This window comes from Raoultibacter massiliensis, from assembly GCF_900199545.1.
GTDB lineage: Bacteria > Actinomycetota > Coriobacteriia > Coriobacteriales > Eggerthellaceae > Raoultibacter > Raoultibacter massiliensis.
The window spans coordinates 821,989-879,659 of sequence record NZ_LT962671.1 but is presented as its reverse complement, the minus strand read 5'-3'; the positions used below and the strand labels follow the sequence as shown (position 1 = coordinate 879,659).

General features: G+C 60.2%; 51 protein-coding genes and 1 tRNA gene (1 of these 52 running past the window's edge). 14 read left to right on the top strand and 38 right to left on the bottom strand.

Annotated features, from left to right (window positions below):
- On the top strand, positions 1–94 hold the final stretch of the coding sequence (locus C1719_RS07915; RefSeq protein ID WP_102374607.1) for a proline iminopeptidase-family hydrolase. It extends 794 nt beyond the left edge of the window; 94 of the gene's 888 nt are visible here — the last part of the coding sequence; the start codon falls outside the window, past its left edge; the stop codon is at positions 92–94.
- 137 nt (positions 95–231) lie between these two features.
- Here the strand turns inward: C1719_RS07915 and C1719_RS07910 are convergent, their stop codons facing one another.
- Together C1719_RS07910 and C1719_RS07900 are read right to left on the bottom strand one after the other, a co-directional pair.
- Positions 232–1,224 (bottom strand): DUF559 domain-containing protein, encoded by a 993-nt coding sequence (locus C1719_RS07910; protein ID WP_102374606.1) that lies wholly within the window; start codon positions 1,222–1,224, stop codon positions 232–234.
- A 418-nt stretch (positions 1,225–1,642) separates the two neighbouring features.
- Positions 1,643–3,208 carry a helix-turn-helix transcriptional regulator gene (locus C1719_RS07900; RefSeq protein WP_180963524.1) on the bottom strand — a complete coding sequence of 522 codons (1,566 nt, stop codon included), beginning with the start codon at positions 3,206–3,208 and terminating at the stop codon, positions 1,643–1,645.
- 168 nt (positions 3,209–3,376) lie between these two features.
- Here C1719_RS07900 and C1719_RS07895 point away from each other — a divergent pair, with 168 nt between their 5' ends.
- From C1719_RS07895 to C1719_RS07885, 3 genes are all read left to right on the top strand, one after another.
- A complete protein-coding gene (locus C1719_RS07895) occupies positions 3,377–5,641 on the top strand; it encodes a molybdopterin-containing oxidoreductase family protein (RefSeq protein WP_180963523.1) in 2,265 nt (754 codons plus the stop codon).
- A gap of 30 nt (positions 5,642–5,671) precedes the next feature.
- Complete coding sequence (locus tag C1719_RS07890) at positions 5,672–6,307, top strand: 4Fe-4S dicluster domain-containing protein (protein WP_102374603.1); 636 nt, start codon at positions 5,672–5,674, stop codon at positions 6,305–6,307.
- A gap of 106 nt (positions 6,308–6,413) precedes the next feature.
- Entirely contained in the window at positions 6,414–7,091 is a 678-nt protein-coding gene (locus tag C1719_RS07885) for a TorD/DmsD family molecular chaperone (RefSeq protein ID WP_245874427.1), read from the top strand.
- Positions 7,092–7,703: 612 nt separating this feature from the next.
- On the opposite strand, the gene C1719_RS07880 is transcribed toward C1719_RS07885, so the two are convergent.
- The 8 genes from C1719_RS07880 to C1719_RS07845 form a co-directional block, all read right to left on the bottom strand.
- Complete coding sequence (locus C1719_RS07880; RefSeq protein ID WP_102374602.1) at positions 7,704–8,996, bottom strand: dihydroorotase; 1,293 nt, start codon at positions 8,994–8,996, stop codon at positions 7,704–7,706.
- Entirely contained in the window at positions 8,980–9,924 is a 945-nt protein-coding gene (locus C1719_RS07875; protein ID WP_102374601.1) for an aspartate carbamoyltransferase catalytic subunit, read from the bottom strand. The genes C1719_RS07880 and C1719_RS07875 overlap by 17 nt, the downstream gene beginning before the upstream one ends.
- 2 nt (positions 9,925–9,926) lie before the next feature.
- Positions 9,927–10,514 (bottom strand): bifunctional pyr operon transcriptional regulator/uracil phosphoribosyltransferase PyrR, encoded by a 588-nt coding sequence (gene pyrR / locus C1719_RS07870; protein ID WP_102374600.1) that lies wholly within the window; start codon positions 10,512–10,514, stop codon positions 9,927–9,929.
- Positions 10,515–10,797: 283 nt separating this feature from the next.
- Positions 10,798–11,562 (bottom strand): formate dehydrogenase accessory sulfurtransferase FdhD, encoded by a 765-nt coding sequence (fdhD, locus tag C1719_RS07865; RefSeq protein WP_102374599.1) that lies wholly within the window; start codon positions 11,560–11,562, stop codon positions 10,798–10,800.
- Positions 11,563–11,604: 42 nt separating this feature from the next.
- Positions 11,605–12,507, bottom strand: coding sequence for a formate dehydrogenase accessory protein FdhE (locus C1719_RS07860; RefSeq protein WP_102374598.1), 903 nt, complete (start codon positions 12,505–12,507; stop codon positions 11,605–11,607).
- Positions 12,508–12,587: 80 nt separating this feature from the next.
- Positions 12,588–13,358, bottom strand: coding sequence for a cytochrome b/b6 domain-containing protein (locus C1719_RS07855; RefSeq protein WP_102374597.1), 771 nt, complete (start codon positions 13,356–13,358; stop codon positions 12,588–12,590).
- Positions 13,351–14,280 (bottom strand): 4Fe-4S dicluster domain-containing protein, encoded by a 930-nt coding sequence (locus tag C1719_RS07850; RefSeq protein WP_102374596.1) that lies wholly within the window; start codon positions 14,278–14,280, stop codon positions 13,351–13,353. Before C1719_RS07850 ends, C1719_RS07855 begins: the two co-directional genes overlap by 8 nt.
- A gap of 14 nt (positions 14,281–14,294) precedes the next feature.
- On the bottom strand, positions 14,295–17,432 hold the full coding sequence (locus C1719_RS07845; RefSeq protein ID WP_219717839.1) for a molybdopterin-dependent oxidoreductase: 3,138 nt from the start codon (positions 17,430–17,432) through the stop codon (positions 14,295–14,297).
- Between the two features lie 535 nt (positions 17,433–17,967).
- Here C1719_RS07845 and selD point away from each other — a divergent pair.
- On the top strand, positions 17,968–19,026 hold the full coding sequence (selD, locus tag C1719_RS07830) for a selenide, water dikinase SelD (protein WP_102374592.1): 1,059 nt from the start codon (positions 17,968–17,970) through the stop codon (positions 19,024–19,026).
- A 79-nt stretch (positions 19,027–19,105) separates the two neighbouring features.
- Here selD and C1719_RS07825 read toward each other — a convergent pair whose 3' ends face one another.
- The 4 genes from C1719_RS07825 to C1719_RS07810 all read right to left on the bottom strand — a co-directional run bounded on the left by C1719_RS07825 (position 19,106) and on the right by C1719_RS07810 (position 21,528).
- The gene (locus tag C1719_RS07825; RefSeq protein WP_102374591.1) at positions 19,106–19,363 is read right to left on the bottom strand and encodes a putative Se/S carrier protein; all 258 of its coding nucleotides are present in this window, start codon (positions 19,361–19,363) and stop codon (positions 19,106–19,108) included.
- Positions 19,360–20,010 carry a sulfurtransferase-like selenium metabolism protein YedF gene (yedF, locus tag C1719_RS07820; protein ID WP_102374590.1) on the bottom strand — a complete coding sequence of 217 codons (651 nt, stop codon included), beginning with the start codon at positions 20,008–20,010 and terminating at the stop codon, positions 19,360–19,362. Before yedF ends, C1719_RS07825 begins: the two co-directional genes overlap by 4 nt.
- Positions 20,011–20,123: 113 nt before the next feature.
- Positions 20,124–21,005 carry an aminotransferase class V-fold PLP-dependent enzyme gene (locus tag C1719_RS07815; protein ID WP_245874425.1) on the bottom strand — a complete coding sequence of 294 codons (882 nt, stop codon included), beginning with the start codon at positions 21,003–21,005 and terminating at the stop codon, positions 20,124–20,126.
- Positions 20,896–21,528, bottom strand: a complete 633-nt coding sequence (locus tag C1719_RS07810) for an aminotransferase class V-fold PLP-dependent enzyme (RefSeq protein WP_102374588.1) — start codon at positions 21,526–21,528, stop codon at positions 20,896–20,898. The genes C1719_RS07815 and C1719_RS07810 overlap by 110 nt, the downstream gene beginning before the upstream one ends.
- A 365-nt stretch (positions 21,529–21,893) precedes the next feature.
- Here C1719_RS07810 and selA point away from each other — a divergent pair, with 365 nt between their 5' ends.
- Together selA and selB are read left to right on the top strand one after the other, a co-directional pair.
- Positions 21,894–23,444, top strand: coding sequence for an L-seryl-tRNA(Sec) selenium transferase (gene selA / locus C1719_RS07805; protein ID WP_102374587.1), 1,551 nt, complete (start codon positions 21,894–21,896; stop codon positions 23,442–23,444).
- The gene (gene selB / locus C1719_RS07800; protein WP_102374586.1) at positions 23,441–25,357 is read left to right on the top strand and encodes a selenocysteine-specific translation elongation factor; all 1,917 of its coding nucleotides are present in this window, start codon (positions 23,441–23,443) and stop codon (positions 25,355–25,357) included. Before selA ends, selB begins: the two co-directional genes overlap by 4 nt.
- Before the next feature lie 14 nt (positions 25,358–25,371).
- On the opposite strand, the gene C1719_RS15705 is transcribed toward selB, so the two are convergent.
- The 12 genes from C1719_RS15705 to C1719_RS07740 form a co-directional block, all read right to left on the bottom strand.
- Positions 25,372–25,468, bottom strand: a tRNA-Sec gene (locus tag C1719_RS15705).
- A gap of 82 nt (positions 25,469–25,550) precedes the next feature.
- A complete protein-coding gene (locus C1719_RS07795; RefSeq protein ID WP_245874424.1) occupies positions 25,551–26,660 on the bottom strand; it encodes an APC family permease in 1,110 nt (369 codons plus the stop codon).
- 460 nt (positions 26,661–27,120) lie between these two features.
- Positions 27,121–28,212, bottom strand: coding sequence for a KamA family radical SAM protein (locus C1719_RS07790; protein WP_102374585.1), 1,092 nt, complete (start codon positions 28,210–28,212; stop codon positions 27,121–27,123).
- Positions 28,213–28,821: 609 nt separating this feature from the next.
- A complete protein-coding gene (locus C1719_RS07780; RefSeq protein WP_102374583.1) occupies positions 28,822–29,673 on the bottom strand; it encodes an aldo/keto reductase in 852 nt (283 codons plus the stop codon).
- A 226-nt stretch (positions 29,674–29,899) separates the two neighbouring features.
- Positions 29,900–31,573: an AMP-binding protein gene (locus C1719_RS07775; protein WP_102374582.1), complete on the bottom strand. Its 1,674-nt coding sequence runs from the start codon at positions 31,571–31,573 to the stop codon at positions 29,900–29,902.
- Between the two features lie 9 nt (positions 31,574–31,582).
- On the bottom strand, positions 31,583–32,134 hold the full coding sequence (locus C1719_RS07770; RefSeq protein WP_102374581.1) for a helix-turn-helix domain-containing protein: 552 nt from the start codon (positions 32,132–32,134) through the stop codon (positions 31,583–31,585).
- 8 nt (positions 32,135–32,142) lie between these two features.
- Complete coding sequence (locus C1719_RS07765) at positions 32,143–32,679, bottom strand: 2-oxoacid:ferredoxin oxidoreductase subunit gamma family protein (RefSeq protein ID WP_102374580.1); 537 nt, start codon at positions 32,677–32,679, stop codon at positions 32,143–32,145.
- Between the two features lie 2 nt (positions 32,680–32,681).
- On the bottom strand, positions 32,682–33,509 hold the full coding sequence (locus C1719_RS07760; protein WP_102374579.1) for a thiamine pyrophosphate-dependent enzyme: 828 nt from the start codon (positions 33,507–33,509) through the stop codon (positions 32,682–32,684).
- A 1-nt stretch (position 33,510) separates the two neighbouring features.
- Positions 33,511–34,575, bottom strand: coding sequence for a 3-methyl-2-oxobutanoate dehydrogenase subunit VorB (locus C1719_RS07755; RefSeq protein ID WP_102374578.1), 1,065 nt, complete (start codon positions 34,573–34,575; stop codon positions 33,511–33,513).
- Positions 34,576–34,577: 2 nt separating this feature from the next.
- Complete coding sequence (locus tag C1719_RS07750) at positions 34,578–34,784, bottom strand: 4Fe-4S binding protein (RefSeq protein ID WP_102374577.1); 207 nt, start codon at positions 34,782–34,784, stop codon at positions 34,578–34,580.
- A gap of 88 nt (positions 34,785–34,872) precedes the next feature.
- Positions 34,873–35,652, bottom strand: coding sequence for a nucleotide-binding protein (locus C1719_RS07745; RefSeq protein WP_245874423.1), 780 nt, complete (start codon positions 35,650–35,652; stop codon positions 34,873–34,875).
- 757 nt (positions 35,653–36,409) lie between these two features.
- The gene (locus C1719_RS07740) at positions 36,410–36,805 is read right to left on the bottom strand and encodes a MerR family transcriptional regulator (protein ID WP_102374576.1); all 396 of its coding nucleotides are present in this window, start codon (positions 36,803–36,805) and stop codon (positions 36,410–36,412) included.
- A gap of 316 nt (positions 36,806–37,121) precedes the next feature.
- Between C1719_RS07740 and C1719_RS07735 the strand changes: the two genes are divergently transcribed.
- Both C1719_RS07735 and C1719_RS07730 read left to right on the top strand, forming a co-directional pair.
- Positions 37,122–37,706: a helix-turn-helix domain-containing protein gene (locus tag C1719_RS07735; protein WP_102375980.1), complete on the top strand. Its 585-nt coding sequence runs from the start codon at positions 37,122–37,124 to the stop codon at positions 37,704–37,706.
- Positions 37,707–37,795: 89 nt separating this feature from the next.
- Positions 37,796–39,553, top strand: a complete 1,758-nt coding sequence (locus C1719_RS07730) for an AMP-binding protein (RefSeq protein ID WP_102374575.1) — start codon at positions 37,796–37,798, stop codon at positions 39,551–39,553.
- Positions 39,554–39,764: 211 nt separating this feature from the next.
- Here C1719_RS07730 and C1719_RS07725 read toward each other — a convergent pair whose 3' ends face one another.
- The gene (locus C1719_RS07725; RefSeq protein ID WP_102374574.1) at positions 39,765–40,496 is read right to left on the bottom strand and encodes a flavodoxin; all 732 of its coding nucleotides are present in this window, start codon (positions 40,494–40,496) and stop codon (positions 39,765–39,767) included.
- A gap of 164 nt (positions 40,497–40,660) precedes the next feature.
- On the opposite strand from C1719_RS07725, the gene C1719_RS07720 reads away from it, so the two are divergent.
- Positions 40,661–41,113: a MerR family transcriptional regulator gene (locus C1719_RS07720; RefSeq protein ID WP_102374573.1), complete on the top strand. Its 453-nt coding sequence runs from the start codon at positions 40,661–40,663 to the stop codon at positions 41,111–41,113.
- A gap of 10 nt (positions 41,114–41,123) precedes the next feature.
- Here the strand turns inward: C1719_RS07720 and C1719_RS07715 are convergent, their stop codons facing one another.
- Positions 41,124–41,873: a GNAT family N-acetyltransferase gene (locus tag C1719_RS07715; RefSeq protein WP_102374572.1), complete on the bottom strand. Its 750-nt coding sequence runs from the start codon at positions 41,871–41,873 to the stop codon at positions 41,124–41,126.
- 231 nt (positions 41,874–42,104) lie between these two features.
- Between C1719_RS07715 and C1719_RS07710 the strand changes: the two genes are divergently transcribed.
- Positions 42,105–43,259, top strand: a complete 1,155-nt coding sequence (locus tag C1719_RS07710; protein WP_102374571.1) for a baeRF3 domain-containing protein — start codon at positions 42,105–42,107, stop codon at positions 43,257–43,259.
- Here C1719_RS07710 and C1719_RS07705 read toward each other — a convergent pair.
- The 8 genes from C1719_RS07705 to dnaG all read right to left on the bottom strand — a co-directional run bounded on the left by C1719_RS07705 (position 43,253) and on the right by dnaG (position 52,253).
- Positions 43,253–44,689 (bottom strand): GntR family transcriptional regulator, encoded by a 1,437-nt coding sequence (locus C1719_RS07705; protein WP_180963521.1) that lies wholly within the window; start codon positions 44,687–44,689, stop codon positions 43,253–43,255. The genes C1719_RS07710 and C1719_RS07705 overlap by 7 nt on opposite strands.
- Positions 44,690–44,798: 109 nt before the next feature.
- Positions 44,799–45,758, bottom strand: a complete 960-nt coding sequence (glpX, locus tag C1719_RS07700) for a class II fructose-bisphosphatase (protein WP_102374569.1) — start codon at positions 45,756–45,758, stop codon at positions 44,799–44,801.
- A gap of 58 nt (positions 45,759–45,816) precedes the next feature.
- Positions 45,817–47,199 (bottom strand): transcription antitermination factor NusB, encoded by a 1,383-nt coding sequence (locus tag C1719_RS07695; protein ID WP_102374568.1) that lies wholly within the window; start codon positions 47,197–47,199, stop codon positions 45,817–45,819.
- Positions 47,189–48,151, bottom strand: coding sequence for a methionyl-tRNA formyltransferase (fmt, locus tag C1719_RS07690; RefSeq protein WP_102374567.1), 963 nt, complete (start codon positions 48,149–48,151; stop codon positions 47,189–47,191). The genes C1719_RS07695 and fmt overlap by 11 nt, the downstream gene beginning before the upstream one ends.
- On the bottom strand, positions 48,148–48,678 hold the full coding sequence (gene def / locus C1719_RS07685; RefSeq protein ID WP_102374566.1) for a peptide deformylase: 531 nt from the start codon (positions 48,676–48,678) through the stop codon (positions 48,148–48,150). Before def ends, fmt begins: the two co-directional genes overlap by 4 nt.
- 93 nt (positions 48,679–48,771) lie before the next feature.
- Positions 48,772–49,737 carry an SPFH domain-containing protein gene (locus C1719_RS07680; RefSeq protein ID WP_102374565.1) on the bottom strand — a complete coding sequence of 322 codons (966 nt, stop codon included), beginning with the start codon at positions 49,735–49,737 and terminating at the stop codon, positions 48,772–48,774.
- On the bottom strand, positions 49,734–50,162 hold the full coding sequence (locus tag C1719_RS07675; RefSeq protein WP_102374564.1) for an NfeD family protein: 429 nt from the start codon (positions 50,160–50,162) through the stop codon (positions 49,734–49,736). The genes C1719_RS07680 and C1719_RS07675 overlap by 4 nt, the downstream gene beginning before the upstream one ends.
- Before the next feature lie 219 nt (positions 50,163–50,381).
- Complete coding sequence (dnaG, locus tag C1719_RS07670) at positions 50,382–52,253, bottom strand: DNA primase (protein ID WP_102374563.1); 1,872 nt, start codon at positions 52,251–52,253, stop codon at positions 50,382–50,384.
- A 286-nt stretch (positions 52,254–52,539) separates the two neighbouring features.
- Between dnaG and C1719_RS07665 the strand changes: the two genes are divergently transcribed.
- The 3 genes from C1719_RS07665 to C1719_RS07655 all read left to right on the top strand — a co-directional run bounded on the left by C1719_RS07665 (position 52,540) and on the right by C1719_RS07655 (position 55,246).
- Positions 52,540–53,805: a deoxyguanosinetriphosphate triphosphohydrolase family protein gene (locus C1719_RS07665; RefSeq protein WP_102374562.1), complete on the top strand. Its 1,266-nt coding sequence runs from the start codon at positions 52,540–52,542 to the stop codon at positions 53,803–53,805.
- A 34-nt stretch (positions 53,806–53,839) separates the two neighbouring features.
- The gene (gene yfcE / locus C1719_RS07660; RefSeq protein ID WP_102374561.1) at positions 53,840–54,394 is read left to right on the top strand and encodes a phosphodiesterase; all 555 of its coding nucleotides are present in this window, start codon (positions 53,840–53,842) and stop codon (positions 54,392–54,394) included.
- 147 nt (positions 54,395–54,541) lie between these two features.
- Positions 54,542–55,246 (top strand): aquaporin, encoded by a 705-nt coding sequence (locus C1719_RS07655; RefSeq protein WP_102374560.1) that lies wholly within the window; start codon positions 54,542–54,544, stop codon positions 55,244–55,246.
- Between the two features lie 103 nt (positions 55,247–55,349).
- On the opposite strand, the gene C1719_RS07650 is transcribed toward C1719_RS07655, so the two are convergent.
- Together C1719_RS07650 and cydC are read right to left on the bottom strand one after the other, a co-directional pair.
- Positions 55,350–55,814: a 2-thiouracil desulfurase family protein gene (locus C1719_RS07650; RefSeq protein WP_102374559.1), complete on the bottom strand. Its 465-nt coding sequence runs from the start codon at positions 55,812–55,814 to the stop codon at positions 55,350–55,352.
- An 11-nt stretch (positions 55,815–55,825) separates the two neighbouring features.
- Positions 55,826–57,671 (bottom strand): thiol reductant ABC exporter subunit CydC (gene cydC, locus C1719_RS07645; RefSeq protein ID WP_245874421.1); only part of this gene is annotated, 1,846 nt, incomplete at its 5' end.

The following is a 57,671-nucleotide window of genomic DNA, read 5'->3' as shown; positions in this document are numbered from 1 at the left end:
GGCGCTCATCCAGGGCGCGCCGCACGTCGCCAACGTCACACATCCCGACGAGTGCCTCGCCGTCGTCGAGAATTTCATCAGCCGCTTCGAGTAAGAAGCGCCGATAGTCCAGCTTGCGGAAAGCGCCTCCTCGGGGCGCTTTTTTGATGGCGGGAGGCCGAGGCTGGCGAAGAGCGCGGGATGCCGGGCGAAGCCGAAGAGCCCGAAGACCCCCTTAGCACGGCGCCGACCTCACCACCCGCAGCGCACGGGAAGCGCAAGCTGGCGTCGAAGCTTCAGCTTTCTCGCGCGATAATCCGAAATGCGGGGTCGCAGGCAACGGCCCTGATGCCGGCACACCGTCTCGGCGATCGTATCCATAGCGGCAAGGCTGTCCAACTCGTCGTTCGTGACCTCGACGATCGTCCAGCCCATAGATGCAAGCGCATTGGCCCTGCGCGAATCGCCGATGCGGCTCGCCTCGCCGGAATGCGATTCCCTGCTCTGATACTCCATGGCAACCTTCGCATCCGGCCAGCAAAGATCGCACCGGAAGAAGGATTTCCCCGTGATAGCACGAGCGGCGGGGCTCGCCTCCACTTCGTAGTTCATATGAGGAACGCCCATGTTGTAGCCGCCTTGAGCGTAAGGCAGCGCCGAAACGAGCGCCAACTTCGTCTCGCGCGCGGAAGCCGACCCGTTCGCAACGTGCCGCAATGCCCTTCCCGCCTTTCTCGCACCGCGAAGCGAGCTGTTGGCCGATGCGAAATCGCGCAGACTCCGGACCGAGGAAAGAGGCGAAACGTCATAAGCAGAAGCGACCCCCGTCCTTCGAGTTTGATACGTCCCGCATAGTTCGTAAGCCAGCTCTTGCAGGGCGACCCGGCTCTTTTCAGCCGATGCGATATTGGTGAAGGCGAGATGCGGGGCGGCTACATACACCCCCTTGTCCAAGCGATAGAACGGCATGCCCGAAAGCGATGCCGAAAACACGTGCTCAGTGCAATCGCGCGACAAACGCCGATGGGCATCCCCGCCTACCAGAACATGAGCAGGCAAATCAATGTGCAGTCCTGGATGCATCGCGCAGAGACGCTCGATGATTCCCGCAAGCGCCTCGCCGCCAAGAGCGCGATCGGGCAGCTTGCGATCATCGTATCGCGCAACGCCGCGCCTCGACGAATCGACCGCTCTCAGAATCTGCAATGCGGTTTGGTATCCGAAGTAAACGTTCGAGTCAGCCATAAGACGCAATCCTTCGAAAGCCCTTGGTCGAGAGGATCTTGCAAGCGTGAAGGGAAACGAGGGCGTCGGTTTCCGTCGGGCAGCTTCCGAAAAAGGAAGAGCGCCTGCATTGGCTCATTTTCGAAGCAATATAGCACACCGATTGTTCGTTTTTTACCGAAAAACACCGATCTGAAGAGATTTTCTCCGTTTGGGCGGCCTTGTTGAGGACTACTGGAGAAACGTCGCTTGAGTAGGCTATCATGCAAACCTTTGACCTGGCCTTTCACAAACCCCGAATCAGCCTCGGCATCGGCTTGCCGCCACGCGCCTTCAGATCGGTTCTTTTCGGCAAAAATACGGAATTCGGCTCACGGATTCGAGGGATTGCCATGAGGCAGTAGAGCGGCGACCGAAAGGCGGCAGGCTCGCATTCTCGCTAGCTGCCTCCGAAAAGCCGCTGGTCCTTATCCACGCCGATCTCCGCCTCGATCTTGTCGATCAGCTCCTGTTGGGAATGCACCTCGAGCTTTCGGTACAGGCTGCGGCAGTGCGTTTTCACGGTGTCTTTGGTCACGCAGAGCTTGTCGGCGATGAACGACATGTTGCGTCCGCGAGCCAGAAGGATCAGCACGTCTTGCTCCCGCTCGGTAAGGCGGTAGCGACGCGCCACCGCTTCGCAGGCGACCCTAAACGCGCTCGGACGGTCCGCCTCGTTGGGGCGAACGCCGCCCCACTCGCTCCACAGCCGGTCATTCGTTGCGATGAGCAGGCTCGCGAGCATGAGCAGAAAGATCGCCATCGTGCAGAAATCGGCGCGTGAAAGATGCTCGAAACCGACTACCATGCTCGACAGAAACCCGAGCAGCTGACCCGATACGAGGGCCAATCCCGACCGGGCGAACACCGTCACACGGTCGCCCTTCTTCATGCGCACCAGATACGAGCACAAAGCCCACGTGGTCACGACGACATAATAGTACCCGGCGATGTAGACCACCTCGCCCGCGGTGAAGTTGACCCCCGATGCATGGCTCACCACCTCGGTCAGGCGAAAACCCGTGTCGGAAGCAAGAATCAGAAACCCAACCGCCATCAGGGGAAAGCCCACCACGTAGATGAGTTTGCGAAAGTTCAGGCGCAGCACCGTTGTGCTCAGCAAAACAATCCCCGCCGCCAGCGCAACGCCGAAAATGCTCATGAATCCGTAGAAGTCCCCCACCGAGACAAGCGGGAAAAACGCATTGAGAAACCTTAGCGGACAGTACGGATCGCTGCATTGCTCGAGCGTTATGGTGCTGTACAGCAAATGCAGGAGCCCGAACGCCATACCCTGCACGAGTACCGTTACGTAGAAATGCCACGCACCCGCCTTCGCCGCTTCCGCCGAAGGCTCGCTCCCCGCAGGATCGACCCCCCACCCCGATGCGCGACAGGCGAACATCGCGCCGGAAGAAGCGAAGGGGAGAAACGTGAGCAGCGTCGTCGCCAAGCTCGCTTCGAAATGATAGAACACGACGGCTACCGCGAACGAAACGAGAAGAGACGCGCTCGACACCGTAAGCAGCCTTCGCGGACCGAGGTTCCCCACGATCGAGCCCCATTGCACGAACAGCCATGCTGCAAGCAAGCCCACCGTCACGATTTCGGCGTACTCGCTACCGAGCGTTTCCATCCCGCTGAGCCTGGGCACGTAGGAAACCACGGTGAAAACCGCAAGCAGCACCGCCGTCACCCTGGATTCGACGAAACGTCTCTTTTCCGCAGGAACCTTTTTCGCCAAAAGTAGGATGGCGAAAAACGAAAGCGCCGCGCTCGCCAGGACGATCGTCCAATACAGCGCATGCCCCGGGTTTTCCGCACCTTGGCGCACGGGGATGTTGGGGTTTTGCATCACCGACCAAAACCAGCAGAAGAACGATCCGAGCCCTATGCACAACCCGACCGACTCCGCACTCGGCTTGATCGCCCTTGCCCTGGTTTTCTTTTTCGCATCTCCCGCCATAGCCTTACCACCCCCGGCACCCATTGTACCCACACCCGAGGTGAACACCACCCCAAGGTGAAATATTCATCTACCACCATTGGGGTGAAGCTTTGTTTTTCGCCTCGTCGCACACTGCTGGCAAGCTTTGCGGCGAATCCGCAAGCACGATATGCAAGGAGGAGGAACATGGAACTGAATCGCCGAAATTTCCTGAAGCTGTCGGCTGCCTGCGCAGGGGTAGCGGCACTGAGCGCCACCGGATGCTCGCCTAAGACGCTCGAGGAAAAGAACGAGGACAGCGAAGCCCTGCAAACGTCCGAATCGCCCATAACCAAAGTGCGCACGACATGCGGCAACTGCCACAACGACTGCGGCGTGGTCGTCAACATCCAAGACGGCGTCATCATCTCGATCGAAGGCGACCCGGAGCATCCCTTCAACCAGGGAGCGCTCTGCCCGAAGGGCCAGGCGTTCGTCGACGTCGTCTACTCGCCCGACCGCCTGAAATACCCCATGATGCGGGTCGGCGAGCGCGGCGCGGACGAATGGAAGCGCGTCAGCTGGGATGAGGCGTACGCGTTCATCGGCGAGCAGCTGAACGCGATCAAGGACAAATACGGTGCGCAGACGCTTCTCTACACCAACGGCGCGCCCGTGCAGAACATCGTGCGCAACGCGTTCTGCGAGTTCTACGCACGCTACGGCACCAACAACATGGTAGGCGCCCCGAACCTGTGCTTCGTGCCGCGTCTCGTCGCGCTCAAGAGCACCTACGGCTTCCGCGACGAAGAGGACTACAACAACACCGACCTCATCATATGCTGGGGTGGCAACCCCTTCGCGTCGCTTCGCCCGGGCGCCTACATGTGCTACGAGAAGCACGGCAACGCCTCCCCCATCCTCGATGCGATGGAGCGCGGCGCGAAGCTCATCGTCATCGATCCCATCTTCACCGAGACCGCCGCGAAAGCCGACCAGTTCATCCCCATCAAGCCCTCGACCGACGGCGCTTTAGCCAACGCGATGGCGAACGTCATCCTCGCAGAAGACCTCTACGACCACGACTTCGTCGACGCCTGGTGCCACGGATTCGACGACTACAAGACGTGCGTCGAGCCGTGCACGCCCGAATGGGCTGAAGGCATCACCGACGTGCCCGCCGACACCATCCGCGAGCTCGCGCGCCTCTACGCCACGACCGAGAAAGCGGCGCTGCACGAGGGGAACAGCCTCGCTTTGCACAGCAACTGCGTGCAGGCGGTCCGCGCGATCGGGTGCTTACGCGCGATATGCGGCAAGCTCGACAAAGAAGGCTGCAACGTGTGCTTCCCCACGGTAGTCGGGCATCCCGTCGCCGTCGAAAACGGCAACCCGACGGGCATGAAGACGACCGTGACCGCCGATGCGGTGAACGTGAACTCGACGCGTTATCCGATGTTTCTGAACGGGCTTCCCGGCGCTCTCGACGCCATCGAGACAGGCGAGCCCTACACGCCGCGCGGCATCATGGGATACCACACCAACACCATCATGGCGCAGGGCGACTACCACCGAAACCTCGATTTGCTGAAAACGCTCGATTTCATCTGCTACACCGAGATTTTCATGACAGAGACGTGCCAGCAGCTCGCCGATATCGTCCTGCCCGACGTGACATGGGCGGAGCGCTACGACTACCGCACCTATCCCTCCGAGAAGGGAGCGGTCGTCGCACTTCGCCAGCCCGCGATCGAGCCCTTGCACGAATGCAAGACCCCGTACGCGATGGAGATCGAGCTCGCACGCTCTATGGGAATGGACGAGGGCTATCCGTGGACGACCGACGAGGAGTTCATCGAGTACGCGCTCAGCCCGAGCGGCCTTACCCTGGCCGATTACCAGGACAACCCCGTTCAGATCGTCGGCACCCACGACTACCGCAAGTACGAGACGGGCGGCCTGCGCCCCGACGGGGAACCCGGCTTCGACACGCCGAACGGCAAAGTGCTGCTCTACAGCATTCCGTTCGAGAAGAACGGCTACGATCCTTTGCCCAACTACGTGCCCGGGTTCGGCACGCCCGAGGGAAGCCCCGAGCTGGCCGAGAAGTACCCGCTCGTCGGAACGAACCGCCGCACCGTGCACTACGTGCACTACAAGTACCGCAACAACCCCTACCTGCTCGAGAATCATCCCGAGCCCGAGCTGAGCCTGAACCCGGCGGACGCCGAAGCTCGCAACCTCAGAGACGGTGACGCGGTCAGGGCGTTCTCCCACAGGGGCGAGGCGTTTTTCACCCTGCGCGTATCCGAGCGCGTCAAGCCAGGCGTCGCATGGGTCGACGGCGGCTGGGGAAACCCGTGGGACAAGCCCGACAGCAACATGAACAGGCTCGTCGACAACGTCACGCGCGACCCGCTCTCGCAATCCCCCGATATATCGTCGTTTCTCATGGAAGTCGAAAAAGCTTAATGTCTTCGAGCAAAGCAAGGAGTTGATCTCATGGCTCGTTTAGGAATGGTCATCAATCTGGATCGATGCATCGGCTGTCACGCCTGCTCCGTAGGCTGCGCCGTGTCGCGCGGCCTGCCCGCCGACGATCGCTGGTCCCACGTCAAGGAATTCACATCGGGCACCTTCCCCGATTTGGAGGTAACGTATCTGCCCACCCTCTGCATGCAGTGCGCCAAGCCGCTGTGCATGGCGGTATGCCCCACCGGTGCGACGAAAATCGACGACGACGGCGTCGTGGGAATCGACCCGGACGAGTGCATCGGATGCGGCTCGTGCAAAACCGCCTGCCCGTACGGTGCGCGCGTCGTCCTCGAAAGCGTCACGTCCAACCACGGAGAAGCGGGCCCGACCGAGCACGAAGCACACCACTTCGTCGCCCATAAGGTCGGCATTACCGAGAAGTGCACGTTCTGCTCCGACCGCAGGGCGCTCGGCGAAGAGCCGCTGTGCGTGAAGACCTGCGTCGCCGACGCCCGCGTTTTCGGCGACCTGGAAGACGAGACGTCCGAAGTCGCCAAGCTCGCAGCGCAGAGCAAGGTTCTGCTCGAATCGGAGGGAACCGAGCCGTCAGTCTACTACATCTACAGCGGCGAGAACGACCTGGACGAGGTATTCCACTCGTAAAGAAACTGGAGCCGCCGACTGTTCGCAGGTCGGCGGCTTGCCGTCCGTTGCCTGCTGCGCAGGCGGCATCCATACGCCACACGGCCCCGAAGCGAAAGGAAGTACCATGGAAAACGAAATCGAACAAGCCGCGAACAGCATGCAGGCAAACGGCGAATCCGAACTTGCCGATCTTTCGCGTGATCGCGCCGCCGTGTACGGGCTGCTCGCCCGCCTATTCCGCGAAGAGGCCGATGCGGAAACCCTCGAGAAGCTCGCTACGCTGCCTCAGTCGGACGACAGCGATGCGATGAGCGAAGGAATGAGGCTTATCGGCTCGTACGGCAAAACCAGCGAAGATCCCGAAGGCGATCGCCTGACCGAGCTTGCCGTCGATTTCGTCCGCGTCTTCATCGGGCATGGAATAGACGGGCACTCGGCTGCCTATCCGTACGAGTCGGTGTACGCTTCCAACAAAAGGCTCCTCATGCAGCAGGCGCGCAAAGAAGTCGCAGCAATATACGCCTCGTGCAAAGTCGCAGCGCAACCCTCGTGGAAGGAAGGCGAAGACCACATCGCCTCCGAACTGGAGTTTATGCAGATCCTCTGCTTGAGGGGGGATGGGCAGCAACAGAACCTGGCAAAACAGAAGGAGTTTCTCGAGACGCACCTTTTGAACTGGGTGCCGCAGATGGCCGCCGACATGAAGCGCTTCGCCAAAACCGACTTCTACCGAGGCCTCGCCTGCATGCTCGAAGGGTTCCTCACCCTCGACAAGGATTTCCTTGATACAGCCTGCGCATAGGTTAGTCCGCTTCGCCGCCGCACCAAGCCTCCGACGCGGCGGCGCGAAACCGCCGCGTATCGCCGGCGCGACAGCGAATACATGGCCGCGATGCATCCTCGACGCGACAGCGGGTGCGTGGCCGCGATGCGTTTTCTCACACCGATTGCCCAAATTTCGCCGAAAAAGATCGATCTGAAGGAGCTTTTGACTGTCTGAGCAGTCAATGGAAGTTCATGGGGGAAGCCTTCAAGAATTGCCTCAAAAGCACAGGCATTTAACCTGGTCTTTTTCTAATCCTGAATCAGCTTCAATATCGACTTGCCGATACGCGCCTTCAGATCGTTTCTTTTCGGCAAAAATACAGGATTTGGCTCACAAAACCGAGATGGCTACCCACGCAAAGCAAGACTTGACTCGCGATCCATAATGCAAAGTGCACAGCGAGGAAGCGCAAGGCCGCATTTGCATCACGAGATCGCTGGGAATGACAACGAGTGGTAAAGCGACGACGAAAAGGTCCCGAGGGCAAGTCGAGCAGGCACCGTGTCGCACCCGAATACAACCTGTAAAACGCTAGCGGGTCGGAACGTTCAAGCGTCCCGACCCGCTACGATAAGCAAGCAGCAGCGTCTACTCGACGATAGCGCCGTCTTCCAAGGTGGCGTAGCCGCCGACGAACACATCGGTGGCACGGCCCTTGAGCTCTTCGCCGATGAAGCCGGAGTTGGTGGCCTTCGAGAAGAAGTCCGCCGCATCGACCGTCCACTCGACTTCGGGATCGACGACCGTGAGGTCGGCCGTGCAGCCGGGCTCGATGGCCACGCGCTCGACGCGCAGGATCTCGCGCGGCTTCACGCTCATGAGCTCGATAGCGCGCTCCCAGCTGAGGTGGCCCGGATCCACGAGATTCGTGATGATGAGCGCAAGCGAAGTCTCAAGCCCGATCATGCCGAACGGTGCGATTTCGAACTCGCAGTTCTTCTCCCAGGCGGTATGCGGCGCGTGGTCGGTCACGATGGCGTCGATGGTGCCATCGATCACGCCATCAATAAGCGCGTTGCAATCCTCGGGCGTGCGCAGCGGCGGATTCACCTTGAGGAAGGTGTTGTAGTCGTCGCCGATGGCCCATTCGTTCAGGAAGAGATGATGCGGCGTCACCTCGCAGGTGACGGGCAGGCCCTCTTCCTTCGCGGCGCGCACCAGTTTAAGACCGCGGGCCGTGGTGATGTGCTGGATGTGCAGCGGGCATCCGGTCAAGCGGCAGAGTGCGATGTCGCGGGCGATCTGCAGCTCCTCGCCCTCGGCGGGCCAGCCGAGCATGCCGAGACGCGTGGAAGCGATGCCTTCGTTCACCTGGCCGTCGCCAACCAGACCCTCGTCCTGGCAGTGGCTCATGACAACGCGATCGAACATGCTGCCGTAATCCATGACGCGGCGCATCATGCCCGCGTCTTGCACGCCGCGTCCGTCATCGGTGAACGCCACCGCACCGTGCGCCACCATGTCGCCCATCTCGGAAAGCGTCTCGCCCTTGAGTCCCTGGCTGCAAGCGCCCGCCACGTGCACGCGGCACTTGCCAACCGCGTTTGCACGCGCTTGGATGAACTCGACGGCAGTCGCGTTGTCAGTCACGGGCTTGGTGTTGGGCATGCAGCACACTGCGGTGAACCCGCCATGCGCGGCAGCCCTCGTGCCGCTCGCGATGTCTTCCTTCTGCTCGAAGCCGGGCTCGCGCAGATGCACATGCATGTCGACCAAACCGGGGACGACGATCTTGCCTGCAAGGTCCTTCTCGACGCCCTTCTCGATGGACAGGTTCTCGCCGACTTCCACGATCTTGCCGTCGCGCACGACGATATCGGCTACTTTGTTCAGACCGACCTGCGGGTCGATCACATGGGCGTTCTTAAGCAGTAAGGCCATCTTCGCTCCCTCCCAGAAGTAGGTACATTTCGGCCATGCGGGTCAGGATTCCCGCATAGACCTGATCGAGAATGACCGATCGGTTCGGATGGTCGGCCATATAGCTGTCGAGTTCGACACCGCGGTTGATCGGACCCGGATGGCAGATGATCGCATCGGGTTTCATAAGCGGTTCGCGCTCCTTGGTAAGGCCGAAGAGCTGGTTGTACTCGCGCAAGGAGGGATACGGCGCACCCTCGAGCCGCTCGCGCTGGATGCGCAGCATGTAGACCACATCGAGTTCGGGCAGCGCCTCGTCGAAATTCGACGTCACATGGTCGGCCCCGAGAACATCGGGACGGGCGGGCATGAGCGTGGGAGGCGCGATGACGGTCACTTCGCATCCCATGATCTTGAGTGCGGGAATGAGCGATCCGCACACGCGCGAATGCCCGATATCTCCGACAACGCCCACCTTGAGGCCGGCGAGATCGCCCTTCTTCTCCCAGATGGAGTACAGGTCGAGCAGCGCCTGGGTCGGGTGCTGGTGCTTGCCGTCGCCCGCATCGATCACATGAGCGCCCGAAACGTCGGCGATAAGGCGCGGAACCCCCGCGTGCTTGTCGCGCACGATGACCATGTCGATTTTGTAGGAGCAGAGCGTCTCCACCGTGTCGACGAGGCTTTCACCCTTGACCGCCGAAGTGGACGAGCCGCCGAAGTTCAGGCTGTCGCACGAGAGGCGCTTTTCGGCGATCTCGAACGAGGAGCGCGTGCGGGTCGAGGGCTCGTTGAACATGTTCACGACCGTGAAGCCCTTGAGCGTGGGGACCTTCTTGATCTTCCGCTCGTTTACTTCCCGGAATTTCACAGCCGTCTCAAGGACGAGCATGATGTCGTCGGCAGAGTACTCCGTGATGTCGATAAGATGTCTATGGTTGAACGCCACGGTTATTCACCTCCCAGCGGTGCAGAGCCCGCGCGCGAGCCCGGTTCGATTGACAGGATCTCGACGGCCGAAATGCCGTCGACTTCTTCGAGGAACAAGCGCACGTTCTCATCCGACGCCGAAGGAACGTTCTTGCCCACGAAATCAGCGCGGATCGGAAGTTCGCGATGGCCGCGGTCGACGAGCACGGCAAGCTGAACGGTTGCCGGACGGCCGAGGTCCATGATGGCATCGAGGGCAGCGCGGATCGTGCGGCCCGTGTAGAGCACGTCATCAACCAGCACGATGTCTTTTCCGTCGATGTTGAAGAGGATGTCGGTTGCGTGGACCTCGGGCGAAAGATGCGTCAGGAAGTCATCGCGGTAGAAGCTGATGTCGAGCTTGCCGAGCGGCACCTTCGTGCCTTCGATCTCCTCGATCTTGTCGGCGAGCTTCTTGGCAAGCAGATCGCCGCGGGTCACGATGCCCACGATTGCGATGTTGTCCGCTCCCCTGTTGTGCTCGAGGATCTGATGCGCAATGCGCGTCAGCGATCGCTCGATCTCCTCCGCATCCATGCACACGGATTTGACGTTGTCGTTGTCGTTCATACACACTCCTTTTCTTTCTTCGAGTGCGTACAGACTGACCAGGTGGCTCTCGCTCTAGGCTCCCATTCGAAGCCCGGTTCAGCCGTCTGCGCGAAAGCATAAAAAATGCCTTTGCGACAGACAAAGGCTTCCGAGTTGCTGGCTGCGTATGAAGGTGAGTGCAGCTTGCAAGCCTTGTCGGTCTCTCTGTACCGCTTTTAAAGGACTGAAGCGCAGTATATGCGGTTTGAAACCGCTTTGTAACCCCCTTTATGCAATTTTCTTCGAAAAATATCCAGCTGCTCTATCCGATGACCCGATCGGGTCGGGATAAAACGCGCATGCGGCCATCTCGGCAATGGGATACCAACGTGACGCCAAGCTCCTCGGCGCGCCGGACCGCCTCATCGGTCGCCGACTTCCGGGATACGAGCACGGGGCATCCCGCCCGATGCGCCTTCAGTGCCATTTCGGCGCTGATGCGCCCGGTGATGAACAGCGCCTTGTCGCGCACGTCAACCCGATCGAGCCACGCCTGCCCGATAAGCTTGTCCATGGCGTTATGGCGCCCGATGTCTTCGCGCACGAGCATGAGCGATTCCGCGCCGCCCTCGCCCAGGCCGCAGCCGTGCACGCACTCCCCGGTGTTTCTCCGAGGACTCCGCAGGCAGAGCTCGTCCATCTGAGCGAGCAGCGCATCGGCGTCGAAGCGCTGCTCGGTATGCAGCACGCCGGGTTTCGCGATCGCATCTCCCCCCGAGCGAAGCAAGGCCGATTGAGCGCATCCCGCCGATGTTACGCGATGAAGCGGCACGTAGCCGTCTTCGGCGCGCTCGCCGCTCGCAACGTACACTTCGGCATGCAGCTCGTCCACTTCGACGCGAACGAGCCGGTCCCTGTCGAAGATGAGGCCTTCGGAAAGAAGATAGCCCACCGCAAGTTCGTGAAGCCCATAGGGGCTTCCCTGGCTCACCGCCACCGGCACTTCGTTGAGGAATATGCGGATGGGCCGCTCCTCGGTTTCGGTTCGCGCCGCATGCGTAGGCGGCAGGTATTCGACAACGGCCACGAAGGCCTCCCTTCTTCGGTATCGGCGCTCGAACGCGAGCGCCTATGCGCCTTCGCGCACTCGGGCGAACTGCGGGTCGCTCGCAATCGCATCGAGCGGAGCCATCGCGACATCCTCCACTTCGAAGGAGAACGGCGCGGAAGCGTCCTGCTGGTAAACGGTGCGCACGTAGCCTTCGCATTCGTCGCAAACGGCTATCCGATGCGAATCGTCGCCCTCGACGTTATAGTAGTGCAGGCGGCTCTGGTTCTGCGTTCCGCACCGCGCGCAGCGCACGCGCTCGAAGCTCCATGCCGTCGCGCATTGGCCGCACCAAAGCTCTTTGCCGCGACCCTGCGATGCTTCGGTCTCGCCCACGCGGGCGATCGTCGGCTCGCCGCCGCATACGGGACAGCGAAGCGGATGGGCCCGATCAGCCCCCGCAATGCGCATCGCCTCGACAACGGATCGAGCCGGAGCTTCCAAAAGCGCACGAAGCGAAAGCGAAGCGGCTATTGCGCCGATCGATGCCGAACCCTCGCTCAAGCCTCCGAGTTCGAGCATGCAAGCAAACGCTTCAACGTAGCCTGCAGGGTCGCTTCCTGCAAGCTCGAGCGGACTCTGCGCAACCCACTGCTCCCAAGGCTGATCGGTAAGTTCTTCAGCCAGCGTATCGGGAAACGCGGCCTGCCGCGCTACGAGATCGGCCAAAGCACGTACGGCTTCGGCGAACGCTTCCCGATCAATCGCAACCGCCGACACGGAGAAAACGGGCACATGATCGCGCGCGCATGCCTGCAGCGCATCGGCCTCGGGAACGCGGTACGGTTGCGCTTCTCCATGCTTTTCCGATACGGCGCCCATCGTCTCCCAGATCTCGCGGAAAAACGCGAGGCGGGCGTTCGTCGTCTCGTCCGCAGAGTCGCGGTAAAAGGCGATTGCTGCGTCTATCTGCTTGAAGTTCATAATAGATGCATCCTTCTTCTCGTTTAACGGCAAACCTGCGCCGGGAGCCTTACGTGGAACAGACCCCCGGCACATTGTCGTTACGCGTGTTTCACCTCGACTACGTTGTCACCCGAGGCGATTTCGGCGCGGGCCCAATGACCCCAATGGTACAGTGCATCGGATTCGGAAACCATTCCGTTGCCGAACATGAGCTTGTAGGTGCCACGGTACGGCTGGAAGATGCCGGATCCCAAGAAGATGTGAGCCATCGCAAAGATAGCCACCAGCAGAAACCCGAGATCGTGCAAAAATAGGATCGCACCGTGCGCCGTCGCGCCCAAATCGACGATCGTCGTGCCCAGAAGAAGCAACACGCCCGTTATGCCCATAAGGGCGCCGCAAAACCACAGCATGCCGTCGGCGAAGCGCTGTCCGCTCTTGACTTCATGCTGGTCGGGCATGTGAATCCACTTCGCCAAGAAAAGGTACGGAAAGAAGAGCGCCATCCACTTCTTATCGTCGGAATCCCATCGTGCGAACAAGTTCTTGAAGATGTGGGCCACGCCCCTCGGAGCAAGCACCGCGCTTGCAAGCGGCACGGCCACGAACACGATGCCGATGATGCGGTGCGACATGCGCATCGCGAACACCGCATCGGGCCCGACGGCGGCGGCGAGCGCGGGGACGAACACGAACAGGCCGCTTATGCACAGCAGGATGCAGCAGATGGACGTGACGCCATGCGTGATGCGCGCCTGCATCGAATGGCGCTTGATGTAGCGTTCGATCCTGCCGTCCTTCATGGCAGCCAGAAACATGCGGTTCATCGCAGCCTCCTCGGCGGAAACCCGGACAGGTCCTTTATTCATTATGGCCTCCCTTCTTGCCCGGAAGGTTTTCGAAGATGTGCTCCTTGATGGTCTTTTCGTCCTGTCCGTCACCATGTTTGACCACTTCGCCGGATTCGTAGGAAATCGTATCCTCGGTTTCGGCGTTGTAGACGACTTTGTCGCGCTTGTAGCCAACGCCGAGCGCAAACATGGCCGCGAGACCGACGACGGTAACGCCCGCACCGACAGCCGTAATGGGTTTCATGATCTGCGTCAATGCAACAGCGGGATTAACCTGGGGATTTTCGATCTGCCCGTGCGCTGCCACACCGTATTTGAGCACCTGGATAACATGGAGGCCGCCCATTTCGCTCTCGCCGTAGACGACCGCGTTTTCGTAGCCGCGCTGCTTCAGCGCCGCGACGCGCTCGTGGGCGCGGGCGATCATCTCGCTTCGATCGCCGAACAAAAGGCCTTCGGGCTGACAGGTGCTCACGCATGCGGGCGCGCGGCCCTGCTCGATGCGATCGATGCAGCCCGTGCACTTGCTGATGGTCGTACGAAGCCCAGCCGAATAGCGCGGCACGTCGAACGGGCATGCCGTCGAACAGTACTGGCATCCCACGCACTTCGAATCGTCCATCGTAACGAACCCGGTCTCTTCGTGCTTGAAAATGGCCCCCGCAGGACACATGGCAGCGCACGGCGCGTCGGTGCAGTGCTGGCACGCGCGGCGTCCGAACGCCCACATGACCCCCTTGCTTCCGCCCGCCTCTTCGTTGAACGTGACCACAAGGCGCGTGTCGGCGCCCAGATCGGCCGGACTCTGATACGAGCCGGTCGAGGGGTTGGCGTTCTTCTCGATGGGAGACGGCAGGTCGTTCCAGCATTTGCACGCGACCTGGCACCCGCGGCATGCAGAGCATCGGGAAGTATCGAACAATATCGCTTTCTCACTCATAGCCCGCGCACCTCCTATGCCTTCTCGATATCGACGAGGAACGCCTTGTATTCGGGCACCCAACAGTTCGGGTCACCCACGTTCGGCGGCAAGTCGTTGACGATGTCGCCCGTAGCGTATTCGCCCGCCCAGCCGAAGTGGTGCGTCATACCCACTTGGTGAACCGTCTCGCCGTTTACCGCAAAAGGCTTGAAACGCGGCGTCACGAGTGCCATGACCTCGACAGACCCGCGGTTGTTGAACACCCTGACCCGGTCGCCGTTCTTGATGCCCTTCTCTTCGGCAAGCTCGAGCGACATCTCGACGAACTGCTCGGGCATGGCCTCGTTGAGGGCCGGACAGGAACGGGTCTGGCCGCCTGTCTGCCACTGCTCGGTGACCGAATACGTGGTCACGGCAATCGGATACTCGGAGCGATCGCCCCTCTTCACCGAATCGAACTCGGCGAAGCGAATGCACGGCGAATTCTGCCTTCCGTTGATCTGATTGTCGGAAGGCGATTCGAAGGGCTCGTAGTGCTCGGGCAGCGGCCCATCGCCCATGCCGTAGCTCTCGAGGCGAGCGCTCTGTTCCCAAAGCATGAAGAACGCCTTGTCGTTCGGGGGCACGGGCGTGCCGTTCGAAGCCGCCACGAAGTCGGCGACATCGACCTGATCCCACTTCTCCCCTGTCCATTCGACGAGTTTCTTCGCAGAGTTCCACGGCTTGCCTTCGAGATCGGCAGAGGCGCGGTTGTAGATGATGCGGCGGTTAAGAGGCCAAGCGTAAGCCCACTTCGGATACAGTCCGAGACCCGACGGGTCATCGGTGCTGCGTCCGCCGATGGCCTGCTCGGCAGGATCGAGCGGCGCATCGTTGTTCGCCCAGAACCCGGTGTATATCCACATGCCGCAGGCAGTGGAGCCGTCCGCAGCCAGATTCGCGAAGGTGGACAGCAGCTGAGGCGCGCCGTTTTCAAAGCCGCCCTGCTCGTAGGCGTACCCATTGAGCGCCCAGGCGACGGGCCTCGGATCGATCTTGCCATCGACGTAGTAATCCCATTTCGTGTTGAGAATGGGCTCGGGCGCGATACCGCCTTCCTTTTCGTACAGATCGACGATCGCCGTCCAAAGCACATCGCAGATCTCGTAGTCGGGCTTCGCCTCGTCCCAGGGTTCGACCGCTTGGTAGCGCCACTGCAGCCAACGACCCGAATTGAGGATGGTGCCCGGCTTCTCGTAAATGAGCGCGGCAGGCAGGAAGTACACCGTGGTATCGATCTCCTCGGGATTCATATCGGGAGCCTTCCAAAAGCACGCCGACTCCGTTTCCACCCAATCGACGACGACGAGCCAATCGAGCTTCGCCATAGCACGGCGGACGTTCGATGCGTTGGGCGCCGAGTGACAGGGGTTCATACCCCAGTTGAAGTACCCCTTGATAACGCCTTGGCTCATGAGCTCGAAGGATCCGATGATCGAGTAGTCGGGCGATTTCGGCACCTTGGGCCACCAGTCGTAACCGTAATCGTTCTCAACCGTCGCCGCGTCGCCGAACCACTCCTTCAAAGCCGATACGATGAACTTCGGCTTGTTGGTGTAGTATCCGTCGGAATACGTTTCCTTCTCACACCATGCCCGCAAGGAAGGGGTACCGTACTCGGTCGGCCAGTTGAGGTAGCCGGGCTGATTGGCCACCAGCATTCCCATATCGGTGGCACCCTGCACGTTCGGCTCTCCGCGCAATGCGTTGACGCCGCCGCCGGGCATGCCGATGTTGCCCAGAAGCAACTGCAGGATCGCCATGGCACGGCAGTTCTGTGCGCCGTAGTGATGCTGCGTCTGGCCGAGCGCATACATGATCGTGCCCGATTTGCCCGGCTCCCCGGTGGAAGCGTACACCGAATACATCTTTTCGAGCAGCTCTTTGTCCATGCCGCAAATGCTCGAAACGGTTTCGAGGTCGTAGCGCGCATAGTGCTTTTTAAGCTGCTGGAACACGCACATCGGATCCTCGAGCGTCATATCGCGCTTCGGAACCTCGCGCACGGGGGGCGTGAATTCGGGGACGCCCTCCTTGGCGACCCAGGCGTAAGCGCCCGTCTCGGAGGTATCCCACTGCTGCTCTTCTTCAACCTGATAGTGCCAGGTGGCGTTGCTGTACGTCGCGGAATCCTCATCGAAGCCCGAGAAGATGCCCGTCGTCACATCGAACGAGTACTCCTCGTCGAGCAGAAACGACGCATTCGTGTAATTGAGAACGTACTCATGCTGCCACAGGTCGTTTTCCAAGATATAGTTGAACATGCCGCCGTAAAACGCGATATCGGTGCCCGAACGTATGGGGCAGTAGATGTCGGCCATTTCGGCCGAGCGCGTATAGCGCGGGTCGACTACGATCCACGTCGCGCCGTTGTCGAGCGCTTTCTGGACCCATTTCGATGAAACGGGGTGGTTCTCGACGTTGTTCGAACCGATCGTCATAAGCACGTCGGCGTTTTTGAGATCGCAATAATGGTTCGTCATCGAACCGCGACCGAATGATGCTGCCAGACCGGCAACCGTGGGGCTGTGTCAAACGCGCGCCTGGTTGTCGATGGCTATGACGCCGAGGGAGCGCATCATCTTGTTGATGAGGTATTCTTCCTCGGAGTTCTGTTGAGAGCCGCCCAAGCTTGCGATTCCGGGGCAGCGGTTTACAACGATATCGCCCGCCTTCTCCTCGAATGTGGCATCGCGCGTATCCTTGACCCAGCGTGCGATCTCGGAAGCGGCTTCGTCCCATCCGATGGGTTCCCATTCGGATTTGCCGGGGCGGCGGACCATCGGCTTGGTCTTGCGATTGGTGTTCTTGATCGTTTCATGCGTCGCGGGGTCGACGATGTTGCGAAGCTGCGACATCGAGGCGCCCTTCGGGCACAACCCCCCTTGGTTGATGGGGTGGTCGGGATCTCCTTCGAGATTGACGAGTTCCCCGTCGCGCGTCGAACAGATGACGCCGCAACCTCCCGAGCAGTAACAGCAGATGTTCGTGTACTCCTCGGTGTTCACCAGCTTCCAATCGGATGCGGGCTCTGCGGCGAGCGCCTCCGATCGGGAGGACAACTCAAACGCCAGGCTCGTTGCGAGCGCAGCGCCGGTGGCTTTGAAAAAGCCCCTGCGTGAGAGATTCATGTCCTCGATCTCCTTCCTTCGTTCTTGCCTTACGCTTCTACGCGAAGCGCATCGGATGACAACGCACTCGAGGGCATGGGAGAGCGCTTGCAGCCGATGCGGTTCGACCCTGTGGGCCGTTTGGCAGATGCCCTGCCTGCCAGCGCTCCGATCCTACCATTGACAAGCTTTTTCATCACAGATCAAAGCAAGCGCCTGCTACGGGGGCGATTCGGCGAGCGGCGCATGCGTTGCCGACGGCGCCGAGCGAGCGGCCCCGTTTCATCTGCGAGCGGTCCTCTCCGCGAAAGCAGAGCCTGCACCGTGCGAAAACGCCGGCTCGATCGTTCGGCGAACGGCATCCGTTGCGGGGCTTCCCCGATATCGGCAGGCGGCGTGCATCTTCGGCGGCGGCCATCTTTCTCTGCAGGTGAGCGACCTTTTTCGCAAGATGGAGAATTTCACGGCGCATGCACATGCCTGCTATACTGAAAAGAACGGACGCCTGCGCACGCGTTGGACGATCGGAGGGAACACGGACTGAGAGGAGGTGCGCATGGAAGAGATAGAGAAGATCAAGCTGACCAAACTGACTTCGAAGGGCGGTTGAGCGGCGAAGTGGGGTCCGGGAGATCTCGACGACATACTTAAGACGCTTCTTCCGGGAGACGACACGCGCATGCTCCTGGGTTTCGAAACCAACGACGATGCCGCCGTCTGGCTGCTCGACGACGATCGCGCCGCCGTTTTCACGGCCGACTTCTTCACGCCCATCGTCGACGATCCGTACGAATTCGGTCGCATCGCAGCGGCGAACGCCCTCTCGGACATCTTCGCCATGGGCGCCAAACCCCATGTGGCCTTGAACCTGCTCGCCCTCGACTGCGCGCTGGGCGCACCGATCGCGGCCCAGATCATGAGAGGCGGCGCCGATGCGGTTCGCGAAGCGGGCGCGGTTGTGGCAGGCGGCCACACCGTCGATGACGATGAACCGAAATACGGATTGGCCGTGTTCGGCACCGTTCGCCCCGATAGGATATTGCGCAATGCGGGCGCAAAGCCGAAAGACGTGCTCTACCTTACCAAGCCGCTCGGCACGGGCATCATGGTTTCGGCTCACGCGTGCGATATGGCCCAGGAAAGCGCCTACCGCGCAGCCGTCGAATCGATGATGGAGCTCAACGCCGCAGCTGCCGATGCCCTTGTCGGTTGCGGCGCGCACGCCGCAACCGACGTGACGGGATTCGGACTTGCAGGCCATCTCCACGAGCTGCTGCTCGCAAGCAGCTGCTGCGCGACGCTTCGTTTCGGATCGCTCCCCCTTTTCGAAGGCGTGGAGGATCTTGCCCGTGCCTACTGCCGCCCGAACCGAGCATTCGCGATCATGGACGAAGCGATCGGCTACGTGAGCCAAGGGGCGCTCGGCGACGAAGAATTCGACAACCGCCTCGCCATTGTATGCGACCCCCAAACATCGGGGGGACTGCTCGCCGCGATAGCGCCCGAAGCAGCCGATGATTTCGAGCGCTCCTTCGAAGCCCTCGTCGGGCGTGCGCCCGCCCGCATCGGCACCGTTGCCGAGGGCCTTTCGGGCACCATCGCGTTTTCAGACTGAACGCTTCGCCGCATTGCCGAAGGCCGCTGGCGGCGCAACCGCCCATTCTGCATGCACTTGCAGCGAAACAGCTGCAAGCTCAGAGCTTTTCAAGCAGACGATAGCCGTCGTCGTCCTCGGCGTACAGCGAAGCTCGGCCCGCTATGTCCGCAATGCCTTTCGCAACAGCCAACGCATCCCCATCGTCTTCCGCAGAAAATCGCAGTGACATCCCGCACCCCGCGCTGATCTCGCGGGGCGTGGGAATCATGGCGAACGGCGCACCGGCGAGCGCGCTGTTCGCAGCCATGGCCGCATGGGTTGAATCGAACGAGATCACGTACGGGCGGTCGCTCACAGCGAAACCACCTTCGATGCCTCGCGCATGCGCTCGAGGATATCGTACATGTTCGACACCTCGCCGACGGCAAGGGCATCCTTCAGTCCGTAGAAATCGAGGCAGGTCCCGCATACGAGCACTTCAGTTCCCTGTTCGATAAGGCTCGCAACGCTTTCGGCAACCTGGCACTCGCCGCCCGCCACGAGCTTCACGCCCGCATTCATGAACAGCAACGACACCGGAGGATCGCCCGCTTCTGCAAGCGTGTAGAGGGCCATCTTCATCAGGTTGCGACCAAGCTCGTCATCCCCCGAACCGATTCCGTCGCTTCCGACGAACACGCAGTATCCGCACCCCGCACCCGTCGAGCACGCCACAGGCGTGCATGCCGGCGCCGCACCCGCAGATCCGATGCTCGGCGCACTTCCTCGGCTCGCAGGCGAAACCCCGTTGTCGCCTGCGCCAGCGTAGGCGACGAGCCACCCGCCCTCGATGGCATCGACCGCAACAGATAGCCCCGTTTTCTCACCTAGACGCGTCAGATTCTTGACGGCCGTTTCATTATCGACGCGCACCTCCAGTTCTGTGCAACCTGCATCGATCTCCTTTTTCGCCAGAACAAGCGGCTTGGGACACGCCAGCCCGAAGGCATCGATCGTTTTCATAAAACTATCCTTTCGCGCCGTTTCGCCGTATCGGCATTCACGGCATTTCTATGAAAGCGCCGCCTTCGACCACGACGGCCTCCGCGGCCGTCGATCCGATGTCGACGCCGATGCTATACACGAGAACCCCCTTCGGCGACAAACGCGAGCGCGGCGATTCCCTTGTCGATTTCCGCTTCGCTCGTTCGATGCGAGAAGCTGAATCGCACAGCGCCGCTCTCTTTCGTGCCGAGCGCTTCATGCATGAGCGGTGCGCAATGGGCGCCCGCCCGAACGCATATTCCGAATTCGCTCCACAGCCTCCCGGCACCAAGCGCCGAATCCATGCCGTCGATCACGATGGCGACGATGCCCGAACGGACCCGCGTCGATCCTCCCAGTACGCTGACGTTCGGCAAGCCCCGAACGCCTTCCAGGAATCGGGACGTCGCTCCTTCGATGCGACGCGAAACGGTTTCGAGGCCGATCCTATCGAGGTAGGCTATACCGGCCGCAAGCCCCGCAAGCCCATGGGCGTTCGCAGTACCGGCCTCCAGGCTTTCGGGCATCGCATCGGGATGGCGCTCTTCGAAGCTTCGAAAACCCGATCCCCCCACCATAAGCGGCGGCAGCTCGATATCGCCGCCCACGGCCAGCCCGCCGGTACCTTGGGGTCCGTACAGGGCCTTATGGCCGGTAAAGCACACGACATCCGCCCCGATCTCCCCCATGTCGATCGGCAAGGTGCCGGCCGTTTGGGCGGCGTCGAGCACGAATGCGGCGCCCGCCTCATGCGCCGTACGGGCCATGCGGGCCACATCGTACACATCGCCGGTCACGTTCGAGGCATGCGTCGCCACCACGACGTCGGCTCCGTCTTCGAGCATGCGCTCGAAAGCCGGGTAATCAAGCGATCCGTCGGCGCGCACCGGGGCAACGGCAAGCGAGCAACCGCACTCGTCGCGCATCCGATACAGCGGCCGGAGCACCGAGTTGTGCGAGGCAGCCGTGGTCACCGCCCGGCCCCGCGCAGNCGGCGCCCGCCTCATGCGCCGTACGGGCCATGCGGGCCACATCGTACACATCGCCGGTCACGTTCGAGGCATGCGTCGCCACCACGACGTCGGCTCCGTCTTCGAGCATGCGCTCGAAAGCCGGGTAATCAAGCGATCCGTCGGCGCGCACCGGGGCAACGGCAAGCGAGCAACCGCACTCGTCGCGCATCCGATACAGCGGCCGGAGCACCGAGTTGTGCGAGGCAGCCGTGGTCACCGCCCGGCCCCGCGCAGGCAAGAGCCCCGCGATGGCCATGTTGAGCGCGGCGGTTGCGTTTGCCGTGAAGGCAATGCGCGAAGCGGCTTGCGCACCGAGGAGTCGAGCGATGCCCTCGCGTGCGGCGTACACCGCTTCCGAAGCCGCGATCGACGCTCCGTGAACGCCGCGCCCCGCACCGCCGAACGTGCGCAGCGCGGCGGTCATCGCCTCGATAACCTCGTCGGGCTTGTCCATCGTCGTCGCCGCATTGTCGAAATAGATCATGGTTCCGCCTCGTCGCAAGCAACACGAAAGCTGCTTGCGTTGTCGATTCGTCGTATAGTCGAGAAATACCGCCCGATCGCAGGCATGCGAACATGCCGCTGGGCGGCGGTGCAGAACGAACGGATGCGCTGCAGAGACGCACCCGGCGCTTCCCTTGAAGCTTTTGGTCGCCGTCCGCGGAAAGCAAAAACCCGCAGCCAGGCTGAATCGCAGTATAACGCACGCCGATCGCCGAAAACGCCGATTTTTCAACAGATTCTGCCAGCGGCGGGATCAACGAAAACGCGGCGGAGCAACTGGTATACTTTCCAAAGACGCTACGGCCCAACACGGTGGGCATCCACGGTTTCGAGAAAGGCATTCCCATGGCGCAGACGCCTCGCCCCGACCTCCTTCGCGCGCTTCCCCAAGTGGAGGAAATGCTGCAATCGCCCGAGATCAAGGCGCTCGGCTCGCTTCTGCCGCGCACCTTACTTGCAGATTGCGTGAGGGAAGCCATCGAGAGCGCACGCCGGGCCATCCTAACCGACGCGCTGCGCGAAGTCGACGTCCGCGCAATAGCCGACGATGCATGCGCATGCGCCCTCGCCAACCTCAAGCCGTCGCTCAAACGCGTCGTCAACGCAACGGGAATCATCCTCCACACCAACCTCGGCAGAAGCGTTCTGGCCGATGAGGCGGTTCACGCAGTCGAAGATGTCGCACGTGGTTACTCGACGCTTGAATACGATACCGAAACGCTCTCGCGCGGAAGCCGTCACGACCATGTGGAGCGCCTCATCTGCGCGCTCACGGGATCCGAAGCCGCCATCGCCGTCAACAACAACGCCGCCGCGGTTCTGATGGTGCTTGCGGAGTTCGCCGCAGAAAGGAAAGCCGTCGTTTCGCGCGGCGAGCTGGTCGAAATAGGCGGGTCGTTCCGCATACCCGACATCATGGCGCTCTCGCGCGCCGAGATGGTCGAGGTGGGCACGACGAACAAAACCCATGCGTCCGACTACGCTGAAGCGATCGGCCCCGACACGGCGATGCTGCTCAAAGTGCACCCCTCGAATTACCGTATCGTCGGGTTTTCCGAATCGGTGGGCGTAACGGAGCTGCGGCGCCTCGCCGATGAGGAGAACGCGCGCCGCTCTCTCTCGACTTGCGACGCCGAATGCTCTGAGAGCCTGTTGATCTTCGAAGACCAAGGATCTGGGGCGCTGCTGCATCTCGATTGCTTCGGAACCTATGCCGAACCCACAGTCGCCGAATCGCTGAAGCGAGGTTGCGATCTCGTCTCGTTTTCGGGTGACAAGCTGCTCGGCGGACCCCAAGCCGGCATCGTCGTCGGCTCGCGTCGCCTGATCGATCGACTGAAGAAAAACCCGCTTGCTCGCGCGCTGCGCCTCGATAAAATGACCCTCGCCGCGCTCGAGGCGACGCTGCGCATCCACCTTGATCCCGAGCAGGCGCTTCGCGCCATCCCGACGCTGCGCATGCTCTCGGAGCCCGCCGATTCCGTACGCGATCGCGCGATCCGGCTCGCATCGGCGCTCGATGATGCGCTGCCCGAAGGATACGCCCAAGTGAACGTCGTCAACGAGACGGCGCGGGCAGGCGGCGGCTCGCTGCCGCTATGCGATATCGAATCGCATGCCGCCCAGATTACGTTCTTGCGCGGAAACGCACAGGATTGCGAAACGTTCCTCATCGCAAAACGCCGCGTTCCCATCGTCGGACGAATCAAGAAAGAAGCGGTTCTTTTGGACGCCCGCACGATCACCGATGCCGACATCCCCGAAGCCGCATCCGCGCTGCGCGCCTACTTCGATGCGCTCGACGTATCGACAGAAACCACGCGCGCCCTTCGCAACGACCCAGCCTCACGATCGGGCATTCGCCCGAATCCCGCGAAAAGCGAGGCTACCCGATGAGCCGCGATCTCGTACTCGGAACAGCCGGGCACATCGACCACGGGAAATCATCGCTCGTCTACGCCCTCACCGGAACCGACCCCGACCGCCTGAGCGAAGAGAAACGACGCGGTATAACGATCGAACTCGGTTTCGCCCGGCTCGACCTACCCGGCGACGTGTCGCTCGGCATCGTCGACGTACCCGGCCACGAACGCTTCGTCAGACAGATGATCGCCGGATCCAGCGGCATCGATTTCGCGCTGCTTTGCATCGCCGCCGATGACGGCATCATGCCCCAAACGCTCGAACACCTCGCCGTGCTCGAGCTTCTGGGCGTACCCCGCCTTGTCGTGGCCCTGACCAAAATCGATCTGGTCGACGACGAGTGGACGTCCTTCATGGCAGACGAAATCGAGGCGCGCCTCGAGCAAACCCCCTACGCCCACGCCCCCGTCGTTTCCGTTTCGAGCAAAACCGGACAAGGCCTCGACGACCTCAAAGGGGCCCTTGCTGAAATGGCGCGGGCGACCGAACGCATTCAGACCGGTTCGATCCCCCGCCTTCCCGTTGACCGGGTATTTTCCGTAAAAGGAGCGGGCACCGTCATCACCGGCACCCTCTGGAGCGGAAAAATCGCGCTCGATGACGAAATCGAAGTGCTGCCGAGCGGATTGCGCGCCCGTGTTCGCGGCATCCAGATTCATGGGACGGCATCGAAAACAGCACTCGCAGGCCATCGCGTTGCCCTCAACCTCAACGCCCTCTCGACAAGCGAAATCCGACCGGGCTCGTTCATCGCCGCACCCGGTGCGATCATTCCAACCGATCGATTCGATGCCGAACTTGCCTTCCTGGGCGTTCCGGGCAAAACACGCTCCCTCGAAAGCGGCACGCGCGTCCGCGTGGCGCACGGAACGCGCGAGACCTTCGGGCGCGTTCTCCTCATCGGACAGAGGGAATCGCTTGCGTGCGGCGAGCGGGCCTTTGCACAGATTCGACTCGAAGAACCCCTGCCCGTATCCTGGCGCGACCGCTTCGTGGTGAGATCCTACTCCCCCGTTCACGTAATCGGGGGCGGCACCGTGCTTCGCGCCCATCCGCGCAGAACGACGAACATCTCGCCGGAAGATCTAAAGTTGCTCGAAGCGCTCTGCACGCAAAACGAATCGGCCGTTGCAAAAGCGTCCTTCGCGACTCAAAGCCTGCCCGTCACCGCATCGGCGCTTGCCGCAGCATCCGGCCTTTCGGCCCCAGCCGCCCAGCGAGAGCTCGACGCCCTCGTCGCCGCTGGTGCGGCCGTACGGCTCGAAGGAGCCCCTCGAGGCTCGTTCTACATGGCGAAATCGAACCTTCAGCGGCTCCGTTCCGCCATTGAAAACGCTTTGCTCAAATTCCATGCCGAGAATCCGACTGCGCCGGGCATCGCAAAAGACATCCTTCGCCAGCGTGCCGTTCCCGCAGCCGACGCCGAATCCTTCGACGCCCTGCTCGCCGATGCCGTTTCCGCAGGAGCGGCGATCGCCTCGAACGGGGAGGTTGCCCACCCGAAAGCAGGAGCAGCGGCACGAAAAGCAGTCGAGCTGGCAACCGAGACCCTAGCCGCAACCCTCGCCGCCGCAGGCGGCACGCCCCCAACCGTATCCGATCTCATCGCCGCAAGCGGAGTCGAACCCGCACTTGCCCACCGCGCGCTCAACATACTCGAAAAAGAAGGCGCCGTCCGCCGCGTAAGCCAGGAGTTCTTCTTCGATGCCGCCGCATTCGAATCGCTCGCCGGCAGTGCGCGCGCCCGACTCGAGCAGGGACCCGCAACCGCAGCCGAGCTCAAGGAGGCCATGAACACCAGCAGGAAATACGCCATTCCCCTGCTCGAGCATTTCGATTCCCAGGGCATGACGAGGCGCGACGGCGATCTGCGTTATCTGCGATAGCATGCGGATGCAAATGGCGGAGATGCATGCGAATCGAACGCACCCGAGACGTTCTGCGCGCCTCACATCGGCTTTGAAGGCCGTGGGGCCCACCAGGACCCATCCATCTCCGTTTCAGCGAACGCGCCCGAAGCGGCGCTCGATCATGATACCGTAAAACCGATAAATCGGCTCAGAAATTCGAACAGATGCCTCACGAGTCCGTGAAGCGCACTTTCTTCTTCAGAACCTTGCGCAAAACGAAGTAGTATGCAACGCCCGCAAGCACCCATGAGACGCCGAGGAGCTTCGCCGGCATGCTCAGACTCACCCACGTATAGGCGATAACCGCAAAACCTATCGCAGGCGATATCAGGTGGGCGAATACTTTGCCGTCGCGCTTCTTGACGAAGAAGTGCCACACGACGGTCGCATGCAGAACGAGAAAGGCCGTGAGTGCGCCGAAGTTCACGAACAGCGATATCGTATCGGTGCCGAATCTGCCCAGAACCAAAACGAGCACGAGCGACACCGCGCCCACGAACAGCGTCGCCACATAGGGCGTCTTGTATTTCGGATGGATCCTCGCAAGCGCATGCGGAAGGCTCCCATCGCGCCCCATGGCAAACAGTATGCGCGAGATGGCAGTCTGGGCGGCAAGCGCCGTGAAGATTCCCCACGACAGCGCCGTTGCAAGAGCGCAGGTAACGGAAAGCGCCCTTCCCCCCGCCAAACCCGCCACAAGGTAGAACGCGTTGTCCTGGTCATGCGCGAATACCGCGCCGTCAGGGCTGATGCATCCGGCAATGTAGGTCTGCACCGCGAATAGCGTGCCCACGATTGCAAGAGAGGCCATCATCGCCCTTCCCGGTCCGCGGCGAGCGTCCTTCGCCTCCTCCGCAAGCGTCGCGATGCCGTCGAAGCCGAGAAACGACAGCACGCCCAACGACACGGCGCTCATCACAAGGTTGGGATCGAAGGTTTCCGGGTTGAAGACGGGATCGAACGTGAAACCTTTCGATGACGGGTCCGTCGCGACCCAATGGATCCCCAATACGATGAACACGGCAAGGCAGAGCATCTCGAGCACGAGGGCGATGCGATTGACGGCAGAGGCCGTCTCGATGCCGCGAACGTTCACGAACGTATTGGCCAGCACGAACACGACGCCGAACGCCCACGCAGGTATTTCGGGCACGATTCCATGAAGCGCGGTCGATGATACGACGTACAGGAGCACCGGGCTTAAAATGTAGTCGAGCATGAGCGCCCAACCGGTCAAAAACCCGACGCCCGGATTGATCGCCCCTGCTCGCATAGGCATACACCGATCCCGATACGGGAAACTCCCGGCCAAGCGATGCATAGGAGAGAGCCGTGAACGCCATGGCGCACGTGCCGACGATGTACACGAGCGTCGGCATGCCGCCCGATTCCGTGAATATGCCGCCATAGATGCCGAACGGCGCAATGGGCACCATGAATATAAGCCCGTAGACCACCATGTCGGGAACCGACATGACACGTCTCAGCTTCGGTTTGTTCGACCGCCCTTCCGTTTCGGCACCGGCGGATCTGCCCTGCATGACGTAAGCCTCCTCAGAAGCGCACCCGTTCGCGGTTTCGGCGATGCGCCGCCTACCACTGTACTCTTCGGGAAAACCAGCAGCGAGCACTGTCATGCATTGCTCATGGAGCCGTTAACGTTTCGTTTCGATGCCCGAGCGCACAAGACGCCCAGCGGATGCGGGCCGCCGGGCGGCTGCCAGGGCGTCTCGGGCAGCTTAGTCGAGCCAGGCCTGATCGTCTGCCACCTCGCGAACGAACAGGCGCCCGATCGACTCACGGTCCTTCGCCTCATGATACTTGAACGCCATCGGGCCTTCGGACAACGTACCCAGAATCTCGATCTTACCCGTCACATGCGACATGCAATACCGAAAGGACTTGCCGATCCCGTTTTGCAGGGCCTTCGCTCCTTCGACTATGCGAACACCTTCCTTCAAAGGCACCTGGAACTGGTTCTTCACACCCGAAACTGGACGGCATTGGAAAACGTAATACGGCTCGACGCCAATCGAAGTGAGTTTTTGCAGCAGGCTTGCAAGCACCTCGACATCATCGTTGACTCCTCGCAGAAGAACCGTCTGGTTGCGCACGGGGATACCCAGATCAAGAATTGCCCTCACGGCCTTCGCCGCCTCCGAGGTCACCTCGCGCGGATGATCGAACTGGGTCACAACGAAAAGCTGCTTTCTTTCCCGATACCGTTTCAGCACATCCAGAAGCCCGATGTCGGAGGTGATGCGCGACGGCAGCGTCACGGGTGCGCGCGTCGCAATGCGTACGAAGTCGATATGGGAGATGCCGGCAAGCAACCCGAGTATCTCCTCAAGGCGCTCGTTGGAGCACATCATCGCATCGCCGCCGCTCACCAAGACGTTCGTGATCTCAGTGTGCGCATGAAGATAGGCCGCGATCTTATCGAAGTCTTTCGCGATACCCTCGTCGGGAAGTCCAACGATGCGTTTTCTGAAGCAATGCCTGCAGTACATGGCGCATTCGTTGGTCGCGAGCATCAGCACGGTTTCGCGGTATTTATGCTGAATGCCCGCGATAACCGTGTTGTCGGCTTCTCCCGAGGTGTCAAGGCTTCCAGACTGATCCTCCTCGAGCAGCGACGGTACGGCTAACTTGAGGATGGGATCCTCCGGATCGTTGAAATCGATGAGCGACAGATAGTACGGAGGCACCGCCATAGGTGCGCGGTCGAGAATTGCGGATATCCTCGCCCTATCCGCTTCGCCGAACCGCAAGAGATCGCCCAAGTCTTCAAGCGTTCTCGAGCATTCCTTCATTTCGCTTTTCCAACCCATCGAGCATCCTCCTTCGCCCCGCGCTCGCGCCGCTTTGAAGCACGGCACGGCAAGCCGCCTCGTTCGGGCGCGCGTTGAGCCAACGGACAGCGTTCGTCTTCGATATCGCCTCGGATCAGACCGCCGCCGCCCGTTTCGATGAAGGCCATCCCGGGTTCGGGGCGTTCGCTAAATCGAGAAACCGATTCGGGGGCTTCTCGCGTAAAAAGTATTCGAACCGATCGCCGCATGGTAGCACGGTGCGATTTTCGAACTGAATATCCGCTGGTAAAATGCCGAAAACATCTTGACTGCCTGCATAAACCTTAAGAAGACTCATCAGGTTTACGAAAGGAATACCGATCTTGCTGCATACGTCTGCAACAGCGTTTCACGCCATGCGCCGCAAAGCGCCGGCCTACGGCATCAGACGGATCATCGCCGCGATAACGACCTCGAACCCGAACAGCATGAGGAAAATCGCGATATCTTTCCACCCTGTACGCCGAAAACGATGATTGCTGCATCGTATTCGACAAGATGCGGTTGACAGCCGCCTCTACGCAAAAGCGCCCCGATTGTCGGGGCGCTCGCTTGGTTTTCGCACGTTGGGTTTAAGCGGCCTTGATGTTAGAAATCAACCTCATCGGGGTCGAGTCCCGACATGCCGAACTGCTCGAGTTCGTTGATCTTGCGCATATCGTCGGCGCTGATATCGAACCCGAACACATCGGCGTTCTCGCGAATGCGCTCAGGCGTCATCGACTTCGGCAAAGGCACCGCATTGTTCTGCAAACACCATCTGATGCACAGCTGCGCAACCGTCACGCCGTAGTTCACGGCGATTTCGAGCAACCGATCGTCATCGAGAACGCGACCTTGTCCCAGCGGCGACCATGCCTCGACGAGAATTCCGCTCAAATCGCAGAACTTCTTCGTCTCGGTTTGCGGGAAGCCCGGATGCATCTCCACCTGGTTGACCATCGGATCGATCTCGCTCACCTTCATGAGCGGTTCAAGATGATGCGGCTTGAAGTTGCTCACGCCGATGGCGCGGATGTAGCCGTCGTTGTACAGCTTTTCGAGCGCACGCCATGTATCGGCGTTTTCCTTCTGCCAAACCTCGTCGGCACCTTTGGCTGCCGGCCAATGGACGAGGTAGAGATCGAGGTACTCGAGGCCGAGCTTCTTAAGCGACGAATCGAACGCCTTGAGCGCGCTGTCGTAGCCGCGATCGCTCGCCCAGAGCTTGCTCGTAACGAACAGCTCGCTGCGATCGATCCCCGATCGCCTCAAAGCCTTTCCGACGCTCTCCTCGTTTTCATACGCCGCCGCCGTATCGAAGTGCCGGTACCCGGCATCGAGCGCCACGTTGATCGCATCGATCGCCTCCTGCCCGTCGGGCATCTTCCAGGTGCCGAACCCGATGCAGGGAATTTCGTATCCGTTGCGCAAAACAAATGTATCGTGAGGGCCGTTCATTGTTATCTCCCTTCGGTAGTAAATTCCAGATCATCATACGCACGGAAAGCCTTTTTGGGAGAAAACGTCATGCGTTTGTAGCGCGATCTACAGAGGGATGCAACGGGAGGGCGCCCTGCACCCGCGAGGCAGCGGCATCGGCGCACCGCGCAAATCCTGCAAAGCAAAACCGGCCGAGCGCCATGCCCGACCGGTTTATCAGATTTCCGCCTGCTCGTACATGAGCTCAGTCGTGGATCCCGTCGTTTTGGCGGATCAGCTTGCGCTTGATCTTTCCGCCGATGGTTTTAGGCAGCTCGTCCACGAACTCGACGATGCGCGGGTACTTATACGGCGCCGTCGTATGCTTCACATGATCTTGGAGCTCCTTGATAAGCTCGTCGGATGGCTCCCACCCTTTCGCAAGCACGACCGTGGCCTTGACGACCTTGCCGCGGATCGGATCGGGAGCTGCGGTAACCGCGCACTCGATAACCGCATCGTGCTCCACAAGCGCGCTTTCCACCTCGAAAGGCCCGATTCGGTAACCGCTGCATTTGATCACGTCGTCATCGCGCCCGACAAAGTAATAATATCCGTCGCTATCGCGCCATGCCATGTCGTGCAGATTGTAGTACTCGCCGCCGACCGCCTCGCGCGTGCGCTCCTCGTCTTTGTAGTACCCGACGAACAATCCCGGGGGATAGGCTTCTTTGAGCTTCGTCACGCAGATGGCGCCCTCTTCGCCGTCTTCGACCTCGGCTCCCTCATCGTCGAGCAACCGGATGTTCAAAAGCGGAGAAGGCTTGCCCATCGAGCCGGGACGCGGTTCGACCCAGGGGAACGTCGCCAGAAGGACAGGGCCCTCCGATTGTCCGAACCCCTCGCGGATCTTCTTTCCCGTCAAGCGCTCCCACGCAAGTGTGACCTCAGCGTTCAGCGGCTCACCCGCCGTCGCGAAGTTCTCGACCGACGAAAGGTCGTATGCGGCGACATCTTCCTGCAGCATGAACCGGTACATCGTCGGCGGCGCGCAGAACGTGGTGAGCTTGTAATCCTGGATCTTCTGAAGCAGGTGAGTCGGCACGAACTTGTCCATGTCGTAAGCGAAGATGGACGCGCCCGCAATCCACTGCCCGTAGATCTTGCCCCATCCGAACTTCGCCCAGCCGCTGTCGGTCACGCTCATGTGAAGCTTGTCTTCCTGAACCTGCTGCCAGTACTTTGCGGTGATGATATGACCGAGCGGATGCGCGAAGTTATGCGATACGGCCTTCGCAAGACCGGTCGTGCCGCTCGTGAAGTAGATGAGCATGATGTCTTTCGCCGTCGTGGCATCCTCGCCCGTCGGCCGCACCCACTCGTCGGATTCGCCGGCGATCAGCTCGTCGAAACCGCGCCATCCCCCCCGATCGCCCGCTACGATGATGCGCTCTTTGATGCTCGGCGATTTCGGCAGCGCTTCCTCCACCTGCGCGCACACGTATTCGTCGTTCACGCATACCATCATCTTGACGTTCGCGCTTTCGGCGCGGTACTCGATGTCTTTCTTGGTGAGCTGCAAAGAGGCGGGGATGATGGTCGCTCCGATCTTGCACAGCGCCATCGCAGTCACCCAGTATTCCCAACGGCGACGCAAGATGACCATTACGACGTCGCCCTTCCCGATGCCGAGCTTCGAAAACGCGTTCGCGGCCCTGTTCGACAGCTTCGAGATGTCGGTGAAAGTGAATACGCGCTCCTCTCCCGCATCGTCGCACCAGAGAAGCGCCCGCTTCTCGGGCTCGACGCGCGCCCATTCGTCGACGACGTCGTAAGCGAAGTTGAAATCGGCGGGAACATCGATCTTGAAATTCTCCAAGAAGTCCTCGTACGAATCGAAATCGATGCGGGGGCAGTACTTGCTTAAGATGTGGTTCACGAGCCGGTCCTATTCTGCGATGATCGTAACGAATTTTGCGGGCACGTCCCCGCCGCAGCGCTGGCCGTGCAGGTATTCGGGGTTGAAGTAGATGCTGTCGCCAGGACAGAGCTCGAATTCCTTATCGCCCCAGGTGACAACAACGCAACCCTCCAACACGAGGTTGAATTCCTGACCCGAGTGGGTTACGAGCTTGGCGGGCTCGTCGCTCGGGTCGAGCACGACGAGCAGCGGCTGCATGATCTTGCCGCTGTAGCGCCAAGCCAAATCCTCGAAATGGTATCCGGGATAGCGATCCACCTCGCGGCCCTCTCCGCTTCTCACCACGTGGTAGCTGTTGAGCTTCGCCGCGGTACCCGTCAAGATCTCGGTGAATTCAACGCCGAACTTGTGCGCAAGATGGTAGATGGCAGAGATCGGCACATCGGCGCCGGTCTCCTCCCAATCGATATAGGTTTCGAGCGGCACGCCGAGCTCTCGCGCCATCTCCTCGCGGGTAACGTCGCAGGCTTCGCGCAACCCTTTGATGCGCAGGCCTATCTCGGCGAACTCCGTGACCATACAGCCTCCTAAGCTTCCATCCCAAGCGCGATCGCGCGCTTGTTCTTCTCGAGCATTCCCGGCTTCGAAGCGGGCACGCATTTCGCAACGGCCGCATCGAGCGTCTCCTTGCTGCAAAAACCCGTCTCCTTGAACAGCTTGCCCACGCAAACGACGTTGGCCAAGCCCTTCAGACCCGCCTGCTCGGCGATCTCGGTTGCGGGGATCGCGCAGACGGTCACGCCCTCCCGTTCGGGGATATCCTGCACAAGCGTCGAATCTGCAACCACGACGCCTCCCTTGGGCACGGTATCGATGAACTTCTCGAGCGAAGGCTGGTTCATAACGATCAGCGTATCGGGTGTCACCACCAGTGGAGATCCAATCGGATCGTCTGAAAGGCACACGCTGCAATTCGCCGTGCCGCCGCGCATCTCCGGCCCGTAGGAAGGAAGCCACGACACCTCGCGGTCGTCGATGAGGCCCGCCGTCGCGATGATCTTTCCCGCGAACAGAATGCCCTGGCCGCCGAAGCCGGCAAGCACGATGTTATAGGTTTGCGCCATCTCTACTCCTTTTCCCCAACGGCTAGCGGACAGTCCTTCGCCCGCTCCGCCGCCGCAGCGGCAACGCTTTCGTAGCCGTCGGCGATGACGTCGCGGTACACGCCGAGCGGATAATATGGAAGCATGTTCTCGCGCATCCACGAAAACGCATCTTGCGGCGTCAGACCCCAGTTGGTCGGGCAGGTCGAGACAACCTCGATAAGAGAATACCCCACCCCGTCGATCTGGTTCTGGAACGCCTTCTTGATAGCCTTTTTCGCCTTGCGAACGTTCTTCGGCGAATCGACCGTCACGCGCTCGATGTAAGCCACGCCGTCGAGCGACGAGAGCAGCTCGGACACGCGAATCGGATAGCCCGCCGTCGAAACATCGCGCCCGTAGGGCGAAGTCTGCGTCACCTGGTGCGGAAGGCTCGTAGGCGCCATCTGCCCCCCGGTCATGCCGTAAATGGCGTTGTTGATAAAGATGACGGTGATGTTCTCGCCACGAGTTGCGGCGTGAATGGTCTCTGCCATGCCGATGCTCGCAAGATCGCCGTCACCCTGGTAGGCGAACACGACGTTGTCGGGATGAACGCGCTTCACAGCGGTTGCAACCGCAGGGGCGCGTCCATGCGCAGCCTCGATCATATCGCAGCCGAAGAAATCGGTTGCAGTAACCGAGCATCCCACGGGAGCGACGCCGACCGTCTTGCCCTCCACGCCCAGCTCGTCAATTGATTCGGCGACAAGGCGATGGACGATGCCATGCGGGCATCCGGGACAGTAGTTCGTGATCACGGGAAGGAGCGCCTGGGGACGCTCGAAGATTACCTTGCCTTCGGTCGCCATCTTACGCACCCGCCTTTCCATTCAACGTTTCGATCCGCTCGAGCACCTCGGCAGGCGTCGGGATGATGCCGCCCGCATGCCCGAAGAATTCCACCGGCACGCGACCTGCCGAAACGAGCCGCACGTCGTCCACCATCTGTCCCATATTCATCTCGACGCTCAAAAGGACCTTCGCATGGGGAATGACCGATTCGATCGCATCGGAAGGAAACGGCCACAGGGTGATCGGGCGAATGAGGCCGGCTTTGATCCCCTTTTCCCGAGCCGTGACGACGGCGCTGCGCGCGATGCGGGCCGATGCGCCGAACGCGACGACAACGATCTCGGCATCGTCGGTCATGAAAAGCTCGGCGCGCTGCTCGGTTTCCTTTATTTTCGCATAGCGCTCGAAGCGCTCGTTGTTAAGGCGCTCAAGATCGGCAGCCTGCAGATACAGAGAATTCACGATGTTGTGCTCACGCTCGCCTTTGTGACCGGTCGTCGCCCACGGCTTGTCGGGAAGATCGGCCTTCGGCTCGGGAAGGACCACCGGCTCCATCATCTGACCGAGCATACCGTCGGCCAAGATCATGACCGGCATACGGTATTCGTCGGCCTTCTCAAACGCGAGGAACGCGCAATCGGCCATCTCCTGCACCGTTGAGGGGGCGAACACCATGAGCTGGAAATCACCGTGCCCGGTTGCGCGGGTCGCCTGCCAGTAATCGGACTGCGAAGGCTGGATACCGCCGAGTCCCGGGCCGCCGCGCTGCACGTTCACGATTACGCCCGGCAGATCTGCGCCGGCCATGTACGAGATGCCCTCGCCCTTAAGCGAGATTCCCGGCGAAGAAGAGGACGTCATAACGCGGGCACCCGCCGCCGACGCGCCGTACACCATGTTGATGGCGGCGATCTCGCTCTCGGCCTGAAGGTAGGTGCCCCCAACCTTCGGCATACGCTTCGACATGTACGCCGCCAATTCGGTTTGCGGAGTGATCGGATACCCGAAGAAGAACCGGCACCCAGCGCGCAGAGCGGCTTCGGCCAGAACCTCGTTGCCCTTCATCAATACTTTCTCAGCCATGGCTACCTCACAACCGTAATCGCAACATCGGGGCACATCGTGGCGCACGACATGCATCCTGTGCATTTGTCTTCATCGACCAGATAAGCGGGGTGGTACCCTTTGGACGTAATCTTCTTGAAATCCAGCTCGATTATGTCCACCGGGCATGCATCGACGCATAAACCGCACCCCTTGCAGAAATGATCGTCTACGATAATTCTCGGCATGGTCAACCTTCCTCGTCTGATTGCGCACTCTACGAACAACCAAGGCCGCGCATCGCGGCTGCTCGGTGCAGATATGTACCGGGTGTTATCAGGTGCCCCACGGAGTACGAACATACACTTGCACAGGATACACGTTTTGGATAGCGCAGCTTTCCCAAAACGAGTCGTTTTTCTGGCCAACGATCTCTTTTGGCACCGTAGTGCACACGATCGGCAAGCCCGACGCTTCGGACACCTCGCTCACGAAAGGCGCAGAATCGCAGATGGTCTGATCGGTCGTGTCCTGCTTGAGGTGCGAATTTCCGACGATGCCCGTTGCCCGCAAGCAGGCCTTCGCTTCTATTTCGGCCAAAAGCCCGATGGCTTCGTCCGCTTCTTGTGTAAGGTTGCGATATCTGTTGACCACGTAGAGAACCTCGTGGCGCTGCGCGGCTATCCGCGGCGCGAATCTGCCGAGCGCCGTTGCTCCCACGTCGTCACCGCCCGCATCGATCACGACGCACTTGCGCTCGCCGTCCTCCTGCCGCATGGCGTCCTCGATCGCCGTGTAGACGGCGCCCGACAAACTCGGGGAATCGAGCGTCGTGCCCGCGAACATCGGACTCACAACGGAAACGCCCGCGCTTTCCATTGTGTCGCGGTAATCGCTGCTGCGAAAATACGGATTCACGACATCGAGGTCGACAAGCGTAACCTCCTGACCGCGCTTCGCGGCATCGAGTGCTAGGTTGATGGCAAAATTAGTCTTCCCAACGCCGTAATGCCCTATGACCACCGTAATAGGTGAAAGCGGAAAGAGAGCCTGCTCGCTTGCGCGCGCTGCGGCACCGCCACCTTCGGCCAAACCGTTTGCCATATCTTCGGCCATCGGAAATCCTTTCTTTGCGCTCTGCAAATATTCGAAGACGGTTTGCGAACAAAAACTTCAGTGACCCGTAAACCGCCCGATCAAAAAGCCCGCACTCTCGTTGGTAATTGAGCCGCATTTAATTGAACCACATTTGCCGGGACAGAGGCTCGGAATCGCAGCAATCCCTGCCTACGCGGTAGGATTATCGCTGCAAAGGACTGCACGGCCGGATTGCCGCCGTGGAAGCGACGGTGGATTTGCGCCATGCCCGAGATGACACCTAGGCACCTCTTGCATATTCAAGCGGCCTCCCACCCATTCAGGCGACCGCACGCAAATCCGGATGATCGCATGCCCATTCGAACAGCCGCACGCGAATCCAAGCGACTGCCCGAGGGAAGATGCGCTCCCGATCTTCCCTCGGCTGCGTTTTAGGTAATATATTAATCTGGCACAAAATTGGACCTGTGGCAATCATGTAATACATGATAATAATGGCTAAGGCGGAATAATCGGCAAAACGCCTGATGGCAAAAATCAAAAACCAGGGCTTCGGTGTTATGTATGTTTTTACATTTTGCCACAGGTCCAATTTTGTGCCCGAATCCGACAGACTCGGGCACAAATCGATCAACGACGAGGATCGTCCATGCAGGAGAAGGCCGGCAAGCAAAACCATCGGCCGCCACAGTCGAATCTACATGGCCCCGACACGCGCTCGCTCAATGCGATCGTCAGACAACCTTTAATCCGAGAAGCGTCTCTACGCTTCAGCCTAACCTTTATCAGCGTTCTTGCAGTCGGACATGTCAATGCCTTTGCGCATAACGCGATCGTAATTGTCGATTTTGTAGTTGAGCCTTTCAAGCGTCACCCGCATATCCTCCATACGCTCGACGAGCTGCTCGCGCTGCTCGATCAGAATGTCCTTGCGCGCCGCATTGGTGTCATCGCCCTGCTGGTAGAGCGCAACGTATTCGATAAGCGCTTCGACCTGGATTCCGGCAGCCCGCATGCATTTGATGAATTCAACCCAGTTGAGGTCTTCCTCGGTGTAATCGCGGATGCCGTTATCGCGGCGATTGACGGCGGGAATGAGCCCAACGCGCTCGTAGTAACGAAGCGTATCGGCTGAAATGTCGTATTTCTTGCTTACTTCTGCAATCAGCATGGCGCGCTCCTTGTATTACGCAATATCGCTCTTATATCTCAGGGTACCGCTCTCGCATGCGCGGTACCGCCTCGTAGCATCTGGCTGTTTTCGGGATAACGGATATCCCTATCACCTATATAGCACTTGAAGTCCACTCCAAGTCAAGGGCCGCAGGCAAAGATATCTGGAACACCTTGGGAATTCTTCGATATCCCAGCTGAATCGGAAATAGGTTGCTATACAATTGCAAAAACCGCGCGTCGAACGCTTGATTGAAGACCGTCCGCAGCGCGTACGCCGATAATCCTAGACAATGAAAAGGAGGTCAATGTTCATGGAGCCGAATATCAAAGAGGTGGCAGGTCGAATTCGCGCGCTGCGAGAGGACATGGACCTCACCATGCAGGAGATGGCCGACGCAACGGGCCGCAGCGTGGCAGAGTACTCCGCGCAGGAAAACGGCGAGCAGGACCTTTCATTTACCTTCCTCTATAAATGCGCCGAGAAGTTCGGAGTCGACGTGATCGAGCTTCTCACCGGCGAGAACCCGCATTTAAGCGGCTATTCGCTCACGCGTGCCAACGATGGGCTCTCGATCAAACGCCGTGCCGGTTTCGAGTATCTGCACAAGGCGCCCCACTTCAAAAACAAGATCGCGGAGCCGTTCCTCGTCACCGCCCCTTACCTCGAAGAAGAGCAGAACCAGCCGATTCACCTCTCTCGCCATACCGGCCAGGAAATCGACTACATCCTGTCGGGCAAGATGCGCTTCGCCTACGAAGACCACGTCGAAGAGCTCGAAGCCGGCGATATGCTCATGTACGATTCAGGACGCGGCCACGGCATGATCGCAACAGGCGGCGAGCCATGCGTGTTCCTCGCGATCGTTATGAAGCCCGGAGAAGACAAGATTTCTTAGGCACTGCCGCATCGCCGACAGTGCCGCAACATCCCAACCCGATCGCCCGCCAACGGCTGTCCAGCCGTCCGCTCGAAAGAAAGATTGTCATGAGAAATTTGAACCTCCGTTACGTCACCGAATCGTATAACGATCTTGACCAGCTTGAATCGTTTTCCGTCACCTGCCCCGATGATTTCAACTTCGGCTACGACGTTGTCGACGACATAGCCGACAACGATCCCGACCGCCGGGCCATGGTATGGTGCAACCCTGAAGGCGAAGAGCATGTTTTCACCTTCGCCGACATGAAGCGCTGGTCGGACAAAACCGCGAACTTCCTGAAGGATCAGGGCATTGGCCGCGGCGACATGGTAATGGTGATCCTGCGCCGCCACTACCAGTTCTGGTTCGTGGCCACCGCGCTTCACAAGCTCGGTGCCGTCATGGTGCCCGCTACCTTCATGCTCAAGGAACATGACCTCGAATACCGCCTCAACGGCGCAGGCATCAAGGCCATCATCGCAACGACCCTCGGCGATATTGCCGAGGTATGCGACAACGTGCAAGACGCATGCGCCACGCTTGAAACGAAGATCCTCGTCAACGGTGCAGGCGGCGGTCTGACCCCCGAAGACGAGAACCACAAGCTGCTGTTCTCCGAGCAGGATCATCCGATCGGATCCGAGCTCTCGGGTCCGGAAGGCATCTGCGCCAAACCCGCCGTGCGCGAAGGCTGGCTCGATTTCAACACGTGCGTCCGCGCGGCATCCGAAGAATTCGAGCGGTGCGAAACGGCTTCGGCCGACCCCATGCTCATGTACTTCTCAAGCGGCACCTCGGGAAATCCCAAGATGGTGCTGCATGATTCGGCCTACGCTCTCGCCCACCTCATCACAGCCAAACATTGGCACAACGTGCTGCCCGACGGCATCCACTTCACCATCGCCGATACAGGCTGGGGCAAAGCCGTCTGGGGCAAATACTACGGCCAGTGGCTCATGGAAGCCTGCGTGTTCACCTACGACTACGACCGCTTCCATGCAGGAGACATCCTCTCCCTCATCGGGAAATACGGCATTACGACGCTCTGCTGCCCACCGACGATGTATCGCATGTTCATGCAGGATAACGTGGACGCCTACGACCTCTCGACGCTCGTTTATTCGACCACCGCAGGCGAAGCACTCAACCCCGACATCTTCGAGTTCTGGAAAGAGCACACGGGGCTCACGATCTACGAGGGCTTCGGGCAAACCGAAACGCCGCTCACGATTGCGAATCTCACCAATTCGGTTCCGCGACCGGGTTCGATGGGCAAGCCCGTTCCGCTCTACACCATCCATATCCTGCGCGATGACGGAACCCGCTGCAATACCGGCGAAACCGGCGAGATCTGCATCAAGTGCGAGCCGAAGATGCCCGGACTCATGCTCGAGTACTATCTCGATGACGAGAAGACCGCAGCCGCCATGCACGACGGCTGGTACCATACGGGAGACACCGCGTGGTGCGATGAGGATGGCTATTTCTGGTACGTTGGCCGCAACGACGACGTGATCAAATCGTCTGGCTACCGCATCGGGCCTTTCGAAATCGAAAGCGTCATGCTCGAGCACGAGGCGGTTGCCGAGTGCGCCGTCACCGGAGTGCCTGACGAGCTGCGCGGATTCGCCGTCAAGGCGACTGTCGTGCTTGCTCCCGGCTTCGCCGGCACCGCCGAGCTTACCAAAGAACTGCAAACCTGGGTCAAGCATCAAACCGCTCCGTACAAATACCCCCGCATCATCGACTACGTCGATGCGCTTCCGAAAACCGTGAACGGAAAGATCCGCCGTGCGGTCATCCGCGACAAGGATGCCGACTGACATACGACTTCCGAATAGACCGTCAATGGAAGGGCAGGGCTTCAAGAACCCTGCCCTTTTACTATGCTGCGTCTACGCAGCATAGTCGATCTCGTCCGAATCGCTCAAAACCGAATCGTCGGCATAGGTGTTGCGGATCGAGCGGATGAAGCTTTCGAATCCCTTGGCTTCATAGACATCCTCCACGGCACACTCCGTAACCGCCTTCGCATCACCAAAGGCCCGATTCGCCCAGCCATGCGTCAACCTGATCGAGTGAATCGGCTACCGCATCCGCTGTGATGCTGATCCCATCGGAAAGGCGCACGTCAGGACAGATCGACTGGATGTCGGAAAGAGTGCTGGCAAACCCGCTGCTCCCCGACGTGTTAAACGGTAAGACCGTCTTACCCGCCAGATCATGAAGGTGCAAGAACGAAGCCACCGCCTGAGGAAGATGAGACCACCAGGTTGGGAACCCGAGGTACACCGTTTCGTATTCATCCCAGTTTTCAACCGTTGCCGCAAGCTCCGGCAGAATTCCCTCGTTTTGCTCGGCGCGTCCAATTTCAAGCAGGTCGTCATAGTTTTCAGTATAGAGCTCAGACGGCTCAATGCGAAAAAGATCGCTATCGACAAGCTCGTTGATACGCCCGGCGATTTGAAGCGTGTTGCCCGACCACGAAAATACCGCAACGAGCGATTTTCCTGCTGCCATCCGAACTTCTTCCTCAGGTGCAGCGCCACTCGCGGCAGATCCCTCTCCCGCAGACTGCTCGCTGCGCTCTCCATCCCCGGAAACGCCCTGTCCCAGCTCCGAAGCACATCCGGACATGAGCCCGCCGAGAAACAGTCCAGCCCCCACAGCCGCCGCCATGCCGACGAATTCCCTTCTTCCGATCAGCGCCGCCTGGTCCTGATTCATCTCGCACATTTCATACTTCGCTTCGCTCACTCGTTTCATCGCATGCTCCTTGTTCTTTCCGCTTTCCAGCTAAAGCTAGACACTCGATTTTCATCCTGCTACGCTATGATCTATGCTATCCTTCAGTTACTTCGAGCTATATCCTAGCTGTTAAAGTTAACTTTAAGTCAAGTGGAGATCTTGTGGCCAGAAAGGAGCACCTCATGCTGTACACCATTGGCGATGCCGCCAAGAAGATGGGGCTGAGCGCATCGACGATACGCTATTACGATAAGGAAGGCCTTCTGCCACACATGAATCGCAGTGAAAGCGGCATTCGCATGTTCACCGAAGACGACTTCGAATGGATCCAGGTTGTCGAGAGATTGAAGAAATCAGGCCTTTCGATCAAGGAGATCAAACAATATGTGGATTTGTATCTAAAAGGAGATTCCACGCTTGAGGAGCGACGCGAGCTGTTCTATGCGCGCAAGAAGATATTGGAAGAGCAGATGGAATCACTGCGGCAGACGCTCGATTTCCTCACTTACAAGTGCTGGTTTTACGATACCGCGGTCGAAGCGGGGACGGCCGACGTCCCCCACGAAATGGATCCAGCTGACATGCCCGACGATATTCGAGAAATCAAACTTCGCTGCGGCGTGAGCAAGTACTGAATGCTCTTTCTCATCTGCCGAACAGCTCTGAGAGCTTCTTCTCGCTCAGGATCTCGTTGGTTTCGAATTCCCCGTCGCGAAACAGCGCGTATGCAGTGCATGCGGCAGGAGCGGCCTTCGCCTTCTCAAGCGAATCGATCTTATGCAAAGCAAACGGCACGCCGCGCTCCTCAGCCATCCGCGCTGCGATATGCGCGTACTTTCCCGCAAAGGGGCATTGATCGGTATAGAAGAGCGCTAGTCCGGCATCTGGGATGCGAGGGTGCTTGACCTGGCTTTTGAAAGCAGGGGCGGGAGCGCTCTCATCAAAGGGCATGTACAGCAGCTCGAACTGGGGATCGGCCGTATCGGCGACCTTGAAACCTTTGTGCTTCAAAAACTTCGGATCGGAAAGAAACGGCATCTTTTTCGCCGACGACAGCACCGTAACGCCGAGCTTTCCCTGCTTTTTCGCGTCGGCGATGCAAGCTGCGAGCAATTCGTTTGCATAACCCTTGCCTTTGTACTGCCCCGATACCCAGAAGCAATCGATATGCATGTAGCCATCCGCTTCGATCGGACACCACGCCTTTTCGGCGGGGATGTACTCGATGAACACCTTGCCGCGCACATCGAGCTTCCTAAACGCAAGCCTGTCGGAAAACCTATCGGCCATCCAGGCTTTTTTGGCTGCAACGCACGTTTCGCCCTTCTTTTCGGTTATCGCGCAGCAGATGTGCTCGTCTTCGATGTTTTCTGCCGTTACGGAAATGATTTCCATTGAGCTGCTCGCTTCCTCGCTTGTTTGCCGTCCTCGGTCGCCCTCAGAATACCTTACCATTGAGGACACAAGCTGTCCTCAATGCGAATATTTCAACGACAACGCAACCGTCGAAAAACAGTGCCGTCACCGTTTTGGGCCCCTGCCCGCCCAACGAGTATCGTAGGTAGCATATTCACTATCGAGTGCGGGCATCGGACCCGCCGACAAGTATTCGAGGGGAGACAACCCATGAAAACCGATATATCCGTCTTAACCGAATTCGACCCAACCCTGTTCTCCTGCAAAGAGGCGCCGCTCGTATCGCTGTATATGCCGACCCATCGTCATGCACCCGAAAACCAACAGGATCCGATCAGATACAAGAACCTCATGACCGAAGTCGAGGATCTCCTCGAACTCAACTACGATCGCAAGCAGTATGAGGGGATCATGGCAGCACTGCGCTCGATCGAAGAGCACCGCGATTCCGGAATCTGGCGCAACGCGAAAGACGGACTCGCGATTCTCGCAAGCAACGAAAAGGCTTCGATCTACAAGCTCGACTACCCCGTCGATGAGTTCGTCTCAGTCACCGACAGCTACCACATCAAACCTCTCATCAGAAACTTTCAATTCGGGTCGCACTACTACCTGATCGCATTGTCGGCAGATGATTTCGCGCTGTACGAAGGCGATTTCCATACCATCGAAAAGCTCGAAATGCCCGAAGGCGTCGAAACGCGCTTCAGCGAAGTGTTCGATGATTTCGACAACACGCTGCTCGGCCTCGGTGGAACCCACGGAAGCCACGCTCCGAGCTATCACCGCTATGGCGATAAGAGCGAGGTCATCGAGAAGGAAACGATAAAGCACTTCCGCTATGCGTCCAAGATCATAGAGGAGCATTTCGCGAGCAAGCACCGCTGTCCGTTCATCCTGGTAAGCCTTCCCGAACACCAAAATGCATTTCGCGAGGTTTCGTCGATTCCGACCTTGCTCGACGAAAGCATCGAGAAGCCCTTTTATTCCATGGACGAAAAAGAGGTGCTCGAGGAGGCGACCTCCATCATCGAAAGCATCCAGAAAGCGCGCATCGCAGAACGGACAGATCGATTGGACAGCGAGATATCGCAAGGCCGCGCTTCGACCGACCCCCGCGAAGTCGCCCACGCCCTTGCCGAGCGCAAGGTGGAAACGCTGTTCATAGAACGCGGCGAGCTCGTTCCCGGAACGTTCGATCCCGAAACGGGATCGCTCTCATATGGCGCAGACGCGCTCGACGCCTCCGACGACCTCACCGACGACTTCGCCCAGGCAGCTTATCTGCAAGGCGGCGATGTCTATGTGCTCGACGCGGATCGCATGCCGTCTGACACCGGGGTGGCGGCGCTTTTCCGCTACTGACGCTCAACCTGAGAAAGAAACGCCTTGATCGCCACGAGCATGTACTGGTAGTAATCGGCCATGGCGTCGGAAAATGCTTGGACATCGCGCTTCTCCAGCGCCGCGTACGCATCGCTGCTCAAGCCCAGAAGCGTATCCTTGTTCTCTCTCGTGGGCCCGAAGAATACAAAGAAGTTGCCCCAGAAAAGAAGTTCGTTGAGCTCTTCCATGATTGCACGGAGCGGCTGCAACCGCACCGCTCCGATGACGCCCTTCATGAGCGCCCCCTGCCCTGCCCACTCCCCTGTTTCGGCAAGCCGAGCGCATGCAACTCCTTCAACGACATCCTCGAATCGGCCGGCCGTCGTTTTTACGGCCACCGGCAGCACAATGCCCATCATATCGAGCGCTGCAAGAAAAACCTCGGTATCGCGCTTGTATGAAGGCTCGCCGAAAAAGCGGGGGTCGAAGCGCATATTCGACAAGCACACCCGCGTGCCGCACCCGTTGACCGTCTCGACGATGCCGAGCGCATTGATCATCTCGAGCGTCTTTTGTATGGTTGAAAGCGAGGCATCGTACATCTCGGCGAATTCGGCTATCGAGGGCAGCAGATCCCCATCGGCATATTCTCCTGAAGCGATGCGGCTGATAACGTCGCGGGCATGCTGCGCGTAGGCGTATTCCCGCCCGGCGCGCGCATTCCAGGTATACGGAAGACCCGATACCTTATCGTCGATCGGATAATCGGCTTCCAGGGCATCCAGATAAGGAACGATGTATTCGGCCATATCCGCAAACATATAGGATATCTCGCCGCATGCCTGCTCGTAAGAACCGAGCTTCAACGCATCGAACACATCCTTGAGAACATGCCCGGAACGCTCGACGGCCTCAGCATACGGATCAGCGTATCCCGGATACACCGGAACGATGCTTGCAAGCTCAAGGCTTGCGAAGCACTCCACGAACAACGGGTTATCGGCCTTTTTCAAAAGCTCGTGCTGAGCCACCGAAGACCGGGACACGCGCCAATCGCCCGAGCGCATCTCGTAATCCACCGGATACGCACTGCTCCGCAAGGCATCGAGCTCTTCAACGGAGCATGACCGAGCGGCCCTCCAGAGCATCATGGGCATAAGCAGTTCGAGCGTCTGAAGGCTCTCGAGCACCGTGCTTCTACGGGCAATGAGAGAACGTGCGCCCACGGCGATGCCATCTTCGAGGTTCGCCCGATACGAAACCGTGGCGCGCTTCCGCTCTTCGGTGACAATGAAGCCGTCCTCTTTCAGAGCGGCGACAACATCGCGCACGGTTCTGATGCCCACGTTGTAGCGCGTGCACAAATCGTTCATCGAGGGAAGGACGTCTCCGTAGCGAAGCAATCCGCATGAGATCTTATCGGCAAGATCACGGTACATGTATTCGAATAGCGTATTTCGCTCTCGCAAACTCAGCTTCCAATCTAGGCAAAACAATACCCTACGGGTTAACCCGTAGGGTATCATACCATGCACGGTTGCTGCGTTTGAGCTAAACCATAACTTATTCAGTCGTATTTTAATGGAATCGGACGACGCCGTTTTCGCCTCGACGGCACGTTTTGATGAAACGAACCGTTTTGTCTGCCGCATTCATCACAACCGATTCGGTAGTAACGCAGCCGTCGGCTTTCGACACGCCCGAAACCATCTCGCCATCGGTCACGCCGCATGCGAGAAACGCCGCATCGTCGGATCGCACGAGCATATCCATGGTCAGCACGCCGTCAAGATCGACCTCGGCAGTTTTCTCGGCACGCGCGCGCTCGTCGTCGGAGCGGAATCGGAAGCGTCCCATGAACGTGCCGCCGATGGCCTTGAGGCCCGTGCAGGCGAGCACGCCCTCCGGAGCCCCGCCCGATCCCATGTACAGATCGATGCCCGTACCCGGAACGGCTGTGGCGATCGCGCCGAACACATCGCCGTCATCGATGAGGCGGACGCGTGCGCCGGCATCGCGGACGCCTTGGATGAGATCCTTGTGGCGATCGCGGTCGAGAATGCACACGTTCACATCGGACACGTCTTTGCCGAGCGCTTCGGCAACGGCACGAACGTTCTCTTCGGGCGTGTTATCGATATGAACCTTGCCCACGCATGCCGGACCTGCGGCGATCTTCTGCATGTAGGTGTCGGGCGCGAACAGAAGCGCGCCTTTCGGAGCGATGGCTATCGTCGTAAGGGCGTTGGGTTTGTTGTATGCGCACAGGTTCGTTCCTTCGAGAGGATCGACGGCGATATCGATCTCTTCACCGCCGCGGCCAAGCTCCTCGCCGATGTAGAGCATAGGGGCTTCGTCGCGCTCGCCCTCCCCGATCACGATGCGTCCGGAAAACTCGATATCGTTGAACGCATTGCGCATGGCGGTCGTCGCTGCCTGATCCGCGGCGACTTTATCGCCTTTCCCCGACCAGTCGGCACATGCGATCGCTGCAATCTCGGCTACGTTGAGGATTTCCATGATTCGTGCAGGTTGCATACTAGCCCTTTCGTAGATGTTCGTTATTGTGAGCTGACGGTGGGAGATTCTACACCACTCACCTGGTACGCACCATACGTACCGCGAAATGCGCATCAGAAGACCGCGATCCGAGCCTCGTCGAGAACACGCGATTGCCGCATATCTCGTCGAGCTCGAAGGCTGCGCCCGCCTCGCTTTCGAGGAAGCGCTTGACCGTTTCCGCGTTCTCCTGCCTGAGCACCGTGCACGTGGCATAGGCGAGCGAGCCGCCCTGCGCCACGTGCCCCGCAGAGGAAACGAGCATGGCGAACCCCGTTTCGGCAAGCGCATCGATATCCTTTTCGGTAATGCGCCATCTGATTTCGGGATGCCGCCTGAGCGTTCCCAGCCCCGAACACGGCGCATCGATGAACACCTCGTCGAACGAGCGGTCTGGAAAAACCGCGTCGAGGTCGGTCGCATCGCCTGTGCATGCCCTGGCAACGGCGGCCCCGTAGCGCTGAGCACGTTCGACGAGCAGGTTGGTTTTGAACTCATGGTTGTCGAGGGTGTAAAGATCGAGCTGGCTTCCGTAAAGGCGCTTCGCATTGCTCTGCAGCAAGATGGTTTTCGTCGCGCGACCGGCACCCACTTCGAGAAACGTCGAAGGCTTTCGCCCCTTCGGAAGCACGCCTGCGGCAACCATCTGGGAGGCCGCATCGCTCACGAGGATCTTACCCTCGCCGAACAGGCGCTTGACCGCCTCATCTTGAAGCGCGCGCGGCGCCTCGAGCCGATAGCAACCCGCAACGGCATCCGCTCCGAACGTCACTGCGCGAAGCGGGGCGGACGCGCTTTCGAATGCGGCGAGAACCTCTTCGTCTGAAGACTTCAACCCGTTGACGGCAATGAAAACCGGTGCAGGCTCGTTCGATGCCTCCATGAAGGCGACCGCCGACTCCAGGCCGAGATCGGCCACAAGCCTGCGGGCGAGCCATTCGGGAAACGCATAGGACCGGGCGAGCGCCGCCACATCGGTTGCAGGGTCGCCGAAGGGAAAATCCTGCTTGGCCGCCACGATTTTTCGCAGCACCGCATTGGCGAGTCCCGTCGCTTTCGGAGCTACCGACCTGACGAGCTCGACTCCCTGATCGACCGCAGCATGCGGGCTCTTATCGAGGAACATGATCTCGTATGTGCTGATTCGCAGCGCGTCTCGCACGTCGCTTTTTATGTCGCTCGGTGATTTGAGGCATCGATCGATCACCTCGTCGAGCGTGCCCGAACTGCTTGCCACGCCCAATGCGAGCTTGGTCGAAAACGCCCGATCTTCGGGCGAAAGGGATGACCCGTCTACGTGCTTCGCTATGACATCCTGCGCATAGGCGCTGCGCGTGCGCACGATCGCGCCCACCTCAAGCGCCGCACGACGGGCCGGACTCGCTTTCGCGGCGCGGTCACGCGATCCTTTATACGCCATCGGGCGCCCCCCAAACAAGAGAGCCGTCCTTGATGCCTTGGATGCCGGCCGCAAACGATTTCGCGTCCATCTCCTGCTTCCCATCCGGCTTCACGCGCAGCACCTCAGCGGCACCCCTGGTCAGACCGATGAACAAGCGCTTGCCCGCAAACCGCACTGAACCGCGTTCCATATCCCGAGTCAGTTCCAGCGCCGCCTCGTCGCCTGAGATGCCCCGAAGCTCGAGCACCGTCACCGATCGACCCGCCAAAACGGCATGGGAAGGATGGGCCGGACTCGAAGCGCGCACTTTCAGCACGGCTTTGCGCGGATCGTCTTCAGGACGAAGGTCGAGCTCGTGCTTCTCGATTTTCTTCGCATACGTCGCGCGCTCCTCGTCCTGCTCGATCCATTCGGCAACGCCTTCTTGAATATGGACGAGCGCCGTCAGAAGCGCATGCGATCCCAAGTTCGCAAGCTCGTCGGAAAGCGCCGCAGCGCTCTTGTCTTCCATGCTGGCGGTGCGGCAGATGCAGTAAGCGCCCGTATCGAGACCCTCCTCCATGCGCATCACGCACACGCCGGTTTCGGTATCGCCGGCAAGGATGGCGCGTTCGACCGGAGCCGCCCCCCTCCATGCGGGCAGCAGCGACGCATGCACGTTGATGCAGCCGTATCGGGGAATGGCGAGAACCTCCGGCGGAAGTATCATGCCGTAGGCCGCGACGCAAACGGCATCGGGCTCGAGCGCGGCAAGATGAGCCTGTTCGGACTCGTCACGCAGCGTCCGCGGCGTGCGAACTTCGATCCCGTAGCGTTCGGCCACCAGCTTCACGGGCGACGCCGCAGTTTCGGCACCGCGGCCCCGAACGGCATCGGGCCTCGTGTAAACGGCGGCTATTTCGTGCTGCTGCACGAGATCCTCGAGGATCGTAGCTGCGAACTCGGGCGTGCCCATGAAGATCAGTTTCATTGCACGGGACCCGTTTCTCCCGGTTTCGCCCCGGCTGCCAGCGCCGCCTCGTAGGCCCTGAGCGCCTCGATCCTCGCCATGGGATCGCACACCTCGAACATCGTCTTGCCGTCGAGGTGGTCGAGTTCGTGCTGCAAGCATCTTCCCAGCAGTCCGTCGCCTTCGATAGTCCATTCCTCTCCGTCGAGATCGAGAAAGCGAACTTTGGCGAACGGCGGGCGGGCGATCTCGACCGTGATGCCCGGGCACGACAGGCAACCCTCCCCCATGACGATGGGATCGCCCTGAAGCTCGACGAGTTCGGGGTTGATCATGTAGATGGGATTGCGCTCGTCCGATTCGGTGTCACAGTCGACCACGACCACACGCTTGAGAACGCCGACCTGGGGTGCGGCGAGACCGCAGCCGTTGTTTTTGTACATCGCCTTGGCCATCTGTTTGGCGAGTTTCTTTATGCTCTTGTCTTCAACGCGGCACGGCTCGCATACCTGCCGCAGCATGGGATCGGGTGAAAGCACGATATTCATGTTCGTTTCCTTTTCAAAGCTATGAGGAAAGGATTTCCGTGAAAGCGGGCTTTTGCGGAAATCCCCTGTTATTCACAGCCATTGTCGGTCAGGTTACCGATCTTGTCCAGCGGAATCGCCCCGCTTGACAGAAGGTTCATCAACGAAAACCTCCTTGAGCGATGCGGCAAGGCCCGCGATGCCCTGGATATCGGACGGCACGATGAGCTTGGTGGCCGTTCCGTTGGCGAGCACGCCGAGCGATTCGAGCGCCTTCAGCGTCAGAACCGCGTTGTCGGCACCGGCATCGCGCACCATGCGGATGCCGTCGGCCGTTGCCTGCTGGACGTTGCGGATGGCGTCCGCCTCGCCCTCGGCCTCGCGGATCTGCTTTTCCTTCTCGGCCTCTGCGGCAAGGATGACCTGCTGCTTGTCGGCCTCGGCTGCGAGGATCTGGGCTTGCTTGTTGCCTTCTGCGATCGTGATGGCCGCCTGCTTCTCGCCCTCGGCCAAAAGAACCGCCTCGCGCTTCTCGCGCTCGGCTTTCATCTGCTTCTCCATGGCCTGCTGGATGGCGGCGGGCGGCGTGATGTTCTTAACCTCCACGCGGTTGACCTTGATGCCCCAGGCGTCGGTCGCCTCGTCGAGGATGGCCCGCATCTTCGCGTTCACCACGTCACGCGAGACGAGCGTCGTATCAAGGTCCAAGTCTCCGATGATGTTGCGCAGCGTCGTCGCCGAAAGGTTCTCGATCGCAATGATGGGGTTCTCGACGCCGTAGCAATACAGCTTCGGATCCATGATCTGGAAAAACACGACCGTGTCGATGGACATGGTCACATTGTCTTTCGTGATGACGGGCTGCGGCGGGAAATCGAACACCTGCTCTTTGAGCGAGATGCCGCCGCGCACGCGGTCGATGAAGGGTACTTTGACGTGCAGGCCGTTGTTCCAGGTGGCCAAATACGAGCCGAAACGCTCGACGACCGCAGCAGTGGCCTGCGGTACGATCTTTATGCAGGTTACGGAAAAGAGGATGAGCAATACCACGAGCACCGCGACTACGATCAATGCATTCATGCTTGTTTCCTTTCAACGATGAGCGTGATGCTCTCTCTGTTTTTCACAACGACCGTCTCACCGGTCGGTATTACCGAGTTGTCGGCGCTTCTCGCCGCCCACGTCATGCGGTTGGCCGTTTCAACCCGGCCAACGAGGCGTTCGTTGTCGATGCCCTCGATAACGATGGCGGATTGCCCGACAACGTCGGGTTCTTCGGTTTCTCCGCGTTTGCGGTACTTGACGAACACCGGCCTGAGAACGATCAGGCAGACGATCGATACCAGGAAGAACACGACGAGCTGCGCCACGAGGTCGAACCCGAGCAGGTTCGCAAGAAATGCGACAAGCGCTCCGATGACGAACCACATGGTGATCAAGCCGAGCGATAAAACCTCGACGACGCCCATGACCGCCGCAACTCCGAGCCATATGAAGGGACTCATAACGCCTCCTTTCTTTCATGACAAGTATACTAAATGTAACTTGTTCTCTGTTATGTTAGAACACCCGAAACCATTCTGTTACCTTCTCGGTCACACTATCCGCCAACGCGGTCGAGAACCCCGCGAAACGCCCCGTTCGACCGTTCTTCCGACCTCGGCCGGTCACCTTCGCCCGACCCCGCGTGCAAACCGGCTTCACCCGCCCCCGCGTACGGCGAATCAACCTTGTCCGACCGATTTGTGCGCAAGCCTGCGCTTCGCCAGCTCCTTCTGCATGGCCACCGCGCTTTCGAACAACAGCTCGTATTCTTGAGGATCGAGCCTATCGGCCTGCGCAAGCTGGGCCTTGAGCGCGGCAATCGCATCGTCCATATCGCCGATGGCAAGTTCCTCGGCAAGAAACGTCGCGAGCTGCGAAGCTCCCGTCTCCTCCGACATCGTTCCCGATGTGAGGATGCTCGCCGCAGCGGGGACCGCCTGCTGGGCCGCTGTAATGATATCGGGAGCCTTCGCCTGGGGATTATCCGCAAGCGTCGCAAGGATGCTTTGGGAAAGCAGGCCGTGCACCGTTTCGTGCCATTGCGTCTGGGCGAGGGCTTCAGCCAGACGTAAACCCTCCTCGGGCCGCCGTGCCACGAGGCTTAAGAACTCGCGCTCGTAGCGGCGGCGGGAAAGTTCGCTTTGCGGGAGCGCAGACGCTGCCGTCGGACGGCGCGTCGGCTGCTCGGATGCAGGCTCGGCCTGCGCGCCGGGCTGCCGGGGCGGCTCGAGGCGCTCGAGCTGTTCGAGCACGTCGTTTTCGCGGGCGCGGACCATGCCCGCGATCTGGATCGCGTAATCCTTCGCGAGGATCGAATCCTTAATAGGCGCAAGCACCGCAAGAGCATCGGCGAGAGCCGCCGCCCGCGATTCCGCCGAAGAGAGGTCGTATTTCGCTATGCGCCGCTCGATACCGTACCTGAGCAGGGGGCGAGCGGAGGCCAGCAGTTCGCGCAGTGCATCCGCGCCGCGCTGGCCCACGAAATCGGCCGGGTCGAGATCATCGGGAAGCGTTACGGCGGCGAGCTCGATCTTGGTGCGGCCCGCCTCGGGCGTCATGGACCGATCGATGAACCCGAGGGCGCGGTCAGCGGCGCGCTGCCCCGCTTCATCGCCGTCGAACAAATAGATTATCTGGCGCTTCGCATGTCTCGAGAGCGCACGGATATGCTGGGTCGTGAGCGCCGTCCCCAGCGTTGCCACCGCGTTTTGAATGCCCGCCTCATGCAGCGCGATCACATCGGTGTATCCCTCGACCACCACGGCAACGCCCGTTGCGGCCATGGAGGTTTTCGCCTTGTCGAGGCCGAACAGCACCTCGGACTTATGGAATACGGGCGTTTCCTGGGAGTTCAGATATTTAGGTTGCCCGTCTCCGATGATGCGCCCGCCAAACGCGATGCAATCGCCCTGCACGTCGAAGATGGGAAACATCACGCGGTTGTAGAACCGATCCTTCAGCCCCCCGCGGCGGCCATCCCTGCCCCCATCGAGGGCGACGTTGGCATCGACGAGCTCTTTGTCCTTGAAGCCCTTCGCCTTGAGATGGCGCACGAGCTGCCCCGATCCCGGTGCGAAACCGAGCTCCCAGCGCTTGGGCACTTCCCCGCCGAACCCACGGCTCGCCAGGTAGCTGCGCGCCGATGCGGCGCCGGGATCCTTGCCCCGCATGAGCTGCATATGGTAGAACGCCGCCGTTTCCTTACAAATTTCCTTGAGCCGCGCCTTGTATCCGTGGGCAACGGCCGGTTTGCCGTTTTCGGTGATCTGGACTCCCCCGCGCTCGGCGAGCTTGCGGACCGCATCGGGAAAATCGAGATCGTCCACCTGCATGACGAAGCTGAATACATCGCCGCCTGCACCGCATCCGAAGCAGTGCCACAGCTGCGATGCTGGATCGATCTTGCAGGAAGGGGTCTTCTCATCGTGGATGGGGCAGCAGCACCAGAAATCGCGACCCCGCTGCTTCACGGGCACGCGGTCGCCGACAACCGACACGAGGTCGTTTGCCTCGCGCACCTTGCGGATATCCTCTTCGCTGAAGCCTGCCACTGCCTATGCGTTCCTTATCACGGATGCGTACGCTTGTATGATCAACGACAAGTATACCCCAAGAGCGAGGGCGGCGACGCGTCGGCTTCACCGCCCTCGGCGAATCTCCGTCACGGGCCTCCGCCGATCCGCAGCGCCGCCCGAACTCGGTTGCCGAAAACCTCCAAAGGTGTATAACCTGAAGAAATCCGAGCACGGCACCAACGGCTTATCCAATAAGATACAATAGCGCTGAACAGCACGGCGCGCCCAGGGCGCGCCCCCGACAAACGCAGAGGAGCACCGCATGGACACTGCGAACCCATCGACCGATCCCGGGCAGCAAGCCTGCAGCCCCATCCCCTACCTTTCCCTCGACCCCGCAATAGCCGACGCGATCCGAGAAGATCGCCTGAACCACGTTGCGAACCCCTATCGATTCGACGACCAAAACGTCATAAGGCGCCAGCCCAGCGAGCATGACGAGGCAACGCTTACCCGCCCCGCATTCGGACGCGACATCGAGAAGATCATCAACGTTCCCGCCTACAACCGCTACGCGGACAAGACGCAGGTATTTTCCTTCATACAAAACGACGACATCTCGAGGCGCGGCCTTCACGTCCAGCTCGTAAGCCGCATCGCCCGCAACATCGGCAACATCCTCGGACTCAACATCGATCTCATCGAGGCGATCGCCCTCGGCCACGACGTGGGGCATACCCCGTTCGGCCACGCAGGCGAGAAGTTCCTCGGCAAGCTCTACCACGCCAATACCGGACGCTTTTTCAACCACAACGTGCACTCGGTACGCGTGCTCGACAAGCTTTTCAGACGCAATATCAGCCTGCAGACGCTCGACGGGGTGCTCTGCCACAATGGCGAATTCGCCCAACAGGTGCTCTCCGTGAGCGATCTCGGCAGCTTCGAGGCCTTCGACCGGATAGTCGAGGACTGCTATCTCGACGAGACGACGATCAAGCGCCTGCGCCCCTCGACGCTGGAGGGGTGCGTGGTGCGCGTGAGCGACATGATCGCCTACCTGGGAAAGGATCGCCAAGACGCCATGGACATGGGCGTGGTCGACTCGCTGTCAAGCTTCGACTCCAGGGTGATCGGACGGGGAAACGCCCAGATCATCAACAACCTGACCGTCGACATCGTCAACAACAGCTACGGCAAAGACCGCATCGCGATGAGCAAGGAGGTCTTCGACGACCTCAAGCGGGCCAAAGCGCAGAACTACGAGCAGATATACTTCAACGAAGGCGTCATATCGGGTTACGGCAACATCGTCGAAGAGATGTTCGCGGAAATGTACGAAAAACTGCTTTCCGATCTCGCAGCGCGCAACGAGGACTCGCCGGTGTTTCGCCATCACATCTCGAACCTCGTAACGAAATCGCGCACCGTGCGCGCAGACGAGTACCTCGCAGAGGACCCCGACCAAATCGTCGTCGACTACATGGCTTCGATGACCGACAGCTACTTCACGACGCTCTACGGGCTCCTCTTCCCGAAAAGCGACAAGCACATCATCTCGCAGGACTACTGCGCCGATCTGCGAAGCTAGCTTCGGCGTCGGCGCACAACGCGAAAGGATCACCATGAAGATACTCATTGCCTCCGACGTGCACGGTTCCGCTCGCTTTTGCTCCATGCTCGCCGAACGCATCGCCGAAGAGGACCCCGACACAGTGCTTTTGCTCGGCGATCTGCTCTACCACGGCCCGCGCAACGCGCTGCCCGAACAGTACGATCCCATGGCGGTCGCCGACACGCTTAACGGCTTCAAGCAGCACATCATCGCAGTCCGCGGAAACTGCGAAGCCGAAGTCGACCAGATGGTGCTCGACTTTCCCTGCATGGCCGATTACACCGAGCTCGTCGACGCGCAGGGCAGGACGCTGTTCGCCACCCACGGCCACCTCTGGAACCCCGAGAGCCTTCCCTACATCGCGCCGGGCGGCGCATTTCTGTACGGGCATACCCATAAAAAGCAGCTCGAAGAAACGGGAGGGATCCTGCTCGTCAATCCGGGCAGCGTCTCGATTCCCAAAGACGGATCTCGCAGCTACGCCATGTTCGAAGACGGAGTCTTCTCGCTCAAAGAGCTTTCGGGCGACCTGCTTGCCGAAGCCGAGCTTCCATCTCTGCGCTGAGCTTTCCGCACAGCAGCCGCAGACAGCGCGGCGGACGCTTCTTCGCCACGCTGGCCCTGACCCAACCGTTGGATGAATCAGAAGTTCGCATCTCCTTGCGATGGTAGCATGTGCTGTTGCACAAAACCGCTCGTCAAAGGAGGATCTATGGAAGTCGCTTCATCCAAGAAGTACGCAGCCGAAGCATTGGGCACCTGCGTGCTCACCCTGTTCGGATGCGGCAGCGCTGCCGTGGCAGGTTCGGTACTCGGAACCCTCGGCATCGCGTTCGCATTCGGCCTTTCGATCATAGCCATGGCATTCGTCATCGGCAACGTATCGGGATGCCATATCAACCCCGCCGTATCGCTGGGGCTGTTCCTCGACAAACGGCTCTCGGGCAAAGACCTTGTCGGGTACTGGATCGCCCAGTTCGTCGGCGGCATCGTCGGCGCCGCCCTGCTTTACTTCATCATCGCCAACTGCACGGCATTGGGCGGAGTCGCTGCGACCGGACTCGGTTGCGACGGCTACGACGCCGCCTCCTCGGTCGGCATCGGCCTTGTCGGCGCACTTGTTGTCGAGGTTATCCTCACCTGCATTTTCGTGCTTTCCGTACTCGGCTCCACCGCCAACGAGAAGACCGCTCCCTACGCGGGCATAATCATCGGGCTCACGCTTACCTTCGTGCATATCATGGGTATCCCGTTGACGGGCACATCCGTCAACCCCGCCCGCAGCTTCGGCCCGGCGCTCATGATGGCGGGTATCGATCCGACGGCGATCTCCCAGGTTTGGGTGTTCATCGCAGCCCCGCTCGTCGGCGCCGCGCTCGCCGCGCTCATCTGGAAGGCCTTCAAGACCGCGAAGTAATCGAAGGTCCACTCCGAAGGGCACTGTGGGCCGACCGGCCTTCGCTTTACGCGCTTAAACGGAGGAACCGAGCGCCCTGCAGGCGAAAAGGACATCGCAAGCCTTATTCGGCAGCGATGTCCTTTTTCAGTTTCGCCAAATCCGATTCGCCGTACACCCTGATCCCCGCCCGCTCAAGCGCCACCGCGGCAAAGCCGCTTCCCTGCACGAGCACGGAGGAAAACGTTCCGTCGTAAACCGCCTTCGATCCGCAGGAGGGGCTTCGCTCCTTGAGCACCGCAAAACGGCATCCTTCTCCCAACGCCCTGCGAACCGCCCGCTCGGCGCCTCGCTGAAACGCCTCGGTCACATCGGCCCCGTCGCACGTCACCACACGAGAACCCAAAATCTCGGAGGGCTTTCGGGGGACGGGAAGACCACCGAGCACCTCGGGGCAGATGGGCACAAGCTCGGCAAACTCGGCGATCTCGTCGATTCCTGCGCAGGTGCAGGCCGCGCCGTCGAAACGGCACCGCTCGCCCGCGAGGCATGCGCTCACAAGCACTTTGACCCTTCCATCGGCATCCACGCCATGCGCCCCTAGCTTACGCGGCCGTTTTCGACCGAATACGTCTTGTCGGCGAACATGCAGGTCGATGCCCGATGGCTCACAAGCACGATCGTCTTGTCGGCCTTGCTCGCCTCGAGCGCCGAAAGAACCGCCGCCTCGTTCAGGCTATCGAGGTTGGACGTCGGCTCGTCGAGCAGCACGAACGGGGCATCGTAGAGAAACACCCTCGCAAGGCCGATTCGCTGGCGTTCGCCGCCCGAGAGCGTATCGCCCAGCTCCCCGACCGGCGTGTCGTAACCCTGCGGCAGCCGCCCGATCAAATCGAGGATCGCCGCCTTGCGGCACGCCTCGTCGAGTTCCGCATCGGTCGCTTCCGGCTTGACAAGCGCGATGTTTTCCCTCACGGTGCCCGTAAACAGGTGAGTTTCCTGCGTCATATAGCTTTCGTTGTCGCGCAAGCTCGTCGTATCGATCGCACGGATATCGGTTCCGGATAGCTCGATCGATCCTTCCGTCACATCCCAGAATCGCATGAGCAGCTTGAGAAACGTCGATTTGCCCGATCCGCTGCGCCCGGCTATGTTGACCACCGTTTTCGGCTGAATGCGCAGGTTCACGTTCCCCAAGATCTGCTCGGCTCCGTAGGAAAAGCCGACGTCTCGGGCTTCGGCGCCCTCAAACGATACGGCAACGCCGTCGGTCACATCCCGGACCTCGGGGCTCTCGTCGAGCACGTCGAGCACACGGGCACCCGAAGCGAACGTTTGCTGCAGCGTCGATCCGAGGTTTGCGACGGCGATCACCGGCCCGAACGACGACATGAAGGCCATCACGCAGATGAGCGCTTCCGAAAAGCCGAGCCCGCCTGCGGCATACAAGCTGAAGGCAACCCCGACCATCGCAACGTCGAACGCGAGCACGAGCGCACTGGTAAGGGCCATGAACCAGCCCATTCTGCGCTTGAGCACGGCCTCGACCGAAGCGAGGTTTTCGGTGCGTTGCTCAAGCTCGACCGAGCGCTTCCTCTCGCACCCGTACTGCAACGTCTCGCGCAACCCCCTCAGGCTGTCGAGCACGAAAGTATTCATATCGCCAACCTGATCGCGGAATTCGCGGCCACCCTTGCCAGCCATGCGCGAGGCGGTAAGGGGCACGATAAGTCCGATGACGAGATACGCCGCAAGGGCCACGAAGGCGAGCGGAAGGGAAAACGATCCGATGAACGCCGTCATGCCGAGAGACACCACGACGGCTATGGCTATCGGGGAAATCGTGTGGGCATAGAATACTTCGAGCAGTTCGACATCCGATGTCAGAAGCGATATGAGGTTGCCTTTGTCGCGCCCCTCGAGCTTGGCGGGCGCAAGTCTGCGCAGCGAGCCGAACACCTTGTCGCGGATGAGCGCGAGCAGCTTGAAGGCGATGAAATGGTTGCACAGCTGTTCACCGTAGCGCAAAGGCCCGCGCACTATGCCGCATACCGCAACGAGCACGCACGCCGCTCCGAACCCGATGCCGGCGGGCATGCCCGCCGCGTCGACGATTCCATATGCGCCGAACGTCGTGAGGAATATGGCTGCGAAGAACCCGGCAACGCCCAGCACGACGGCAAGGACCATGTACGGCAAAAGCGGACCGACGAGCGCGATCAGCCGAAGCATAACGGATAGATTCGTGCGCTTTTCCCTCGGCGCGCCCGACGTCTCCCCCGCATCTTCAATCGGAGAACGGTCCTTGTCGGCCGCGCACGACCCCGCATCGCCCGCGAGAGAAGCGCCATCGGCAGACGCCGTTTGCCCGCCTGTGCAAGCCGCCCGCTCGCGGGCGGCGTACGCTTCGAGCTTCGCCTGCTGATTCCACAGGCGGGCATAGACC

What these genes read in the sequence shown, in the direction of transcription:
- C1719_RS07910 (WP_102374606.1), bottom strand. Translation starts at nt 1,224, where the DNA reads ATGGCTGACTCGAACGTTTACTTCGGATACCAAACCGCATTGCAGATT.
- C1719_RS07900 (WP_180963524.1), bottom strand. Translation starts at nt 3,208, where the DNA reads ATGGCGGGAGATGCGAAAAAGAAAACCAGGGCAAGGGCGATCAAGCCG.
- C1719_RS07895 (WP_180963523.1), top strand. Translation starts at nt 3,377, where the DNA reads ATGGAACTGAATCGCCGAAATTTCCTGAAGCTGTCGGCTGCCTGCGCA.
- C1719_RS07890 (WP_102374603.1), top strand. Translation starts at nt 5,672, where the DNA reads ATGGCTCGTTTAGGAATGGTCATCAATCTGGATCGATGCATCGGCTGT.
- C1719_RS07885 (WP_245874427.1), top strand. Translation starts at nt 6,414, where the DNA reads ATGGAAAACGAAATCGAACAAGCCGCGAACAGCATGCAGGCAAACGGC.
- C1719_RS07880 (WP_102374602.1), bottom strand. Translation starts at nt 8,996, where the DNA reads ATGGCCTTACTGCTTAAGAACGCCCATGTGATCGACCCGCAGGTCGGT.
- pyrR (WP_102374600.1), bottom strand. Translation starts at nt 10,514, where the DNA reads ATGAACGACAACGACAACGTCAAATCCGTGTGCATGGATGCGGAGGAG.
- C1719_RS07860 (WP_102374598.1), bottom strand. Translation starts at nt 12,507, where the DNA reads ATGAACTTCAAGCAGATAGACGCAGCAATCGCCTTTTACCGCGACTCT.
- C1719_RS07855 (WP_102374597.1), bottom strand. Translation starts at nt 13,358, where the DNA reads ATGAATAAAGGACCTGTCCGGGTTTCCGCCGAGGAGGCTGCGATGAAC.
- C1719_RS07850 (WP_102374596.1), bottom strand. Translation starts at nt 14,280, where the DNA reads ATGAGTGAGAAAGCGATATTGTTCGATACTTCCCGATGCTCTGCATGC.
- yedF (WP_102374590.1), bottom strand. Translation starts at nt 20,010, where the DNA reads ATGAAAACGATCGATGCCTTCGGGCTGGCGTGTCCCAAGCCGCTTGTT.
- selA (WP_102374587.1), top strand. Translation starts at nt 21,894, where the DNA reads ATGGCGCAGACGCCTCGCCCCGACCTCCTTCGCGCGCTTCCCCAAGTG.
- selB (WP_102374586.1), top strand. Translation starts at nt 23,441, where the DNA reads ATGAGCCGCGATCTCGTACTCGGAACAGCCGGGCACATCGACCACGGG.
- C1719_RS07795 (WP_245874424.1), bottom strand. Translation starts at nt 26,660, where the DNA reads ATGCCTATGCGAGCAGGGGCGATCAATCCGGGCGTCGGGTTTTTGACC.
- C1719_RS07790 (WP_102374585.1), bottom strand. Translation starts at nt 28,212, where the DNA reads ATGGGTTGGAAAAGCGAAATGAAGGAATGCTCGAGAACGCTTGAAGAC.
- C1719_RS07780 (WP_102374583.1), bottom strand. Translation starts at nt 29,673, where the DNA reads ATGAACGGCCCTCACGATACATTTGTTTTGCGCAACGGATACGAAATT.
- C1719_RS07770 (WP_102374581.1), bottom strand. Translation starts at nt 32,134, where the DNA reads ATGGTCACGGAGTTCGCCGAGATAGGCCTGCGCATCAAAGGGTTGCGC.
- C1719_RS07765 (WP_102374580.1), bottom strand. Translation starts at nt 32,679, where the DNA reads ATGGCGCAAACCTATAACATCGTGCTTGCCGGCTTCGGCGGCCAGGGC.
- C1719_RS07760 (WP_102374579.1), bottom strand. Translation starts at nt 33,509, where the DNA reads ATGGCGACCGAAGGCAAGGTAATCTTCGAGCGTCCCCAGGCGCTCCTT.
- C1719_RS07755 (WP_102374578.1), bottom strand. Translation starts at nt 34,575, where the DNA reads ATGGCTGAGAAAGTATTGATGAAGGGCAACGAGGTTCTGGCCGAAGCC.
- C1719_RS07750 (WP_102374577.1), bottom strand. Translation starts at nt 34,784, where the DNA reads ATGCCGAGAATTATCGTAGACGATCATTTCTGCAAGGGGTGCGGTTTA.
- C1719_RS07745 (WP_245874423.1), bottom strand. Translation starts at nt 35,652, where the DNA reads ATGGCCGAAGATATGGCAAACGGTTTGGCCGAAGGTGGCGGTGCCGCA.
- C1719_RS07740 (WP_102374576.1), bottom strand. Translation starts at nt 36,805, where the DNA reads ATGCTGATTGCAGAAGTAAGCAAGAAATACGACATTTCAGCCGATACG.
- C1719_RS07735 (WP_102375980.1), top strand. Translation starts at nt 37,122, where the DNA reads ATGGAGCCGAATATCAAAGAGGTGGCAGGTCGAATTCGCGCGCTGCGA.
- C1719_RS07730 (WP_102374575.1), top strand. Translation starts at nt 37,796, where the DNA reads ATGAGAAATTTGAACCTCCGTTACGTCACCGAATCGTATAACGATCTT.
- C1719_RS07725 (WP_102374574.1), bottom strand. Translation starts at nt 40,496, where the DNA reads ATGAAACGAGTGAGCGAAGCGAAGTATGAAATGTGCGAGATGAATCAG.
- C1719_RS07720 (WP_102374573.1), top strand. Translation starts at nt 40,661, where the DNA reads ATGCTGTACACCATTGGCGATGCCGCCAAGAAGATGGGGCTGAGCGCA.
- C1719_RS07715 (WP_102374572.1), bottom strand. Translation starts at nt 41,873, where the DNA reads ATGGAAATCATTTCCGTAACGGCAGAAAACATCGAAGACGAGCACATC.
- C1719_RS07710 (WP_102374571.1), top strand. Translation starts at nt 42,105, where the DNA reads ATGAAAACCGATATATCCGTCTTAACCGAATTCGACCCAACCCTGTTC.
- glpX (WP_102374569.1), bottom strand. Translation starts at nt 45,758, where the DNA reads ATGCAACCTGCACGAATCATGGAAATCCTCAACGTAGCCGAGATTGCA.
- C1719_RS07695 (WP_102374568.1), bottom strand. Translation starts at nt 47,199, where the DNA reads ATGGCGTATAAAGGATCGCGTGACCGCGCCGCGAAAGCGAGTCCGGCC.
- fmt (WP_102374567.1), bottom strand. Translation starts at nt 48,151, where the DNA reads ATGAAACTGATCTTCATGGGCACGCCCGAGTTCGCAGCTACGATCCTC.
- def (WP_102374566.1), bottom strand. Translation starts at nt 48,678, where the DNA reads ATGAATATCGTGCTTTCACCCGATCCCATGCTGCGGCAGGTATGCGAG.
- C1719_RS07680 (WP_102374565.1), bottom strand. Translation starts at nt 49,737, where the DNA reads ATGAATGCATTGATCGTAGTCGCGGTGCTCGTGGTATTGCTCATCCTC.
- C1719_RS07675 (WP_102374564.1), bottom strand. Translation starts at nt 50,162, where the DNA reads ATGAGTCCCTTCATATGGCTCGGAGTTGCGGCGGTCATGGGCGTCGTC.
- C1719_RS07665 (WP_102374562.1), top strand. Translation starts at nt 52,540, where the DNA reads ATGGACACTGCGAACCCATCGACCGATCCCGGGCAGCAAGCCTGCAGC.
- yfcE (WP_102374561.1), top strand. Translation starts at nt 53,840, where the DNA reads ATGAAGATACTCATTGCCTCCGACGTGCACGGTTCCGCTCGCTTTTGC.
- C1719_RS07655 (WP_102374560.1), top strand. Translation starts at nt 54,542, where the DNA reads ATGGAAGTCGCTTCATCCAAGAAGTACGCAGCCGAAGCATTGGGCACC.